Raw genomic sequence first — 57,671 nt, forward strand, 5'->3', positions numbered from 1 at the left:
CTGCCGCTACTCAACATTAAAGACGGACAGGGAGAAGGACAATGAAATTCAAAACCATTGGGGTGGTGAGCGCCCTTATCTCTGTCGTGACGTTGGTGTTATACAGTGCGCTCTACACGGTGGATGAGGTGGATCAAGTGATCATTACGCAGTTTGGTAAACCCGTCGGTTCGCCAGTGGTGACGCCTGGGCTAAACATCAAGGTGCCATTTATACAGAAAGTCAATGTGGTTGAAAAACGGGTGCTGGAGTGGGATGGCGCCCCTTCTGATATGCCAACAAAAGATAAGCTTTATATCTCTGTTGAATTATTTGCCCGATGGAAAATCGTCGACCCGCTGCAGTACTATCTTCGCCTCAGAGATGAGCGCAGTGCCCAGTCGAGGCTCGATGACATACTCGGCAGCGAAACCAGAAATGCGATTGCAAAACATGAATTGATAGAGGTGATCCGCACAACGAAAGACAGAGTGCCAGTGCGAGATGGGTTAATAGGCAACATGGAAGAGACGATAAAAATTGGCACTCTTGTGCCTATTTACAAGGGAAGGAAACGGGTTGAAGAAGAGATCTTTACCTCGGCAGCCCAAAAAATACAGGTATTTGGCATTGAGCTGCTTGATATCCGCTTCAAACGTATTAATTACAATGAAAGTGTCCGTCCAAAAATCTATGAACGCATGATCAGTGAACGTCGCCAGATCGCTGAACGTTTTTTATCTGAAGGCAACGGCGAGTCAGCAAGAATTCGCGGTGACAGAGTGAGAGAGTTGGATAAAATTCAGTCTGAAGCTTATCGAGAAGTGGAAGAGATCAGAGGGGCAGCAGATGCCAAAGCCGCCGAAATATACTCACGGGCGTACAATCAAAGTAATGACGCAGTTGAATTTTATGAGTTCATTAGAACATTAAGGTCATACGATTCTGTTTTTTCAGATAACACGTCGGTCATTCTCTCGACAGATGGGGATTTGTTTAGGTTTCTAGGTGGCTTTGAGACACTTTCGTCGAAGCAAGAGACCAAGCAATCAGATGATTAACAGCTATTAAGCCAAGCGAAATTTGAAATTAAAGGAGGATAGAAGTCGCCTGCTGCTTACAGCGGTGCAGGCAAGTCAACGTTAAATATTTCATCCAGTATCCAGCTTAACGAATACTGAATGTGGGTTATATTAATCCCATTGCTAGATATCTGTATCTTCAGAAATTTTGAGCACATCTTCGATCTCGACACCAAGATAGCGAATGGTGTTATCAAGTTTCACATGCCCTAAAAGTAGCTGTACTGCCCGGATGTTTTTTGTTCGCGCATAAATCAGTGTTGCCTTAGTCCTTCGCATGGAGTGAGTACCATATTGAGCTGCATCAAGTCCTAGTATTGCTGCCCAGCGTTTTATAATGTGAGCGTAGTATGAATAACTCATTGGCGCACCACGTTTTCTGGGACTGGGGAAGATAAAGTCCTACGCTGAAAGCTGACTGACAAACAACCACTGACTGATAGCGTGCTGGGTTTTTGCTGTAACTTCAAATTGTACATCCCGTTTTGTTTTGCTCTGAGTGAACAGAACTCTTGGATGAATGATACCTGATGACGAGATATCGCAGACCCTCATATTCAGTAAGTCACAAGATCTTAGTTTGCTGTCAATTTCGAGATTTAACAGAGCCAACTCCATGAGATTGCCTTCTATCTCAAGGCGTGTGCGGATACGCCAGATGTCTTCGAGTTTAAATGGCTTCTTTTGTCCTAGGTGTCGTCTCTTCTGATTAATTGTCACCATGGTCTTCCTCCATCGGTTATTTGAGTGACTAGTTAATTTTAGGAATGGCGATTTTTAATAATCTTGCCTAATGCGAATAAGGGCTCAGTATTTTGTGTGAAGTAATTACACTAAGAAGAAATGGGGCAAAAACCTTTTGAATAACGAATGCTCTGACTTGGATTGGTCAAATGTCGCTTACTACGCCTTCAATTGTTATCGAAGACTGTTGAGAGTTGCGTGGTTCGTGGTTGGAATCGCTTCTTCTAAAAGGTGTTGTCGGAACGCTACACGGCCCCCAATCGATACTCACTCGGCGTTTTCCCTGTCTTCTGCTTAAACACCCTGCAAAAGTAATTGGTGTCTTTAAACCCGCAGCGGTGAGCAATTTCGTTCACTTTAAAGTTGTACTTATTGAGTATGGGTCTGGCGCGGTGGAGTCGGAAGTGGGTGATGTGTTCGGCTTTGTCTTCGGAGCGTCAAATGACGATAGTGTCGGGAACGTCAATGGTGATTTGGGTTGCGGTGATGGTAATTGTCTCTGCACCGGTAAACAGCAAGGCTTCAGTTTCTGGGGTGAAAATGCCTGACTTGAAGGTTCCGCCTGAAGACCAATTATCCAAATCGAAAAAGCGGATATATATATCTTGGTCGCTGAGTCCATCTTGATCGGTGTCTATATGGATGATTGAAGTACCACCTGCGTTCTCTGTTATCCACAGCAGGTCAAGGGTATTTGATCCTGAAGACAACAAATCGGACAAATCAATCATATCCTCGCCTTCGACGAAACCTGTCACTTCATCTTGTTCAAAAATGCTGGCATCGATATCTTCTTGCATCCAATAGAAAATATCATCTCCACCGTCACCAAGCATCACGTCATGACCCAACCCCCCATAGATGCGATCATTCCCTTCACCACCACGAATCAAATCATTGTGGTTGTAACCAAATAGCCAATCATTGTCTGTGTGCCCGTAAAGAAAATCTGTGCCTTCACCACCGTGAATAATGTCATTGCCACTGCCGCCATTGGCAATGTCCACGGTCAGACCAGAAATTACGTCAACCACCAGAATCCCGTTGAGGTTAGTCAGGCTGGAAGCATCATTACCGAGGGGACGGGTAGCAAATTCAGAGTTACGGATATCAATAGGCAACATTTCTAGTTCGTCATCGGTGCCCAGTGTACCGCCTGTAGCGCCCGTAAAAATAAGGTCGTCTCCTGCTGCGGTTTCTATGCGGTCATCGCCGCCGTAGCCGTGAACCGCTTGAGCCGACGTTGAGGAGTAGCTGATACCTGAGTCTGTATACTCTGGGGTGCCATCACTGCCGGTGATTTTTCCCCAATAATCTTCGCGAAAAGTGACTGACATTTGGTCGGGATTGGTCGCATTTTCGCCCCCAACCACTCGGAATGAGTCTCTGGCGAGGTTCCCTGTTGCGTCTAATCCTTCGGAGTTGTAGTCAATAGTCAGAGCCTCTGTGCTACTTGTTTGGCCTGATGAGTCCGTAGCATAGAAGTCTATGTTTTGGGGTGATGTGTATTCCGTGGCACGTATGGCGCTCACGGTGAAGTTTCTATTGACGAGTGGGTCGATGCTGACGACATATAGTCGAATTTCATCAAAGCCGCCTGACTCTTCAATTGAGATGATGGCTCTCCCGTCAGTGTTGTTCATTATGTCTGTGTAGGAGTAGTCTGCTAGCTGAACGTTATTATTCAGTACGATAGCGTGTGTAATGGCACCAGCAGAGCCAGTGGGCGCATACAGTACACTTTGTAAATCAATCTGCACGTCCCGCATTGTTTTTGTGCCAAAGTCGATGACCAGACTTTCTTTGTATAGGGAGTCAACTTCGGCAGTTCCGCTTCCACTGTCCACGCCGAGGCCATCAAATGAGTATAAGGGGGAGGAGTTCCCGTACGCCAATAGTTGACTAGTCAAAACGCTGGCTTGATCTGGGCTATCGCCAGTATAAGTGACGGCGCGAATAGTGACGTCCCCCTCACTGACTGAGTTGGTTCCGGCCATAGAAACATCGGTGTAGATACTGTTCTCGCCAAAGTGCTGGTGTGATTGCAGCACGCGCATTTCGGTATCAGAGGTAAAGGTGTCACCAGCTTCGACAAACTGAAACTCACCATTGTCATCAACAAACACTAGGGTATCTCGCGCTGGTAATGCAGAGACGGTGACATCTGTCTCTTTGGTATCCACCAAACTGGCGTCATCCACTGCATCTGAAATGCTTTCTGAGAAAGCAAAAGAAATCAGTGCTGAATCGGCGGATTCAAGCAAGTTTCCGCTGGAAGCCGTTGGTAAATCATCCATCAACGCGCCGTCATTTCCTGTTGATGATGTATTGGCTCTCACATCGATTTGGTAGGCAGAAACATCAAGGGTTTTACCATCGGGAGTAGTTGGTTCATTCCAGGAAATGACACCTGTCGAACTGTTATAGCTATATCCGGATGCTGCCCCACCACCAGCAAATTCCAATGTCCCGCCTGCATAAATCAGTTCAACAGTAGATAGGTTTGTGTCGTTGATAACGTCTATGACGACAGAACCGCCAGCCACAAACTTATCGTGATTGATGGTCACTTCGATATTGGTTGACGTCGCTGCACCCTCGGCGGCAAGGATAATGCTGTTATCGTTAGCATCATCCGTCAGGCTCACGATCGGTGTCGTTATATCGTCATCCAATATTGAAGCGGTTCCCGTTTGCCCGCCAATGGTCAACGTGAAGGTTTCATCTGCTTCATCGATGGTATCGCTGACAGTGGGAACGGTTACTGTAAAGCTTGTCACCCCAGCGGGAACAGTGACCAGGCCAGTACCGCCGTTGTAAGTCACTCCATCGGAAAAGACCATGGTGCTGGTGTAATCATCGGTCAGGGTTGCTGTTCCATTGGTAAGTGCCAGCAAAAAATTCACCGAGAATGCCGAAGGGTTGGAGAGGGAGACGGTAAACACGGCGTTCTCGGCTTCATCGACCGCGTTACCGCCGCTGTCCACCGCGTTACTGACCGACGTGATGGTGGGAGCAGGATCATCATCAATGATGGTAGCCGTGCCGGATTGTCCTCCGACCGTCAGGGTAAAGGTCTCGTTACTTTCATCAATGTTGTCAGTGACTGTTGGTACTGTGACAGTAAAACTGGTAACGCCAGCCGGCACGCTGACCAGCCCGGTACCGCTGTTGTAGGTGACGCCATCAGAGAAGGTTATGGCATTGGTGTAGTCACTGGTTAAGGTTGCGGTGCCGTTGGCGAGTACCAGCGAAAAATCCACCGAGAATGCCGAAGGGTTGGAGAGGGAGACAGTAAACACCGCCCCTTCGGCCTCATCGACCACATTACCGCCGCTGTCCACCGCGTTACTGACCGACGTGATGGTGGGGGCGGGGTCATCATCAATGATGGTTGCGATACCTGAATCTCCTCCGACCCTGAGCGTAAAGGTTTCATTGTTTTCATCCGTTGTATCTGTATTGGTGGGAACAGAGACAGTAAATATTGTTTCGCCCGCAGGCACCGTGACTTTCCCTGTTCCTGAGTCGTAAGCCACGTTGCCCGAAAATACCATGGCATTGGAATAATCTGAGGATACGGTAGCCGTGCCGTCTGTAAGGGAAACGGAGTATTCGGCGCTGTAACCCAAAGGGCTACTGAGTGACACTGTAAATATGGCTACATCCGCTTCATCGACCGGGTTTCCACTGAAGTCGAGTGCATCGCTCACGGTAATCACTGGCGAATGCGGGTCATCATCCAATATGACGGCGGTGCCCGTTTTTCCTCCTACGGTAAGCGAGAAGCTTTCATCCACTTCGCCATAAGGGTCTTGTATGGTCGACAAACTGACACTAAATGTGCTGATCCCAGCCGGTACATAGAGCAGATCCAGTAACCCGTCATACGTAACACCGTCGGTAAAGCTTAATAGTGTTGAATAATCGGCAGACGCTACCGCAGTAATATCTGAAAGATTCAGGTTATAGGACAGTTGGCTACTCGAGGGATTTGTTAATGAAACGGTGAAATGTGCAGGGTCACCCTCATCAATTTGTTGACCAAACGGGTTTAAGCCATTACTGACAAAAGTAATAGCGGGTAGGGGATCGTCATCAACAATGGTGGCGGTGGCACTTTCATTGTCAATGTCCATCCGGAATGTTTCGTCTGGTTCATCAATGAGGTCACCGATCGTTGGAACAAGCATCTGAAACGACGCTACATAAGCCGGTACAGATAATAGACCGGTTGTGGCATCGAATGTCACGCCCTCGGTAAAGCTCCAGTCAAATGAGTAATCCTCTACGGACGTCGCTGTCAGGTTTGAAAGAGAAAGGTGGTATTGTGTCGTTTGAGAGGCGGGATTAGTCAGGTTAACCGTGAATATCGCTGATTGGGATTCGTAAATTGTGCTGCCAAACGCATTGACAGCGTCCTGTATTTCTTCGACCTCTGGAGCGGCGTCATCATCAATGATGTTTGCGACTGCCTGTTTACCCCCGACGCTGACAATGATGCTCTCGTTTGGTTCATCAACACTGTCCTGATAGGTATCAACCGTGAAGGAAAAACGGTCTATGTGAGGTGAAACAGTAATCTCCTTTGTTGTGCTATCAAATGACACACCGTCTGAAAACGATGCGATACTGGAGAAGTCGGTACCTTTTACCGCGCTGCCTTCAAGGAAATCAAAACTGAAAGATGTTTCAACCACAGAGGCCTGACTCATCTTCACGTCGAAACCGACGCTATCGCTTTCCAATACGTCTTCTGTGTTGAGTGATATCTCTATTATTTCAGGGTGGGGGTCATTGTCCTGAATGGTCCCCATCGCTGACTTCCCGCCCACAGTGAAGTTAAAGTTCTCTGAGTTTTCAAACACAGTATCTTCTTTGATCGATACCATCACTACAAAGGTGCTGATACCTGGTGGCACAACCAATTGGCCACTACCGACTGAAACGCCATTTGTAGCGAACAAAATACTGGAAAAGTCTTCTCCTACTGTTGCTGTAAGACTCGTGAGACTATAAGAAAATGTGGCCGTTTCGACGGGAGCTTCAGAAAGGGTGACGTTGAATCGACAGAAACTTTCTCCTGCATTTTCTTCCACTCCGGGGGTTGTGGAGACGCTGACAACTTCGACTGAATGAGAGGCTGTCATCGCGGGATCGACGGTTTGAACGGGTGGGCTTCCTCCTTTATGGAGATGGTAATTCTCTTCCGCGTAGTCATGTCTGCGGTGGTTGGCTGCAATTTGAGGCTGCTCAGCGTCTTGTTCATTAGGTGTGTGGGCCTTTGACGCTGCGCTTTGTTCCGAGGAGTGGGGGGAATTTTCAGCGAATTCATTAGCTTCAACATCAAGAGTTTCGTCAGTCAGAGCCTCAATTTTATCTGTATCCAGAATCAAGAGATCCAACGGTATGCCAGATTCTGGCGGGTTATTCGAAGATGATTGATTGTTATGGTTCTCTGGAAACAACGAAAAATTGCTATTGCTGCCACCGTTTCCCCCGCTTCCACCAGAAAACAAATTAGGAAAGTCCGACTCAAGTGCTTGTCCAAACCACGTGCTCGTTAATAGGAACGTCAATGAGTAGTGTTGGTGAGTACAGTTTATTGTTTGGTTGAAGCTTGCTGGGTTCTGAACTTTTGCCTGAAAGACATCGACGCTATGTTTTAAGTTATTGTTTTGATAAACGCGACTTTTACGTGTTTGTGAGTAGCCATGGGGGGCCAATTGAGTGCCAAAAAAGGATATGTGGTCTGTCGGGCTTAATGTGATATTGAGAGAAGATTGCGGGTGGGCATTTAATGCAACGTTAAACAGGCTTTCAACGTTCTGAATACCAACAACCGAGTGATGCCAGTTTTGGCTGAAATTTATCTGTGAGCCCCGAAAAACTAATCGCATTAAAAAATCCACTGCGTTAAAAAATCAGACATTTCTGTGTCTTATTTGAGATTATACGCTTGAGTGAGTTTATGCTTGATCAAACTTAGCGTTTTCTAATACCTGGCTTTTGTAGGGAAAAACTATGGAAGGACATAGGGTTAAATTGTTTGGAATGGCTTAGGCTGTCCTGTTCGGGGTAGTGGGGCTGCAGATCAGTTTGATGTCGGTGACGTTACTGATGACATATATGATTTCACTGGTGTTTCATTCCGCGTCATCCATGATTGCCCTGTCAACCGGAAGAGTCTTTGATTGCTCTATTCGGTTTGATAAACCCCCAACCTATACTCACTCGGCGTTTTCCCTGTTTTCTGCTTAAACACCCGGCAAAAGTAATTGGTGTCTTTAAACCCGCAGCGGTGGGCGATTTCGTCCACTTTAAAGTTGTACTTCTTGAGCATAAATTTGGCGCGGTCGAGTCGGACGTAGGTGACGTAATCGGCGTATTTCACTGAGCCTTCCTGATTAAACAGGCGGGAGACATGCGCAGAAGAAACGCCAAAGCGGCTGGCGACGGAAACGCGGGTGATGTCTTTGTGGAAGTTTTCCTGCACGTAAATACACATGCTCCGGTAAAGCTTCTCGCCACGGCTGACTTTCTCTTGCTGCGGGCCTTGCAGCAGTTCATTGCAGTAGACCAGCAGTGCATTGGCGAGGTGGTCGGCCATCACGACTGAACGGCTTTCATCGGTCATGCTGTTGAGAGCATCCAGAACATGTTCGACGGCCATGGATGTTGGGAGAGGCATGGCGTGTTTTTGCACATCGACGTAGCCTTCGTTTTCATCAAAATGCACGAAGCTAAAGCCAACCTGATGCTTGCCGAACAGTATCGACATCATCTTGCAGCTGTTTTCCCAAGTGGGTTTGCTCCAGGCATTGGAAGGGATGTAGACCATTTCTCCTTGTTGCAATGCCAGCGTCTTCTCGCCGTTTCTTGAATCCACAATCAGGTCGTATTTCCCTTCCAGAATCACTTCCAGACGGTTGAAGTTTACCTGGTAAGCGCCCTCTGGCGGGGTGTTTTCACTGCAACATACCTTGGCAAGCGTGCCATGAAAGTTGCTAAGGGAAGCGGCGATATTGTGTTGCATGAATGGAGCCTTCTAAAACGAAGCGTAAAGCGTGGAAAAAGGGGATTTAAAAGGATTTGCCTTTCGAGCCTGAACGGAAGAACCGCGGCAGGGGAACCTTGCCGCGGTTTGTTTTTACTTACGCTTGCGCCAGCATGCTTTCCAGCTTGGCGATAATTTCAGGGGCTTGTTTTGCCGCTTGAGTCACAGTGACTCGGACAATTTTCTTACCCGCGAAGCGCTCTTCTTTCTTGATAGCGATGTCTTTTGTCAGGACAACCACATCAGCGGCTTCGATTTCAGCAGCGCTCAGTTCGTTTTCGATACCAATCGCGCCTTGGGTTTCAATCTTCGCGTCCCAGCCTTTTGCTTTTGCTGCTGTTTCCAGTGCTTCGGCTGCCATGTAAGTGTGTGCTACGCCTGAAGGGCAAGAAGTTACACCAATCAATTTCATATTCATTTACCTATGTATTTCTTATTGCTTTGTTCGTTAATCGAAGGACAGTTCCAGTTCTTCGGTTTGTGCTTGTTTTTCTTCTTCGCGGTCAGCGACAGGTTTCTTCAGTGCGTTCACAATCAGTGCTGTGGTTGCTGCACCGGCGATGACTGCGACGACATACATCATTCGACCTTCGACGACCGGGAGGACAATCAGGCCACCCCATGGTGCGTGGTTCAGAACTCCCGCCATAAAGGCCACGATGTTACCTACCATGCCGCCTGCTACTATGGCTGGAATCACGCGTGCTGGGTCGTTCGCTGCGAATGGAATGGCACCTTCAGTGATACCGATACAGCCCATGATTGCCGCCGCTTTGCCCGCTTCCTGTTCTTCTGCAGAGTACTTCTTAGGTGCTAGGAAAGTTGCCAGTGCCATACCCAGTGGTGGAACACAGATAGCAACACCAACACCACCCATCAGCCATGGTTGTGTACCTACCTGAGTTTGTGCGAACAGAGTGGCAACTTTGTTGATTGGACCGCCCATATCGAATGCTGTCATACCGCCCAGCACCGCACCCAGAATGGCTTTAGATGCGCCAGCCATGGATTGCAGGCCTTCGTTCATGAATGCCATGAAGGCAGCGATGGGTTGACCGATAACCCATACCACCAGTGCAGACACGATGAAGGTACCGCCGATAGGGATAATGAAGTAGGTAGACAGCGCTTTAAGCTTGTTGGAAAGAGGGATGCGCTTCAGTTGCAGAACGACGTAACCCGCGATGAAACCCACCACGATAGCACCAAGGAAGCCGGCTTGAACCTGGTTAGCCAGGTAAGCACCAATCATACCCGGTGCCAGTGCAGGACGGTCAGCGATAGAGTAAGCAATGTAGCCACCCAGAACCGGTACAAACAGGGTGAAACCTGCGATACCCATGTCCCACAGACCTCCCAGGAATACACCCTCTGGCACTGCACCTTTACCGTTCAGCATCACTGACAGAGCCAGCAGAACACCACCTGCTACAACGAATGGAAGCATGTGGCTGGTGCCGGTGAGAAGGTGCCGTTTTAGTTCAGCAATATTCGTTTTCATGATTCAGACCTTTAAGTTCGAGTTATTAGATTTGTGTTTTGAGTTGGTCTGATTATGCGCCCGGCATTTTGCTTAATATATTGGACAAATAAGCCCTTTACTGGAGAAATGTTGCATCTTGATTCGACTGAGAAGGCAATCACATATCGCTATAGATCAGTGCCTTACGAGGCTGAAAATGAGAGAGCGATAGCAGATAGGAAGCATGAAATATGCGTGGTGTTAGATGGTGAATAGTCAAGATAAAAGAACAGCGCCTGGTGAGCGCTGTTCTTTTTAGGTTATCCAGATACGAAGTACGTCAGGAATCCACCTATCCCGAGCAGTATTGCTCCCGCCCGTTTGTTCGACCGGAAGAACAGGGAAGTCGGTTGCAACTGGGATTGCCTTCCCGTAATCATCGCTTTCACCAATGATATTCCTTTTGCGCTGTAAATGGCAATGGCGGTTAAATGTGCGCCGACTAATCCAATCAACAAATATGCGCCATAAAGGTGGAGAGCAGCCAGAAGGTCGATGTCATACAGCCAGCTTTCGTCGCTGATGTAATCGTCAAAATACCCCGCTTGGGCCATCCCGATAAAACACTGAAACACTAACAATGACAGCATGAAGATGACCATCAATCCGCCAGCAGGGTTATGGCCGACACCGTCATGCTCTTCTTTACCGAGGAGGTAGTTCACTGCTGAACGCGGTGATTTTACAAAATGCAGGAATCGGCTGGTCTTGCTACCGACTAAACCCCAAAGGATTCGCCAAACCAGCAATGCAGCGAGTGCGAGGCCAATGGTCAGGTGTGGACCCTCTTGAAGAAATCCGGTCACACACATCGCCGTAAACAATACGGCTTGTAGCCAATGATAAATGCGGGTCGGTGCGTCCCATATCTTCATGATTTGTTCCTGATTTTTCGGGGAAATGTAGGTCTGGAGTTTAACGCGAAACGTTACAATTTTTCTGTCGAGTTTTAACAGAAATATCCATAAAATTGTTAGGTTTTATGATGTTATTCGTCGATTCAACAGCATTACAGGGATAAAGTCGTGAAAAGAATTGCAACAAGAAGTAAAGCAATCGGGTTGGTCAGTGCTCTGCTGATGGTGTCTGGTGCAGCGATGGCGCAGGATTTTTCTGAAGTGATTGATAATCGCCAGCAAAATTTCCTCTCTATCGCGGACACATTTAAAAGCTTGAAGAAAGCCGAAGATGGCAGCGACTCGGATTGGGAAACCATCCGCAATCTGGCAATCAAAAACGCCGACACAGTAGGCGCGCTGAAAGGGATGTTCCCGGAAGGCAGTAGCTTTGATAGCCGCAGTAAGCCAGCAGTTTGGACGAAGTGGGATAAGTTTGAATCTGGTCTTGATGGCCTGCAAACAAGTTTTGTATCAATGGCCGATGCAGCCGTAGCGCAAGACGATGATGCTCTGGAAGCGGCAATCAAAAGTGCCGACCGCTCCTGTAAAGCCTGTCACCGTGGTTATCGGGTTAAACGCTAGCAGACAAAAACAGCGCCATTTGGCGCTGTTTTTGTATTCATGACTCTAAGGGCTGTTGATCTTTGGTGGTTAAACTCCGCTCTGGCCAAAAGCGTTATCGCTTCTCGTGTAGGCTAGCTGAATGAGAAGTCTCTGCCTTGCATAAAATTCCTACAAATTGCTGATAAAAACATCACCAAAGGTCAGCAGACTCTAGTAGGGTATATAAAACAACCTGTTCATGAGATGGATACAGAGGAGAGGGGCTTTGAAGAGGCAAGTGTTAAAAACGTCCAATTTATTTTGGTTACTCCTGCTTAGTTCGTTCCAGCTTGCTGCTTTTCCGGGAGAAGTGAGGAGTTATTTCAAAGACTGGTTAGTCGTGTGCCAAGAGATATCAAATTCACGCAACTCCGGAATATGCCGTGCTAATGCCAGTGTTCGTGATAAGTCGGCGTTCAACTATGGGGATGGCACTGTTTTTCAACTGACTCTTCAGCGTGGTATCTCCACTTATTACACGATTGAGTTTTACAATGTTTTGGACGGTAAATACCCCTCAGACCGTGTGACATTTCAGATAGATAACGATCCAGCAATGACGTTCTCAGCCCAACCCAACTCATTGAATGGTGTTAAGTTGAGTGCTGAAGATACACAGAAACTTATCCCAGCTATGAAAGCGGGACGATGGATGAAGATCGACTATGTTAGCCAAAGCGGCAATGAAGTTTCATACAGATTATCGTTGCGAGGCGTCACGGCATCACTGTTATTTATCGAGCAGTTTTACATCAATAGGGGTTGAGCTCGAAGGGAGCTGAAGTCGGTGGGCGCAAGGCTGAAAGACCTGAAGGTACATGATTTGGCATGTGCCTTCAGGTGTTGCCATGACGAAGTTTCTCTAGCCTTTAAAAGGCAAAGTCTTAATGGCGCTTTTCATTCGTTGCAACGCCTGATCCAACGTTTTCCTCGTGCACCCAAAGTTCAGTCTTACGAATTTGCGGTTACCAAAGTCCAGTCCAGGGGAGAGCCCTACGCCTGCTTCCTCAAAGAAACGATGAGGATTGTCGACAGGCAATTCACTGCAATCAATCCAAGCAAGGTAAGTGGCTTCGATGTGCTCCAGTTTCATGCCGGGCAGGGCGTTAATTTCCTGCATGAGGTAATCGCGGTGGCCTGCCAGATAGCAAAGTTGCTCTTGAAGCCAGGCTTCGCCATGTTCATAAGCTGCTTCGGCCGCGGTGAAGGCCAATACGTTAACCCCCGGTACGATACCACGCTTGATCTTGCTAAAGCGCTGGCGAAGTTTTGCATTGGGAATGATGGCGATAGAAGCCCCAAGCCCAGCAATGTTGAAGGTTTTACTGGGTGCCATGAGTGTCACGCTACGCTGCTCGGCACTTTCACTGATGCTTGCGAATGGAATGTGTTGCTTGTCACCGTCTAGGATCAGATCGCAATGGATTTCGTCTGAACACACAAACAAATCATGTTTTTCCGCAAACGCTAGCGTAGCTTCCAACTCTTCGCGGGTATAAACCGTCCCACCCGGGTTTAGCGGGTTACACATTTGCAGTAAACCACCTTTACCAGAGAGTTGTTCCTCAGCTTCTACCAAATCCGGCATCCAGCGGCCATCTGTCAGCTTCACTGTGGCTTTCACTAGCGGACGCTCAGCGAATTTTGCAGAAGAAATAAAAGGCGGATAGATTGGGCTCGGGCTGATAATGGTTTGGCCTTCGTCAGTCAAAGCGCGTGCTGCGATGTTAAGCCCACATACTAAACCAGGAAGATAGACCACCCACTCAGGTTGAATGTCCCAGTTGTAGCGGGATTTCATGCGGGCGACGAAAATCTCAGTCAAGGTATCTGACGCATGGGTATAGCCAAACACGCCGTGTGATACGCGCTCTTGGAGTGCTTCGATTACCGCTGGTGGGGATTGGAAATCACTGTCAGCAACCCACATTGGAAGGATGTCCTGACCTTTGTATTTGTCCCATTTATCGCTATAGCTTTTAGTGCGGTCGACTTCTTTATCAAAATCAAATTGGTGGGTTGATACGTCCATTCTCAGTGTTCCTTTTGGGGTCAATAACCCTAGCTTACTGAAACTAGATGGGAATGGGAAAGGGGGAGTCGTTGCCTGAAATAAAAATCGGGCCGAAGCCCGATTGACGTATACCCAAATAACCTGAAGATGCAGGATTCAGCGAGTTTGACTGGCGTTGTGATCGCGGCGTTCCTTTGTAGGTGTAGTCACCTCCATCAAAAAGGAACAACAAAGAGCACGACGTCAGTCAACTCGCCCGAAGGGAGGCCCTCAATACGCACACTTCATCGTTAAATTCCACGGAAATAGAACGACTATTCCTCGCGAAATTTGCCTCGAATTGAACGTATTGATGACCTCTGAATGCGAGCATCTTCAGGTTATTTGGGTATATCTTGTTTAAACTTAATGTCCGGGCGTGTAGGTGCCTGAAAAATTTTTCGCGGCGTAAGCCACACGTTCTTCCGGTGTCGTGAGGTGAGCAGTTTCTCCGATTGCTTCGATATGACGAAGCCTTGGCAGCAGTCCACAGCCGTTAGCAATTTGAATCGCCAGACCGGGACGCGCATTGAGCTCCAGCACCATCGGACCTTTTTCTTTGTCGAGCACCATATCCGTACCCAGATAGCCAAGGCCTGTCATTTCCCATGCGCTCGCGGCGAGAGTCAGTAGCAGTTCCCAATGAGGAACCTGAAGCTCGCTCAATAAGCGGCCAGTGTCGGGGTGATGCTCAATCGGTCGGTTAAATTGCACTGCACGCAGCGCCTTACCCGTCGCGATATCAATACCGACCCCTACTGCACCTTGGTGAAGGTTGGCTTTACCATCGGATGCAGCAGTAGAAAGACGCATCATCGCCATCACAGGGTAACCTTTAAATACGATAACGCGGATATCTGGTACACCTTCGTAGCTGAAACCATCAAACACATCATCAAACTGGATCAGGTTTTCTACAACAGCGACATCGTTTTTACCACCCAGCGAGAACAAGCCCGCCAAGGTGTTGGTGATGTGGCGTTCCACTTCTTCCTTACTGACCTCAGATCCAGATGGCTTTTTATATACGCCATCCTTGTTTGAGGTTACGACCAGAATACCTTTACCGCCCGAGCCCTGAGCAGGCTTTATCACAAAGCCAGGCCAGTCTTTTACCATCTCGTGGATGGATGGTACTTGGTGCTGCTCGTTGATGACGCCAATCAACTCTGGAACCGTTGCTCCGGCAAGCTGCGCAATTTTTTTGGTTTTCAGTTTGTCATCCACCAATGGGAACAAACTGCGTTTGTTATATCGGCCGATATAGCTGATATTCCGGCGGTTCATTCCCATGATGCCAGCTTTGTGCAGCTTAAAAGGCGATGTGTATTTCTTTAGGAAATCCAGCATGCCTTAGTCCTTCACCAGTGGCTTGAATCGCTTCAATTCGCTCAGGCGGTAGCCAGTGTAGTTACCCAGCATCAGGATCAGTGCCAGAATCACGAGTTGAATACCAACGAAGTTAAAGGTGATATGACGGACAAAATCATTGGTCATTGCCAGGTATACCAGCACAGCTGTCAACAGTGAGCCGCCACCTTGAATAAGCACCTGTTTCGCGCCTTCCTCTTCCCAGAGGATCGACATACGTTCGATGGTCCAGGAGAGAATAATCATTGGGAAGAAGGTAATAGTCAGGCCTTCGACCAATCCAATTTTGAATGCAACAATGGTGAAGATAGAGATGATCATGATTACCGTGATAATCACGGCAGATATTCTCGCAACAAGGAGCAGATTAAGCCTTGATAGATAACTTCTGATAATCAGACCGGTACCAACAATCAACAGGAAGCCAACAAGGCCCGGCACTAATTGTGTCTGAACAAAAGCGACAGCAATCAGTACTGGCATAAACGTACCGGAAGTTTTCAGGCCGACAAGTACACGCAGCAGCACAACAATCAGAGCGCCAATGGGGATCAGCATGATGGTTTTAAACATCGCCTGTTCTTCAATAGGCAGGCTGTGAATAGAGAAATTCAGCAGGCTTTCGGCCTGTATTTTCTCATCAGTTGCCTGCTGCGGACTGATGTCCTGCGCAATGATAGAGAAGCTGACTTGGCTGTTGGTGCCACCCATGACTTCGAGTAAAGGCGTGCCTTTTTGATTCCAGATCAAAAGATTGTCGAAAGAATCTTCTGTTCCGGTATCTAGGTTAAACAATTGCCAATGTTCGTTATCCCAAACTTCCACCATTGGGATGATACTTTGGCGGCGTCGACCATCTTCCAATTGCAATGCGCCAACGACACGGGCATGGATGTTTTCCAGCGAAAGAATAGCCACGATCGCTTGGGCCTTGCTCATTTCTTTGGTGAGAAGGGCTGCATTTTGGCTTTCTTTGTCGTTGAACTGTTTGATGAGCTCACGCGCGAGTGTCACATTGTCTGCGGAGCGCTGTCTGGCTTGTTCGAGAAGAGCATCTGCAGCAGTCTTGATAGGGCCATCAAGCACGGCTGGTGTCACATCACTTAGGGGTGGTTCGATAGGGTAGTTGGCGTTTTCATCAACCAGCATTTGGTTTTTGAAATAGAGAATTTGTTGCCCGCTCGCTTCGCGCTTGCTCCACTCCGCTCTGCGGCCATCTTGGGTATTGATCAATGCAAACCCGTAGCCCGGTGAGCTGGTGTTTTCATTAATGAGGGTAAAGCCTTCCTGGGTATCTGGCGTTGCAAGTGACACTTTAACTGGCTTGCCTTTGGCTTGGAATTCAACGCGGGCTTCCACTTCCCACACTTGGTGTTTTTGTCCCGCTGTCCAGGGTACGCCGTAGACATTATGGCGGTAAATACTCATGCCCATGCCGACGATGATCAGCACACTGATGAGCAAATAAAAAGGAACGCGTGAAGTCATTCTTTCCTCGTTATTGGCACTGTGGGTTGAAGTTCAGTGCGCTATTTCTTTTCGGCAACAAACTTTGGATGGATGTAAGACTTAGAGACGTCAACGACGGCAATGTCTTTAAAGAACTCACGGCCCAGAAGAACCGGGAATTCCATGTGCGAACGGTCCGCCAGCGTAAATTGCGTTTTTTCATGCAGTTCACCCAGCCTGATACGCAGTTCTACAACCGGACGACGCTCAAGACTCTCAGTGGAAGCTTGACGGATCTTTACCCAGCGAGTCACTGGTGCTTCGATATTTGCTAGTGGTTCGGCCTCACCCTCGCCATTTTGGCTATGTGCAAGATTGAAGCTGACCCAGGTTTTACCGTCACGTTCGAACTCCTGAATGTCAGTCGCATTCAGGGAGGATGTTGTTGCGCCGGTGTCTACACGGGCCTTGTAGTTGGAGCCAGCCGCGTCAATCCAAACCCACTCTTGTTCACCAAGCACAGCTTTATCGGATTTTTGCGGCACTGGCACTTCTTTCTCAACGTAGACCACTTGTGGCTCAGCTCTATTCGCAGCTTCACGGGCCTGATTCTGACGCATGATTTTGAGTGTGTCAGAAATATCGGCAACCTGATGTTCAAGGGTTGCGATTTGTTCTTGCTGTGTTTGAACACTTTGGTTTAGCGACGAGTAGTCACTCTGAATGTTGGTCTCTATGTTACTGATTGCATTCAGGGTCTGTTGGTGCTGTTCCTGAGATGTAATGCTGCAGCCAGAGAGGACAGCAGAGAAAAGAATCAGCAATCCGCTGCGAGTTAGCATGTAGAGCTCCGTGCTGGGTGGTTAAGGCGTTGAAAATAGGAGTGTAGTTTATCCCGAAAAAAACGAAGCGAGAAGGGAGATTTGTCATATCTGAGTCAGAATTGTCAATTATCGGAACATTCTGATTCGTGACGATTTTTTTACCTTTAGTGTATAGTAATTAGGTCAATTCAAAACTAGATCTGCGGAGATTCATTGGCCTTTTTGCGGGAATGAGACAGGGCTACCATCAAAATGATGAGACTGAGTTTCTGGATATTATGAATCTATCAGGCAGTCATTGAACTGCCTGTTAAATCCATGAACAAAGCAATCTTAGTCTGGGTTTCGTGCAACCAAAATGGCGCGTTTGGGGGCTGGATAACCTTCAACCGTTCTTGTTGGATCACTTGGGTCAAGATAATCCGGTAGCGAATTGTGCGTCATCCAATCTGTTGTGCGCTGTTCGTCAGTGGTGGTCACGCATTCATCGACAATGCGTACGTCCACAAACCCAACCTTCTCCAGCCATACTTTCAGCGCTTTCGCGGAAGGGAAGAAGTAGACATTGTGCATTTGCGCGTAACGACTGAATGGGACCAGCACCGCGTTTTCATCGCCATCAATCACCAAGGTTTCTAATACAAGCTCACCATTTTTTACCAATTGGTTTTTCAACTGGATCAAGTGATCAAGTGGCGAACGACGGTGATACAGCACGCCCATGCTGAATACGGTATCAAAGGCCCTCAGTTCAGGCAGCTTTTCAATACCCAGTGGAAGCAGGTGGGCACGTTGGTCGTTGCCCATCATTCGCCGAATCGCTTCGAACTGAACGAGGAACAACTCAGAAGGATCGATACCTACAGTTAACTCTGCCCCTTCACCCAGCATGCGCCACATGTGGTAGCCATTCCCGCAGCCAACATCCAAAACATAGCGGCCCTTCAACGGAGAGATATGTGGTAGTACGCGATCCCATTTCCAGTCCGAGCGCCACTCAGTATCTATATTTATGCCATGAACATGGTAAGGACCTTTACGCCAAGGGTGGAAAGCGCGTAGCAGGTTTTCAATCTTCGCGCGCTGGCCAGTCGGAAGTTCGTCTTCTGTACCAATGGTCACGCTGTCTTTCAGGTCAATCGTAGAAGGCGCATCCATCGGGATCTTCTTCAGCACGCGCATCCATTTTGGCAGATCACCATGTGGCTGGTTTTGCCACTCCGTCAATTGCGCTGGCAATACATTCAGCCAGTTCTGCAGACGGTTTTTTGCAATCAATTGGTAGAAGTCAGAAAAATCGAACATAGGTATCGTCTTTTGGTTTTTCGTGTTGCGCCAGCTTACCGAACGCGATGAATTTGTTTAGCCAGGGTCAACAGGCCCTAGTAGTTACTTGATGGCAAACATGGAGCCGAAGTTAAAGCACTGGAACCAGACCGCCACGCTACTGAAACCGATATCACTCAAGCGTTGCTTGTGGGTGTCGATGCTGTCAGGCTTCATCACGTTTTCCAAAGCACTACGTTTTTGGCTGATTTCCAGCTCGCTGTAACCGTTGGCGCGTTTGAAATCGTGGTGTAGGTCAATAAGAAGCTCGTTCGCAGTTTCATCGGCGAAGTTGTATTTCTCAGAGAGAATAAGAATGCCACCAGGCTTGAGGCCTGCGAAGATTTTCTCAAGCAATGCCTGACGATCGTCTGGTGTCAAAAACTGCAGGGTAAAGTTCAGCACAACCACAGAAGCGTTTTGGATATCGACATTACGGATATCGTCTTCAATGATTTGTACATCGGTGTCTGAGCGGTAAGCATTGACGTGCAGTTTGCAGCGTTCAACCATCGCAGGAGAGTTATCAACGCCAATAATGGTGCAGTTTTGCGCTTTAATATGACGGCGCATAGACAGTGTTGCGGCGCCCAGCGAGCAACCCAAGTCATAAATACGGCTACCATCAGTGGCGAAGCGTTCAGCCAGCATGCCAATTGCAGAAATGATGTTGCTGTAGCCCGGTACCGAGCGTTGAATCATATCCGGAAAAACTTCGGCGACGTTTTCGTCGAAGGTAAAGTCACCCAGTTTTTCGATTGGCGCAGCAAAAATATTGTCGCGATTTGCCATCTTAACCTGCCTTAAAAGCGCACACTGCGTAAGTACGGCGTCCTGACTTACCGTGATAAATATCATTGACGGCAGATCAGCTCCGCCACCAAAAGGGCGCGTATTGTAGAGAATTTTAACTTATTTGTCTCTAATTGATGGACATCGTCTGTTTGACGGACACTGGTGTTGTTCTGGTGACGTGAGGCTAAAACAGCGATCTCTCAAATTGGTGATGAATTTTACCTAGTTGTCGCAGACTGAATGGAATACATGCTATAAAGCAGTGGAACTGATTCATGGAGACGGTGATGTTAGAACCACATGTTGCTACCCCCTTTGACAAAGCATCTAAAGCTGATGCGGCGCCATTGAGCCGGAAACAGCTTGCTATCCGCGAGAGAGAAAAGGAACTCATGGCAATTGCCCGCGAGGTAGTCGAGCGTGAAGGGTTTGCACATCTCACCATGGATAAGATTGCTGCAGCATCAGATTACTCCAAAGGCACTGTTTATAACCATTTCAGCAGCAAAGAGGATTTAATTGCTGCTTTGGCTATTGAAGCTGTCCTGAAAGAAATCACCTTCTTTCAGCGTGCCTTCAATTTCGAAGGCACAAGCCGTGATAAAGTGGTTGCTATGCATGCGGGCTACCATATTTTTTCTCAGCTCGAGCCGGTTATGTCGATGTGCGCCATTGTAAGTCGTACCTCCGCAGTAAAAGAAAAAGCTTCTACTGCACGCCTCGCAAAACTTGAGGAGATGGAGGCAAAAATGGTCGCCTTGGGTGAAGCGTTTCTACAAGATGGCATTCAAAAAGGTGAGCTGGTCCTTCCAGATGAACGCGTCGCCCATTCCATCGTTTTTGCTAATTGGGCAATGGCGTTTGGCACCAATGTCCTCTTGAATAATGCCCCTGAAAGCCAATGTGTCTCTCGTTTAGTCCGGACAGATTCAGCGTTAGTGAATGTCAATTTTTTACTCGATGGCATGGGATGGTTGCCACTGTCATCTGACGTCGACTACCGCGCTGTATGGCATCGCGCGGAAACCACGTTGTTTGCTAACGAGATAGCCCTTCTTAACCCTTCCTGAATTTTATGAATCTTTTCTGACGTTTCGTCAAAAAGAGTTTCAATTGTACATCTAATAAACTATATTGACGAAGCGTCATAAAATGACGCTCCGTCATTTTCCGTTTGATATTAGAAGTGACATACGCTTAGGCGTTTTTTTTAAAATAGTATTTGACGGATCGTCAAATACAAGAGTGATCTGTATGGGTCGTACTAAGCCAACTCTGTTGGCTTTTTGAAACAGGTTTATTGACGAATCGTCACAAAAGGAGACTGTGATGAACAAAGATCTGTCTCAGTGGCCGACGGCAAAGCCGTGGCTGTTTCTCATTTTGACTGTTGTTGTTTCCCTGACTGCGGCGTTTGGTATGTCTAATCTCTATTTCCGGGGCGACTACCAAATTTTCTTTGATGAAAGTAACCCCCAACTTCAAGCGTTTAAAGAGCTGGAAGCGACCTTCAATAAAACCGATACCTTATCTATTGTTGTCGCGCCGAACGACGGCAATGTCTTTACTGAGCCAACCTTGACGCTGATAAAGCAGCTGACAGAAGAAGGATGGCAATTTCCATATGCCAGCCGGGTAGATTCGATCACCAACTATCAGCATACCTCGGCAGAAGATGATGACCTGTTGGTTGAGGATTTGGCGGCAGATCACTTGAGGCTGGATGATGCCCGACTGGGCTATATCCGCCAGTTTGCGTTGAATGAGCCTCGCCTTTTAGGCTCGGCTATTTCCAGCGATGGCAGTGTCACGGTCATTACTATCACCTTTCAACTTCCTGAGGGTGATCAGAGTGTTCAGGTCAATGAAATTTCGACATTTGCCAATCAACTTCTTACTGACATCAGTAAGACCTATCCTGACGTAAAGTTTCATCTTGCCGGCGTCATTGCGCTCAATCATGCCTTTGCACAGGCCGCGATGAAAGATGGCAATACCCTGGTCCCCGGCATGTTTCTTGTTATCCTAGTGTTTCTTGGGCTGATGCTGCGGGCATGGCGCTACGTTGGGGCAACTCTGGTCGTGCTAGTGCTGACCATTGTCAGCACTATGGGATTACTCGGCTGGGTAGGGCACTACCTTAACAACGGGACCGTTAATGTGCCGACGCTGATAATGACGCTGGCTGTGGCAGATTGTGTTCACGTTATTTCGTCATTCATGCAAGCGTTACGGGAGGGGAAAGCCAAATCTGAGGCCATTCACTATGCGCTTAAGGTGAACGTTATGGCGTTGTTCATTACATCGGCCACCACTGCAATCGGCTTTTTGATGATGAATGCGTCGAATTCTCCAGTGCTGCGTGATTTGGGTAATCTTTCAGCGGTCGGCGTGATGATTGCTTTCCTCCTGTCGGTCACCTTGTTGCCAGCATTGCTGCAGTTGATACCTGTAAAAGTGAAAATAAGACAGCGCTCTGAAGGCCGATTGATGCCGTGGATTGCTGATTCCGTGATCCGTAACCACAAGGCCATTTTGCCAATCAGTGCATTGATTGTGATCGCCAGCAGTTTACTGATGGTTCAAAACGAGGTGAACGATAACTCTGTTGACTATTTTGGACCGGAAAATACCTTCCGTCAGGCTGCTGATTTCATGGAGTCGACCATCAGTGGTACCACTGCTATCAGCCTTGCCGTCAACACTGGCGAGCCACAAGGCGTTACCGACCCCGCGTTTCTTGCCACAATCAGCCGTTTTACCGAATGGCTTCGCACACAACCGGAAGTAGACCATGTGGCGTCTATCTCCGATACGTTTAAGCGCCTCAACAAAAATATGCATGGTGATGATGAGGCGTATTATCAGTTGCCTGCTGATCCCGAACTCGCTGCACAATATCTATTGCTTTACGAAATGTCGCTTCCTTATGGTCTTGATTTGAACAACGAAGTGAATATCGACAAATCGGCAGTGAAGTTGCAGCTGATCGTCGATAACCTCGGCAGTGTAGAGTTGATTGATCTCGAAGCGCGCATGGACAACTGGTTTGCTGTCAATGCACCGCAATACGAGATGACTTCCTCTGGCCCCAATCTGATGTTTGCGCACATCGGTGAAGCCAACATGGCGAGTATGCTCAAAACCGTTCCCATTGCGCTGGTTTTGATTTCCGCGCTGCTGGTTTTTGCCTTGCGCTCATGGCGTTTGGGTGTCATCAGTCTTATTCCCAACCTTGTGCCGGGCATCATTGGCTTCGGTGCCTGGGCGCTGATTTCCGGTGAAATCAACCTTGGCCTTTCCATCGTTATCACGCTGACCCTCGGTATCGTGGTTGATGACACAGTCCACTTCCTGTCGAAATACCGCTATGCGCGACTGCAAGGGCGCAATGTGGAAGAAGGTATCCGCTATGCCTTTAACACAGTGGGTCGTGCGCTATGGATCACCACGGTGGTGCTGGTAGCAGGGTTTGGCGTGTTAGCGACATCGGTATTTAGAATAAACGCAGACATGGGGCAATTGAGTGCGCTGGTGATTTTCATTGCTCTCGTTGTTGATTTCGTCTTGCTGCCCGCTGTGTTGTTGGTGGCGGATCGTAAGCCTTACGTAGAAAAAGACAAAAAACTCATCACACAAACTGCCTAACCGATTTCAAGGAGAGAAAAATGAACAAGATAAAGCAATTGGGAACAGCATTGGTCATGGCTTTAGGTATTGCAGGTACATCATTGCCGGTTATTGCCGATGAAGCCCGTGGAATGGAGATTGCTAAAGAGCGTAAACAGCGGGATGAAGGGTGGAAAGACAGCGTATCGGCATTGACCATGGTACTGGAAAATGCCAATGGGGATAGCAGTGAACGCAAACTGCGCATCAACGCATTGGAGGTGGATGGCGAGGGAGACAAAGGCCTCACCATTTTCGATGAACCGCGGGATGTTCGTGGAACAGTATTTCTCAATTATTCCCACGTAAGTGGCCCTGACGATCAATGGCTGTATCTGCCTGCACTGAAACGCACCAAGCGAATTGCGTCTCGCAATAAATCAGGGCCATTTATGGGCAGTGAGTTTGCGTACGAAGATTTGAGTTCTTTTGAACTTGAGAAATACCGTTTCAAATATCTTGGCGATGAGCAGATTGAAGGATTAGACAGCTTTGTGCTGGAGCAAATTCCCACAGATCAATACTCTGGTTACACCCGCCAAAAGGTGTGGTTGGATAAAGCACATTACCGTCCACTTAAAGTCGAGTTTTTTGATCGTAAAGATACGCTGCTGAAAACGCTGACCTTCCAAGATTATATGCAATACCAGAGCAAATTCTGGCGAGCTCATGAAATGGTGATGACTAACCATCAGACAGGAAAAATCACCACGCTCACCACTCAGCAATTGGCGTTCAACACGGGTTTGGAAGAGAGCGATTTTTCGCAATCCAGCCTGAAGCGCGCACGTTAGGGGGTGGAATGAAGCAGGCAGTAATCGGGATAGCGCTGTCGCTGGCAACGCCTTCCCTTGCCGCACTCGAGTTCATTGACGGGAGAGGGGAAGTCTCTTTTCAGCAACGCCAGTTTGCAGAAACGGGCGTGTTGGGACAAAGCAAAAGTCAGACTTTGATTACGCTTGAGCCCGAATGGTATTGGGAAACTGAGGAGGGAAACACCAGTTTTGTATTCTCGCCATCCTTTCGTTGGGACTCACTCGATGATGGGCGCACGCATGGTGACATAAGAGAGGCGCTTTTGCGCTATTACGACAGCAACTATGAAATTCGCGCCGGGATCGGGATTGTGTTCTGGGGCGTGACAGAGTCGCAACATCTGGTCGATGTTATTAATCAGACCGATGCGGCCGCCGCCATTGATGGCGAGGTAAAACTCGGTCAACCCATGATAAGTGTTGGTTGGGAGCTCGATGAGAGCGTGTTGGATATTTACCTGCTGCCATATTTTCGCCAGAGAACCTTCGCCAGTAACGGTGGGCGGTTAGCGATCCCCGGTTGGGACAAGGTTGAGCCCGTTTATGAATCTCCTCGCGAAGAGCATTATCCCGATGTCGCTGCGCGCTATGCCGTGACATTTGACCAATGGGATGTGGGAGTCAGTGTGTTTCACGGCACCAACCGAGACCCTTACTTTGTCCAGGATTTGTCGAATAACGTGAAACCTTACTATGCGCTGATGACGCAGTTTAGCTTGGATGTACAGGCGGCTTTCGGAGACTGGATATGGAAAGCCGAGGGAATTCGCCGCTTCAGTGAAGAGAGCAATACAGCGTTGACTGTAGGATTTGAATACACCCTGGTGGGCGTAAATGATGGCATGACGGATGTGGGGCTACTGATGGAATATCTTTATGACAGCCGGGCTGACGATGCACCTGTGGCAGGGCAAAACGATGTGTTTGCCGGATTGCGTTGGGTACTGAATGATATAGACGGTACTGAGATGCTCGTTGGTGGCACACTTGATATCGATAATACAGATTCTATGACTGTGCGCGTAGAAGCCAGCGGTCGCCTTAGCAATGATTGGAGTTGGTCGGCAAACGGCTGGCTATTTAACAGTGACACGGAGAATGATCCCCTTGCCGCCTTAGAGCGGGATGATTTCGTCGAAGTGTCAGTGAATTGGTATTTTTAGTTAGTGGCCAAGTAGTAGTGCTTGTATTTACCACATTGCGAAAGCTTGGTCTTCACCGTTGAGAATGGTCACGACCAGGCCTTTTTTCATTAATGATTGTATCCACATCTATTACATAATTACTTGTAAGTAGAAGCTGAATAACTTGTCTATTGAGTGAAAATCAAAGGCCAAAACCAAGTAAAACCTCCTGCCTTAAGGTTGTTTTCATTGGATTAATGGTTCTATTTTATTTCGTTTTTATTAATGAAAAATTTCCAATGAACCGTTTGGTGTATGAATTTTTGATTAAAAACCTTAGATTAAAAACCTTGGATTAGTAACTGTGGATAATTATCTATACTTTATCGTCTAATACCTTCTTTGGTGAGTTTTTTTGATGTGTTTCCATTAATTCACTCAGTAATAATGAAATATTTCTCATTTGAAGATTAAACATGCGACACATGTTGCTTTAATTGTCGGTTTAATAAAACTTAAATTTTACATCATTACCGCTTTATATATTGTATTTATCGTTTAAATAAAAAAGTGAGAGTGGATTAATAGTATTGTTTAGGTGGTGTTGAGTAATTGTTAAATTATATTTAATGACTTGTCCTGTCGACAGGATTGAATTTATATCTTTATATTTATCCCTTTCGTTCATTAAGGTGATGGTGGGGGGTTTATTTAATATATTTATTCATAAATATTTCCGATCATAAGATTTTGTTGTAAAGGATAGCTAGGCCTTTATCAAGGTTGGCTTATTGTAATTTTTCTGGTAGAGGTGAAAAGAAATGGGAACAAATTTAGTTAAGCAGCTGGATGGCATTAAGTCATTGGGGCTAAGTCCAATTAAGGTTATGTTGGCATCAATCAAAGAACTATATTCATTACCTGAGGCGGATTTAAACGATTGCAAATTATATCTAGTAAAGGATTCATTCTCACACCACTATAACGTCAATGACTATTACAGAGGACTTTGTGATAAACATGACGTCAAGCCTGATGATATTCAAACGTTCAATGACTTGGTTAAAATTCCCCTTATACCAGTGTCTGAGTTTAAAGCGAGTGATAGCCACAAACTATTGTCTGTTGGGTTGAACGAAGTGGAACTAGAAGTCCGCAGCACAGGCACTTCTGGCGTGCCTAGTGTGTCTCGCCGTTGTAGCAATACTATCGATAACGTGTTGTTAGGTATAGGTTCTATGTACAGGGAGTTTTTCGGCATATCAAAGGGAGCCTGTTTATTTTTGTGCCCGCCGCCGGAAGAAATACCAGAGATGGGACTGGTTCGATTGACCAACCTCATGAGTGGCATGCTTGATACGCATGAATTCATGGTGAAAGGCGGGAAGTTTGAGCCAGAACCTGCATTAGAGAAACTAAAAAAATGGGAAGGAAAATTTGATCGTCATATTATGGCTCCTCCATTTTTAGTAATGAGTTTAATCTCCTATTTGAAAGAAAATGGAATCAAGCTATCTCTGGATAAAAACAGCTTACTGATCACCGTGGGAGGCTGGAAAAGATATACAGGACAAATGATCTCTCAGTCAGACTTTAATAAAGCATGTATGACATATTTTGGAATTGAAAGCGGCCAAATTAGAGATACGTACGGTTTGACGGAATCAAATATTTTCTCAATAGACGATGAGTTTTCAGAAAAATATGTTGCTCCAATTGGACACTTTTCAGTAAGAAATATCGAAGATCCGTCAAGTGAAGTGGAAGATGGTGAAGTTGGTCGATTAGCTATCTATGACCCAATGGCCCTTTCCACACCGGGCTTTGTTTTAACTGAGGATTTGGTGAGAATTTTGCCAGGTAAGAGTAAATCTGGCCGAGGTGGGCAGCGATTTGAATATATTGGTCGCTGGACAGGCTCTACAGAGTTTGGTTGTTGCGCCGTTAATATTGACCGTCACCTGAATCAAAAAGATGCTGAAACAGTGGAATAATTAGGGAGAAAAGAATGTACAACAGTCTCATTGTTAGCCATTTCACGAAGCCGAAATTCACCGGAGAGATAGAAGCTGCAGAGGTGACTCTATCGGTAGGTAATTCAGTTTGCGGTGATAAGTTAGAAGTCCAAATTGAAACGAAAGACAACGTTTTTTCAAATGTAGCTTATCAGGCTTGGGGGTGTGCTACCTCTGTAGCAGCTGGTGATATTTTTTGTGATTCGATCTACGGAAAGAAACTGGAAGATATTGCCAAAAGGGACTGTTGTACCATTTCTAGCATGTTGGGTGAGCTGGAACCTTCACAATGTCATTGTGTGGATATTATGACTGAGCTCCACAAGCAGTTATTCGACTTCATTAAAAAGGTAAAAGAGCATGAGTAACTTTTACTTTGACTTTAATGCAACGACCCCGGTTTCTGAAGAAGTCGCAGAAGAAATGTTTTCTGTTAAGAATCAGTTTTCAAATGCTTCAGGCAGTAATGTTCAGTCAAAGATCTCTAAGGCGTTGATCACCGAGTCTAGATCGCATGTTGCCGAACTGCTCAATTGTGGGCCCGAATCTATATATTTTGTTTCAGGAGGCACTGAAGCGAATAATTGGGCTATTAAAGGTACACTGTTTAGACACATTGCCGAGCCTGGACATATTGTTACCACCTCTATTGAGCATCCCTCAGTGTTGGAATCGATAGCATATATGGTAAGAAACTTCGGGTTTGAAGCCACCTATGTATCGCCAAATGAGTCAGGTTATGTGGACGTTGAAGCCATCAAAAATGCTATTCGACCCAATACGCAACTCATCTCTATGATGTATGCAAACAATGAAACAGGTGTGCTTCAACCAGTAAAAGAAGTCCAGGATCTGGCTGAGCAGCGGGCAATAAAATTTCACGTTGATGCTGTACAGGCGGTCGGAAAAACAAAGGTTGACCTATCCGCACTGAACGCTGATTTCGTATCTTTCTCGGCTCACAAATTCAACGGTCCAAAGGGAATTGGTGGAATTTTTATCAAAAATGCACAAGACCTAGATCCACTGGTACACGGGGGCGGGCAGGAGTTTGGTCTCCGCTCAGGTACCGAGAACATAATGGCAATTGTTGGGCTGGGCAAGGCAGCACGTCTAAAAAATGAAAATATGGATTTAATAGAGGTGCGGAGCAAAAAGGTCAAAAAGATACTCATTGAAAGACTAATGAACTGGGGTCAGGCATTGTCCTTAAATGGTGCAACTACAGATGATAAGTCCCTATCAAATACATTAAATTTTTCGATAAAAGGTATTCGCGGCGAAGCTCTGGCTTTGCTGCTGGAAGTCAATTACGGAATTACTGTCTCTCTTGGTTCAGCTTGTAGCAACAACAAAGAGAAAAATTTGTCGCATGTCTTATTGTCCATGGGACTGGATGAACCGAGGATCCGTGCTGCTATCCGAGTAAGCTGGGGAGAGGGGGTCAACGAGTCTGATGCGGAGTATTTTATTGAGGCAGTAAAAGACTCCACTGAATTTCTCCTAAAAACTTGTTGCGGTATACACGACAAGAATATTGTTGCGACAGCTAACGTATAACACATTGTGTAGAGGATTTGTTGAATGTTAAGTTCTAATTGGTTTGTTTCGACAAAAACTGTAGAGAATCCGTGTCTCCGTTTATTTTGCTTTCCTTATGCAGGGGGGAATGCGTCAACGTTTCTCAGCTGGAGTAATATGATTCCTGCCAACGTTGAGCTGATTGCGATCCAACCACCGGGTCGTGCTGGTCGACTATTTGAGCCAGCTTTTTCTAGCATGGAGGGGTTAGTATCCAGCCTTGTTGATGAAATAAAAGAATATTTAGATGTCCCTTATATGATGTTTGGCCACAGTTTAGGGAGTCGTGTCGCGTTAGAGGTTGCCCATCAAATTAAAGCCAAAGGGTTTAATCAACCGAGTCATTTCTTTGCGTCTGGCAGTCGGTCTCCTAATTTGCCTGTGAGTGATATCCCTTTAAGTAAGCTCGGCGACGAGGAACTGATAGGCAAACTGAAAGAGATGAAAGATGAGCCGGATCCGTTGCTTGAGAATAAGGAACTCATGGCTTTGTTTTTACCTACTCTCAGAGCTGATTTAGCTATTGCGGATACTTACTCTGCTGGTGCTGATGTGCAGCTGCATTGTGAATTATCGGTTTTAAATGGACAGCTAGACACTGCGATACAGGAAATTGATATCGAAGGTTGGCGTGACTTTTTTTCCGGAAGCATGGATGCGAAACGATTTTCTGGTGGGCATCTGTTTGTCGATAATGCCTGTGATGAACTCTTTGGATATATTAATTCCGTTATTCAGACAACGTTAGATAGTCCATATGTAAAGTAAGCTTCGATTGATTATTATCCGATTAGCTTAGTAATCGTTCTATACCCATTTATTCAAAATCAAAACTTTCATTAGAGGATGATGTTTCGTCAACTACTGACGAGCCTATTCCTCTATTTTTAAATTTAAATAAATTTTTAACTCAAGGATGACTCAAATGAATCCCATTCCACAAAACAAAACGCTGCTTGGATATATTGAGTACTGGTCTACACAGTCACAAAACAAGGCATTTATTAATTTGCCAAGCAGAGGTGAAGAATATGTTTGTTATGACTATGAAGAATTTTATGGAAAGATTTGCAATGTAGCTTCCTACTTATCCGAGCACTTTAAACCCGGGGAAAGGATGCTGTTGCTGGCTTCGAAAAATGAGCAGTTCATGCTGAGTTTTCTGGGGTGTATGTTAGCTGGTCTGGTACCAGTACCCTGTAACTGTCCGCGGGAGGGTGCAAAACAGTGGTCTAGGTTGGCCGCTATTATTGAAGATGCAGATGTGTCAGCTATTTTAGGAGAAAATGACTATCTAGATAAAATGTTTGTCTGGATAAAATCTCAATCCTTTTATCAAGGACACATTAAAAAAATCCCTTTTGAGGGTTTAGTAAAAAGTAAGAATACTATTGAAAAACCATGGTTAGACTTAGCAGGTCATGAAAGTGATATTGCTTTTATCCAATATACCTCTGGCTCAACCGGGAGCCCCAAAGGTGTCATGGTTACACATGATAACCTTGTTAAAAACATGGAGCTAATCAGGCAGAGTTTTTGTCTGGGACAAGATAGTGTGTCGGTTTCTTGGCTGCCACTTTTCCACGATATGGGGTTGATCTCAGTTTTATCTGTACTTTATTCGGGGGGAAGCAATGTGCTTATGCTCCCAATTAACTTTATCCGCCACCCTTTGAAATGGTTGGAAGTAGCTACAGAGTTCAAAGCCACTCATCTGGGCGGGCCAAATTTTGCGTATGAACATTTGCTGACAAACTTGAGTGATCAAGACATTGGCCATATCGATTTATCTACTGTTAAGACCATGTTTAATGGCTCCGAGCCCATTTCAGCCACGGTGGTTGAAGAATTTGTTACTGCCTTTAAAAAATATGGCTTAAACGAAGATGTATACCGTCCCTGTTATGGTATGGCTGAAGTAACGTTACTGGCCACAATCAGTGATATCGGATTGAGATATGTAGAAAAAACAAATGATGGAAGGATAAAGGTCCTGGATAAGGCAAAACTTGGAGCGCACGTATCTTGCGGATCAACCGATCAATGGGTGCAGTGCCGAATTGTAGATCCAAACACTTTTGAAATATGCAAAGAGGGGCAGGAAGGTGAAATCTGGCTAAGTGATGACAGTATATCTCCAGGCTATTGGAATAAAGGTGACGTTAATGAATTAACATTTGGTGTTGAATTAAAAGGCTGCCAACAAAGAAGATACTTGCGTACCGGAGATTTAGGATTTGTGCATGACAAACAGTTGTATGTTACAAACCGTATCAAGGACGTCATCATTATCCGTGGTAGAAACTATTACGCACAAGACATAGAACGAGCAGCAGCTATTTCGCATGATGGGCTTCATTTTGGTGGAGTTTACGCTTTTGCTATAAATAGCGAACATGGTGAACTGTTGACGGTATTGTGTGAAGTAAGTAATAAAGATCTTAAAAGCTTTAATCTGCAAAATGTATCGCGACTTATAAAAAGAGAAGTCGCTGAAACATTTGAAATCAATGTGGAACAAGTACTCTTTGTTACCCAGCGTTCGCTACCTAAAACATCCAGTGGAAAAAAACAGCGTAGTCTAGCGAAACAAATGTTCTGTGACAACAACTTGCAGTTCATTAAGTTTGATAAGGATCAGGCGCCGCATACACCGACAATCACCCCGACTATCGAAGATAACGATTTTCGAACTCTGATAGAGGTTATTGCAAACACGCTCAAAATCGAAGTTACTCAAATTAACTGTAATTGTTCGCTGATCGAGCTCGGGATGGATTCGTTAAAAGCTGCACTTCTTTCACGTGAAATTGAAAATGTTTTCGGTGTGGAAGTGAACTCCTATGATTTAATTTCATGTGATGATGTGGTGGCCTTAAATAGTTTTATTCAGTCAATCGAGAATAAAGGCAATACACAATCACTCATACCAACCGTAAAGAACGCGCTCTATGAACCATTTGAACTGACTGATATGCAACAGGCCTATTTTGTAGGCAGTAAGGAAATGTACAATCATGGAGGTCATTCCTTACATACGTATCTGGAAATTGACGGTGACATAGATATTGGAAGGTTCATCGATTCGTGGTCAGAAATTATCAAACGCCACCCCATAATGAGAGCGCAATTGACATCTGATTCTAAGCAGCAAATTCTCTCCGATGCTCAGGATTTTCATCCGATTGTTAATGATTTCAGTGATCTGTCATTAGAGATAAGGAACGCTCAGCTTAGTGAAATTAGAGATCAGATGGCCAATCAGTCATTCGAACTGACTAAGTGGCCATTCTTTGATATCAGATTTTCTATTCTTTCGAACGCTCTGACCCGTCTGCACCTAAGTATTGATGGCATTTTCCTGGATTTTAGAAGCTTTCAGTTGCTGTTTAATCAAGTTATTCAGCGGTATCAGGGGAAGGTTAGCCATTTTCAGCAACCGCCTTTGCAATTTAGTGACTATTTGAGCTTTTTAGAGGGCGTAAAGCGTAGCGCTCAATATGCTGAGTCTATCGATTTTTGGAAGGAGAAGATTCGAAGCCTACCTGCCGCACCAAAGCTGCCACTCACATCTCAAAAGAAAGCAACTTCTGGCCATCGAATTGAAAGAAAGCAGCTCCATTTGTCAATTGACCAATTGAATAACATTGATCGGTTCAGCAAACAGTTCGAAGTTACGAAAGCGGCGATTATGCTTGCCGCATTCTCCGAAGTTATCAGTCGTTGGAGTGAAAACAAGCACTTTACGCTTAATGTTCCTTTGTTCAATCGTCCGACAGGAAGGAACGATTTTAATGCGACGTTGGGTAACTTTTCATCATTCTTGCTTATTGAGTCCGATCATAGTGAGCCATCAAACTTTATTACTCGGGCAAAAGCTATTCAAGAAGAGATGCACCGATGTCTGCGCCATAGCCAGGTGAGTGGAATTGAAGTTGTCCGGTTGCTTACCCGTGAAACGGGTCAGGTGCTTGAAAACGGCTTCCCTGTTGTATTCACTCATTTGCCAAGCGGCATTGAAGAGTGGGATGTTGGCCTGCTTTCAGATATTGAAGACAACCTCGGTATAATTAACTACAACATTACCCGAACACCACAGGTGTGGCTGGATAACCAAATTTGGTATACCAGCAAAGGGATTACGATCAATTGGGACAGTGTAGCGCACCTTTTCCCAGACAGGTTGGTTGATGACATGTTTAGCGTTTATCGAGACATACTGTTTGCCCTGGCAAATAGTGAGGACAGCTGGACGACAACCGAGTCTCTCTACCAGATCCCCTGTACCGATCCGGCAAAAACTGATTGCGACTTCATTGATGCCTCATTGCTACCGGCCCAAAGCGTATTGCAAAAGATCGTGGACAATGTGAACACTCATCCGGAAAAGGCAGCAATCGTTTTTGAAGAGAAGGAAACGACCTACCAGGAACTACTTCAATCTGCACTAACACTGAGTGCTGAATTATCGCGTTTAGATGCATTGGAGGGTAATGAGCCAATTGTGGCGATAGCCATTGCTAAGAGCGATCTTCAGGTTGTTAGCGCTCTGGGAATTTTATTTGCGGGTGGTGCTTACGTCCCCATCGACACCTCACTTCCTCACTCGCGTATCCAGTACATGCTGGAAAACTGCCAGTGCAATACGGTGATAACGACCAAAGCAGATACTACGTCGCTATATGACGAATTAGGCTGCAAAACGGTGTTTGTTGAAGATCTGCTTGCTGGAGGTCTGGCGCGCTTTGCTTCACCGGTTTTCCCGCAGGATGAAAAGTTGGCGATGGTTATTTACACCTCTGGCACCACTGGCAAGCCCAAGGCTGTCATGGTGGAGCACGGAAATTTGAATCATTTAGTAGCAAGCACGAATTTATTGTGGGAGATAAACAACACTGATGCCTGCTTAGCCGTGACTAACCTGTTCCATGATTTGGCTACGTACGATATTTTTGGCTTGTTGGCTGCGGGAGGAAAAATCGTAATGCCTACTCCAGAGCAGCGGAGAGACCCTTCTCAGTGGCACAGTTTGATGAATACCCATGGAGTCACTTTCTTTAACTCGGTGCCATCAGCATTTGAGATGTACCTAAGTTACTTGAAAGGCTGTCAACAAGGTCCAAGTAAACATCTCAGAACCGTTGCATTGGCCGGGGACTGGATTTCGATTGATCTGGTCAGAGAACTACAATCACATTCAGCCGATATTTCTCTTATTTGCTCTGGAGGCCCGACAGAAACCACCGTTTTCAATATTTGGCACAAAATCAGCAAGCCAGCGTCAGACTATGAAAAAATTCCTTACGGGAAACCTTATCCCAACAATCATTACACAATAGTGGATGCAAATGGACGCGAATGTCCGCTGTATGTCGTCGGTGAGATGGTGTGTTCGGGGGTACATGTTTCGAGGGGGTACCTGAATAATCCTCAGGCGTCTTTACAATCGTTTTTTGTCAGCGAAGAGGACAATCAATCTCGCTGTTATCGAACCGGAGACATGGGATATAAATCAAGCGATGGGAATGTCTATATCGTTGGCAGAAAGGATAATCAGGTCAAGATCCATGGATACAGAATCGAGTTGGATGAAATCGAATTTACCGTCGAACGAGAATTACCATTCATAGACAGATGCATTGCCAAAGTCATCGGAGAGAATAACAACCGCACCCTGGTTCTTTTCTATGCGTTGAACCAAGCGGGTTCTAACGACCAGAATCAGCGCCGCCTGCTTGAGACTAAAGATGCAAACATCATAGAGAAAAACCCAGATAGTCAAACTGTCATGGAAATAAAGCGCTCCATCAGCAATCACCTACCGGTGCAGATGGTGCCTAAACGTTACTTTGAAGTTGATGCTTTTCCTCTTACACAAAACGGGAAAGTAGATAGAAGCAAATTGCTAGTATCTGATGTACAAAAAGAAGTGAATGTACAGATAGTATCGAAGGTTTCTGATACAGAACAAAAACTTCTTTCTCTGTGGAGAACGGAGCTGGGTAACAATGATATTAATATTGATGATAACTTTTTTGCGGTAGGAGGGGACTCTGTAAAGCTTGTTAATCTGCATGCCAAGATTGCGAGCAGTTTTTCTGTCGAGATTAAGCTCGTTGATTTATTCGGACTTTTCTGTGTTAGAGATCTAGCGGCTTTTATCGACCAATGCCCTAAATCTGAATAGAAAAATCCTTGTAACTGGCCGGGCTGATGGACTTACATCGGCCCAGTTTGTTCAACCGGTTACTTATCCTTGGCAAGGATATTTATTGTTGACTTTAGACTATAGACCATAGATTAGGTTGTAAATGTTGACCTGTTATTGGGGTATAGATTACTTGCAGGGAAGAGAGTGTCATGAGCCTACAAAAGATAATTCAATGGGAAGTGGAATCGAAATACAGTAAATGGGTGATGCTACTAGTTTTGGCGTTTATTCTTGTATTTTGTTTGGGTGTGAAAAAGCTTACTTTTTCAGCTGACTATAAAACGTTTTTTGACGAAGATAATCCAGAGCTTATTCAGCTTGAAGAACTTCAGAATACATATTCAAAGACTGATAATGTTTTTGTCATGATTGCGCCCGCAAATGGAGATGTTTTCACTACTGAAACCATTTCACTGATTCACCAGCTCACGCAGGAATTTTGGCAAATCCCATATTCATCAAGAGTGGATTCAATCACTAATTACTCCAATAGTTCTGCCATGGAAGATGACATTCTCATCGAGGAGTTTGTTTACGACCAGTCTGATATTACGCCAGAACTTGTGGAGTATATGAAAGACGAAGTGTTAAAAGAGAAAGATCTACTTGGGAAGATAGTGACAAACTCGGGTCAGAATACGGCAATAAACATCTCTATCAACTTACCAGGTCTAGATATAAAAAGTGAAACCGAAGAAGTCAATGAAGTGGTGTGGCAGGTAATTTCAAAGTATCAACAGTTGAATCCTGAACACGCGTTCTATGTCAGTGGTTTGGTGATCATGAATGGCGCTTTTATGGATATTGCGCAGAAAGATCTTGCGACCTTGATTCCTGCGTTAATGCTGTTTGTTCTTGTTGTAGCCGGATACATTATCGGCTCCGTAAGAGCTGCCCTCATTATTATGGCGGTAGTGGTTCTTTGCTTTACAGGGGCACTTGGTTTAGCTGGCTGGACAGGCATCAAGTTATCATCGCCCTCGGTTTCTGCACCAATTATTATGTTCACAATTATTGTCGCTTCTTCGATCCACCTTATAACATATGTAAAAACAAGACGTGTTGAAGGTGCATCTGCTCCAGTCGCGACGCTTGATTCGTTTGAAAAGAACTTGAAACCAGTTTTGCTGAGCCATGTGACCACAATTGTTGGCTTCCTGGCTATGAACAACGGTAGCTCTCCGCCATTTAGAGATCTCGGTAATATCGTCGTGATGGGCGTATCACTGTCTTTGTTACTAACTTTGACTTTTCTTCCTTTCTTATTGTCTCGTGTTGATATTTCTCAGCGTCCATCCTTACTTGGTAGAACGCGCTCCTTTTCTCAGGCTCTCGCTGAGGTCGTTATCGATTACAGGCGAACAATCATCATATTGTCAGTTCCCTTAAGCCTATTTGTGCTTGTTGCCGGATTTCAGAATGAACTGAATGACAACTTAGTGGATTACTTTGATGAAACGGTAGAGTTTCGACAGCATGCAGATGAAGTAGACAAACACTATTCAGGTATATCGAACATAGATTATTCCATTGAAACTGGCGAAGAAGACGCAATTTTTGAAAAAGATGTACTCAAATTTGTGGAAAAATTTGAAAGCTGGTTAACACAACAGCCTGAAGTGGTTGCGGTAGACAGTGTTTTGCATCGAATCAAAGATTTGAATAGATTGATGAATAATAATGATGATGCTTACTACAAGGTACTGGATCAAAAATCACATAATGCGCAAAGTTTCCTTTTATACGAAATGTCACTTCCTTTTGGCCGAGATGCCAGCAACATGGTGGCAATTGATAAATCAAGTCTTAAAGTTACCGCAAGACTGAGAAACCAGAGTTCTCAACAAATACTCGACTTTGAGGAAAAAGTGTCATTGTGGCTTGATGAAAACAAGATCCAACGCGTTGATGTTAAGTACTCCAGTCCATCCCTGATTTTTTCCAATATTGGCCAGGATAATATCAGTAATATGCTGAATGGTGCATTTTTTGCGCTCTTGATTATTTCATTTGGGCTTGTCTTTATCTTTCGTTCTTTTTGGGTCGGTTTAAGCAGCCTTCTTCCCAATATTCTTCCAATAGCAGCAGCATATGGTGTGTGGTACCTTTTGGACGGTCAAATTTCAATGGGACTTGCCAGCGTAGCCGCGATGACGATTGGGATCGTTGTCGACGATACAGTTCATTTTTTCTTTCAGTATCTCAACGGATTAAAAAATGGTTTGTCCCGTGAGGAGGCGGTTAGAGAAACCTTCAGAAACACCATGTCTGCCATTATCATTAGCTCACTACTCCTTGTGGCAGGGTTTATGCTTTTAATATTGTCCTCCTTCCAAAAAAATGCAGATATCGGACTGTTAACGAGCATCACCATACTTATTGCTTTGTTTTTTGATATTTTCATGTTACCTGCATTAGCAGTAACATTTACCAAGAGAAAAGAGAAAATAGCATCGGTTTTCAGTGCGACGTCGCATTAAATTATCCCAGTGATGCCGTAGTAATTATTTCAGTTCGGGTAAATTTGAACCTGTAAAAATGAAAATAAAATTGCTTCAGAGATGGCGGTTTGTGTGTTTTCACGTAATGATTGCGGCTTCTTGTTTACTAAGGTAAATGATGGATTCCATTAATTATACGCCTGATAAGACATTGATAATCTCCACGACGACCATAAGGACAAATCATAATGCAATATGATTCTCGTCCCATGTATAAGTTTTATCAATGTTTGTTTCATTGAAGTGTTTGATGTTTCCCTAAGATGTGAACGGTTGGCCTTTGACATTGGTTATAACTCTAAGGTTTAAGCTCCATTATGTTTAAAACAAGGAGTGCTTATGTTTCGGATTGGGGATTTGGCGGCTCGCTGTAACGTGAGCAAAGATACGATACGTTTTTATGAAAAAAAGGGACTACTCGATTCGCCGTTCAGGAGCGAATCTGGCTACAGGCTATATACGAATCAAGAAGAACGTCATTTAAAGTTCATTATTCGTGCTAAGAGTGTAGGTTTTACTCTGCGCGAGATACAAGAGTTACTCTCTATCCGCTTAGAGCCAGATGATTTTACTTGTGCTGAAGTAAAGAGTATTGCTGACAAAAAAATACAAAAATTGGAGGCAAGGATTCGCGAGATTGAATCTTTCAAAAACTCGTTAACCAGACTGAGTGATACATGTTGTGGTGGTAGTGAAAATGCCTCGAATTGCTCAATTTTAGATAGGCTCGAAAGTTAAAATATTTTCATAACTTCAAATATATACAAATGATTAAGTGAGGTCACAGCATGACTTTTAAATCTATTCAAGTGGCACTGGCGCTATTTAGCTTGATACCTTTCTCCCTGAGTGCTCAGTCTGAAGAGGAAAGAGGCCTATCTATTGCTAAAGAACAAGTAGCAAGAAATCAAGGATGGGTAGATTCTGTGTCTGCGGTTGAAATGACATTGGATAACGGGAATGGTGAGACTTACTCTCGAGAGATAGCCATCCTTTCCTACGAAGGGGATGAAGTGGGTGATAAAAGTCTCATTACGTTTAATAAACCTCTTGATGTTAAAGGTGTGTCCTTACTTACGTATTCAAAAATCAACGACCCTGATGACCAATGGATATATCTTCCCTCTGTTAAACGAGTAAAAAGGATCAGCTCTAAAAACAAATCTGGACCATTTATGGGGAGTGAGTTCTCCTATGAAGACATGGCTTCATTTGAGCATCAAGAATATTTTTACCGATATTTAGGTGAGAAAAATATTAACAATAAAGATGTTTATCTAGTAGAGCAAAAGCCAAAAGACAAAAACTCTGGTTACTCAAAGCGAATTGCCTGGGTAGATAAAACGGAATATATCGTACTTAAGATGGAGTTTTACGATCGTAAGGGTGTACTACTTAAAACACTTACTTACGATAACTACCAGGAGCACTTATCTAAAATATGGCGTGCCCATACCATGGTGATGGAAAACCATCAAAATGGGAAAATCACCACCTTGAACACACAAAACCTGACATTTAATAACGGGCTTGAAGAAGGGGACTTTTCTCAATCCAGCCTGAAGCGCACACGTTAAGGGGGACGGTGTGAGAAAAACGAGTTGGGCGGTTGCGCTGGTCGTGTTACCTGTTGTCTTTGGCTTTAAAGTAAGTGCGGAAGTGTTCGAATTTGAGGGGGAAATGGCGTTTGAACATCGCCAGTATTTTCAATCCGGCACTATCGGTCAGAAGAAATCGCAATTTTCCGTTGCATTGGAACCCGAGTTTTTTTGGCAAACCGAGGAAGGGAATACCAGCTTCACCCTTGTTCCATTCTTTCGTGCTGACGCACTCGATGATGAGCGAACCCATGCGGACATTCGAGAGGCCTTGCTGCTGTATTATCAAGACCACTATGAGCTCCGGGTTGGTGTGGGAAAGTTTTTTTGGGGTGTGACCGAGTCACAGCACTTGGTGGATGTAATAAACCAAACGGATTTGGTTGAATCTGTTGATGGTGAACATAAACTCGGCCAGCCAATGATGAGTGTTGGCATTGAGTCGGATGTCGGCATGTTGGATCTCTATCTTCTCCCTTATTTCAGGGAAAGAACGTTCAGTAGCTCGGATGGCCGGTTGGCCATTCCTGGTATGGCAGGCCAGCCTGTCCGGTACGAATCCAATCATAAAGAATGGTATCCCGGTGTGGCGGGGCGGTACTCTACAACGTTGGAGGATTGGGACGTCGGATTAAGTGGGTTTCATGGTACAAACCGCGATCCCTATTTCCTGTCAATGTCCGGTTCAAGCGCTGAGGTTTCGCCTTACTATGCATTGATGACGCAGTTTGGATTCGATGTCCAAGCTATATTTGGTGACTGGCTTTGGAAAGCAGAAGCGATTCGCAGATACAGTTTGGACACCTACACTGCGGCGACCGGCGGTTTTGAGTTTACTTTTATTGGTATTGTCGACTCGCAGTCAGACCTGGGGTATTTGTTGGAGTACTTATATGACAGTCGAGGGACAAGTGCACCCGTTGCGGGCCAAAACGATGTGTTTGCGGGATTGCGTTGGGCACTGAATGATATTGACGGTACTGAGGTACTCGTTGGTGGAACCCTTGATCTTGATAACACAGACTCCATGTCTTTGCGCGTAGAAGCCAGTGGTCGATTTAGTAATGAATGGAGTTGGTCGTTAAACGGATGGCTGTTTGACAGTGAAACGGAAAATGATCCGCTTGCCGCTGTAAAACGGGATGATTTTTTCGAGGCGTCAGTGAGGTGGTATTTCTGACTGGAGAGCTAACCCACAAGACCAGCGGTTTAACACTGGGCTCAGTGACGTAATGCCAACACTTAAATAAGCGTGATTTGCCGCTCCTCGTCCTGTGAGGGAAAGATAGGGGCCAAGCAAGGTAATTCGATGTGCTGTCTTAAACACTTGTAAAAATGTTCTGCCAATTCTGGCGCTTCGATATTATCAGCCGTGTGGATCATCAAATAAGGCGATTTCCCTTCACTGATCCATTGCGGGATTTTTTTTGTCCAATTGGCAAAAAAAGCATCATTTCGTTCCAATGTCGGATCACCGATAAACCGAACCATTGGGTTGTCGGCGGTGGCAATCGCATGAACAGGAACGCGGGGTTTTTCTTTTTGGGCATGAATGAGGGCCTCTGTATTTGCCGAAACCGCAAACACAGGGCGGCTGTCCATGATGGTCCGGTTGGCGTTTCGCTCAATCAATAAGGCGTTCAATGCCCGCTCGTTGTCACTTTTGTCGAAAAATGCAGGGTGACGGACCTCAACACCGCAGGTGAATTGTCGTGGCATTGCCAATAGAAACTTGTCAAGATCATCCAGGTGGTCTGGTCCGAATGCGGCGGGAAGTTGAATAGTCCACATCCCTATGCGTTCATGTAACGGTGCCATCAGGGCCAAAAACTCAGTCACCATCGCATCAGTATGGCGCAGCATCAGTTGGTGGGTTATGGCTTTTGGGAACTTGAAAGTAAAGCGAAACGTGTCACTGGTGGCGGCTTTCCAGTTGGCGACTGTTGCAGGTGAAGGGCTTGCATAAAAGGTCGTGTTGCCTTCTACCGTATTGAAGACTTGCGCATACCGGGCTAGCCGTTCGCCAACTTTTGTACCAACAGGGTAAAATTTCCGTTTCCAGTCGTTGTGTGACCATTGGGTCATGCCAAGTCTAAGTGGGGGAGTGGGGGTGGCAGCAAGTGTCTGGGGCACAGCGTCTTCCTGTTTTAATCCTTTCTGTACGCTATTTTGCTCATCATGAATAGTCATGGTCAATACGTGCTTGTTTTTTGCTCACTTGAGTGGTTTTCTTCGATTCGGAGAGTTCTGATTTCCCGCAGGCTCAAATTTTCCTTTATAATGCGCCGTCTTTTTGAAATATTCAGACTTTGGCTGTTTGTTCTCAATCAGCGGAAGCCAGCAGACTCTTCTGCAAACCAACATTCGAGACTTTGCGCTTTACGGCGTGAAAGGACAGTAAGCAACAGATCGGGAAATTCATATGCGCACCCAATATTGTGGTCACCTGAACAAAGCCCTCGCAGGGCAAACTGTAGAACTATGCGGCTGGGTTAACCGTCGCCGTGATTTAGGCGGTCTTATCTTCATTGATATGCGTGACCGTGAAGGTGTCGTTCAGGTAGTTGTAGACCCGGATATGAAAGATATCTTCGAGGTTGCTAACCAACTGCGTAACGAATTCTGTATCAAGATCACCGGTGAAGTGCGTCTGCGCCCTGACAGCCAAATCAACAAAGGTATGGCAACAGGTGAAGTAGAAGTGCTGGCTCGCGGCGTTGAGATCATCAACCGTGCTGCGCCACTTCCACTGGACTTCAACCAAAACAACTCTGAAGAGCAGCGCCTGAAGCACCGCTACCTGGACCTGCGTCGTCCTGAAATGAGTGACCGCATTAAGCTGCGTGCAAAAGCGTCGAGCTTTGTTCGCCGTTTCCTGGATGACAACGGCTTCCTGGACATCGAAACGCCAGTACTGACCAAAGCGACCCCAGAAGGCGCGCGTGACTACTTGGTACCAAGCCGCGTTCACAAAGGTAGCTTCTACGCGCTGCCTCAGTCTCCACAGCTGTTCAAACAGCTGCTGATGATGTCTGGTTTTGACCGTTACTACCAAATCGTTAAGTGTTTCCGTGACGAAGACCTGCGTGCAGACCGTCAGCCAGAATTCACCCAAATCGATATCGAAACCTCGTTCATGAACGCAGAACAAGTGCGCGAAGTGACTGAGCGTATGGTTCGTGACATGTGGCAAGAGCTGCTTAACGTTGACTTGGGCGCTTTCCCACAAATGACTTTCGCTGAAGCGATGCGTCGTTTCGGTTCTGACAAACCAGACCTGCGTAACCCGCTGGAAATGGTTGATGTGGCAGACCTGCTGAAAGACGTTGAATTCAAAGTTTTCTCTGGCCCAGCAAACGATCCGAAAGGCCGTGTTGCAGTTATCCGTGTACCGGGTGGTGCTGAGCTTTCTCGTAAGCAAATCGACGACTACACCAAGTTCGTTGGTATTTACGGCGCGAAAGGTCTGGCATGGGTGAAAGTGAACGACCGTGCAGCAGGCATGGAAGGCATTCAGTCTCCAGTGGCTAAGTTCCTGACGGAAGATGTGGTTAACGGCATTCTTGAGCGCACTGGCGCTGAGTCTGGCGATATCATCCTGTTCGGTGCTGACAGCAAGAAAGTGGTGACTGAAGCGATGGGAGCACTGCGTCTGAAGCTGGGTACAGACCTTGGTCTGACTGATACCAGCAAGTGGGCGCCACTGTGGGTTGTTGATTTCCCAATGTTCGAAGAAGACGACGAAGGTAACCTGCACGCGATGCACCACCCGTTCACGTCTCCACTGAACGTGTCTCCTGAAGAGCTGAAAGCGAACCCAGAGAGTGTAAATTCTAACGCTTACGACATGGTTCTGAATGGCTACGAAGTGGGCGGTGGTTCTGTTCGTATCCACAACCCTGAAATGCAAACGGCGGTATTCGACCTGCTGGGCATCGAAGCGGAAGAGCAAAAAGTGAAGTTCGGCTTCCTGCTTGAAGCATTGAAGTACGGTACACCGCCACACGCGGGTCTGGCATTCGGTCTTGACCGTCTTGTTATGCTGTTATGTGGCACCGAAAACATCCGTGATGTTATCGCGTTCCCGAAAACCACAGCAGCGGCGTGTTTGCTAACGGATGCCCCAAGCCTTGCTAATCCAGCAGCGCTTGAGGAACTGGCGATTGCGGTTACCGCAGCAGCTAAGAAAGAGGAAAACGACGCATAACCAGCATTAATTCCTTAGAAAATAAAGCCAGTTTATCTGGCTTTATTTGTTTCTAAAGGATGCTGATAAGTAGACAGATATGGGCTTTATCCCAGAAAGTTCATAGCTGTTTTGCTATAAATCCATGATTAAACAATAACGTCAGTGGTGTGTCGGCCGCTGATAGAGGAGTGAGAAATGGCAGGTCATAGTAAGTTCGCCAACATCAAACACCGTAAAGCAGCGCAAGATGCCAAGCGAGGAAAAATTTTCACCAAGCTGATTCGTGAAATTGTGGTGGCGACTAAAGAAGGCGGTCCTGAGCCAGAGAACAACCCTCGTTTGCGCGCTGCGATTGATAAAGCGCTGTCAAACAACATGACTCGAGACACAGTTAACCGCGCTGTTACGCGTGGTGCGGGTGGTGAAGGCGAAGAGAACATGGAAACCGTAATCTATGAAGGTTACGGTCCAGCAGGGACCGCAGTCATGGTTGAATGTATGACAGACAATCGTAACCGCACCGTTTCCGGTGTTCGTCATGCATTCTCTAAAGCGGGCGGAAACCTCGGCACTGACGGAAGCGTGAGCTACCTGTTCGATAAAAAAGGTGTCATTTCTTACGCACCAGGTCTGGATGAAGACTCAGTGATGGAAGCAGCACTGGAGGGTGGTGCGGATGACGTTGAGACTCATGAAGATGGTTCGATGGACGTTTACACAACACCTGCAGAATTTGGCGCAGTAAAAGATGCGCTGGATGCGGCTGGTTTTGAAGCACAAAACGCAGAAGTCACGCTTGTTCCCTCGACTAAAGCAGATTTGGACGAAACCACAGCACCTAAACTGCTTCGTCTGATTGATGCACTTGAAGATCTTGATGACGTTCAAGAGGTCTACCACAACGGCGATATTTCTGACGAAGTCGCAGCAACACTGGAATAATCATACGTGGCTATTATTCTCGGGATTGACCCGGGTTCGCGGATCACTGGCTACGGCGTGATCCGACATCAAGGCAGACATTTGGAATACCTCGGCAGCGGTTGTATTCGTACGGACTGTGAAGATTTGGCAGGACGATTGGGTCAGATTTATGCTGGTGTCAGTGAAGTGATTACCCAGTTTCAGCCGGATACTTTCGCCATCGAGCAAGTGTTTATGGCACGAAATGCTGATTCGGCACTTAAGCTGGGTCAGGCACGCGGAAGTGCCATTGTGGCCGCCGTCAGTGCAGGATTACCTGTTTCTGAATACGCAGCACGTTTGATCAAGCAGGCTGTGGTCGGCAAAGGCAGTGCAGATAAGAAGCAGGTTCAACACATGGTTGTTCATATGCTCAAACTTCCATCCACCCCTCAAGCCGATGCATCAGACGCCTTGGCTGTGGCGATTTGTCATGCCCATACCAACCACACACTGGTGGCGATGGCCGGGCAGGCGAAAAGTGCCAAGCGCGGACGCTATCGCTAGGTTGAGATCATGTCGAAGAAAGCAGCCAAATGGCTGCTTTTTTTATTTTTCAATCATCACGAATGTCTATTATCAAACTCCGCTGACAGTTATCACTAAATGGATTTGGTGTCTCAATCTTGGCGTGAATTTGATTAGAGAAATTCTCGCTCTTTTCTATCGTTGTTAATGGATATCGATATTTTGAACGGGGCCAAATATGAAATACCTTAAAACAGGCTTGTGTATCTTCATCGCATTTGTATTTATTCAATCGCTGTTCTTTAAGTTCTCTGGGTCACCGGAAACTGAGTTTATCTTAGGTACACTGGGTGAGTGGTCTGGGCAGGCTTGGTTCGGAAAATACGGCGCTTATATGGTAGGTATTGTGGAGTTGATAGCCTCGATTCTGCTATTTACCCGTTTTCACGCATTGGGTGCTTTTTTAGCAGTAGGTACTATGACGGGCGCGATTTTCTTTCACCTGTTTACACCAATCGGTGTTGCGCAACCAGCGTTTAATGAAGTAGGTGAGGTGGTCGGTAACGATGGCGGCACATTGTTTGTGATGGCATGTTTGGTCTGGCTGGCAGCCGCATTCTTGCTATACCAAACAAGAAAGGGTGACAGAGAAGAAGTCGATTAATCTCACTTTGCTCTCTCGCTGATAACCGCAACTTGTTGTAACGTGTTAGCCAGTCAGCAAAAAAGCGAGAGAGTCATTATCTTGTCAGAGACATATTCCCAACAATCTTCCAGCACGCGTTCAGTTCTAAAATGGATAGCGACATATTTATTGCCTTATCGGGGCAAAGTTATTGCCGCTGTATTTTTTCTCTTCCTTGGTTCCTTAAGCTGGCTGGCTCTTGGCCAGGCTGTGAAGCTTGTGGTCGATGAAGGCTTTCTTTCTGGCAATGCCACTGAGTTGAACAAATTAGTTTTGGTCATTCTGGGTATTACGGTTGTCAGCGGTTTTGCGACCTTCTGTCGTTTTTACCTGATGAGCTGGTTGGGCGAGCGCGTCAGTGCGGATATCCGAATGACGGTATATCACCATCTTCTGAAGCTCTCGCCTTCTTTTTACGCAAAAGAAAGAACCGGTGAAGTTATCAGTCGGTTTACCGCAGACACTACACTCCTGCAGACGGTAGTGGGTTCGAGCCTTTCGATGGCACTGCGTTCCGGCGTCTCTGTGATTGGTGGTCTAATAATGATGGCGTTCACCAGTATCACTTTAACAGGGCTAGTATTGCTGGCGGTCCCTGTGGTGCTGGTTCCCATTTTCGTATTGGGAAGAAAAGTGCGTCGATTGGCACGTGTGAGTCAGGACAGGGTGGCTGACCTTGGCGCTCATGTGGATGAAACGCTACACGAAATTCGTACTGTTCAATCATACAACCATGAAGATGCTGATGCACATCACTTCAATGGCCGTGTCGAGTCTGTTATGGATGCAGCCAAAATACGAATTCGCTATCGCGCAACGTTAATGGGGTCGGTGGTGTTTCTGTCTATTGTGGCCATTGTCTTGGTCACTTGGGTTGGTGCATTGAGCGTCTTGGATGGCTCATTGACCGCAGGCCAGCTGTCAGCCTTCATGTTTTATGCCTTGTTAGTGGCGGGTGGTGTGGCCACCATTGGCGAGGTAATTGGGGATATTCAACGCGCAGCAGGTGCGACTGAACGGCTGATTGAACTCTCACAAATGGAGCAGGATATTCAGGAGCCGCAGAGTCCGCGCCAATTGCCAGAACCGGTTTCCGGGGCTGTCCGTTTTGACAGCGTCTCTTTCTCCTATCCTGGTGACGAAAACCTCCCGGTATTTCATTCACTCTCTTTTGATGTGAAAGCGGGTGAGCGCATCGCGTTGGTTGGCCCAAGTGGGGCAGGTAAAAGTACGGTTTTTGCGCTGCTTCAACGCTTTTTTGATGTTCAGGAAGGGCACATTGATATAGATGGCGTCAGCATTTCAGACCTCTCAATTGAAACCTTGAGAGAGCAGTTTGCTCTGGTTCCGCAAGAATCGGTGATTTTCGCCACCACTGTGCTTGAGAATGTACGTTACGGTGTACCGGAATCTGGAGAAGAAGCTGTGATAGCTGCATGTAAGGCGGCGAGAGCACATGACTTTATCGTCGAGTTTCCTGACGGTTACCATACTGAATTGGGTGAGCGGGGAGTCCGTCTTTCGGGAGGCCAAAAGCAGCGAATATCTATTGCACGCGCGATATTGGCAGACCGCCCTATTTTACTGTTGGATGAGGCAACCAGTGCCTTGGATGCGGTCAGTGAGCACAAAGTGAAATCAGCGCTTGATGAACTGATGTCGCACAAAACGTCGATAGTGATTGCTCACCGTTTAGCAACGGTCGTCAATGCAGACAAGATACTGGTAATGGACAAAGGGCAAATTGTCGCGACGGGAACACATGATGAATTGATGGATTCTTCCCCACTTTATCGTGAATTCGCAGCCTTGCAGCTAGTATCTGTTAATGACGAAACACCGATGAAAATTGTCGGTGAATGACGGGTGAGTTCCATTACCGGATCGAGTGACTTTACAGATGGGCACTCAGTTCGATGCTGTTTTGAAAACAACTCGAAAGGAGAGGGCTCAATAGAGATAACCCTTGCCTTCCTTAAGAATTCTCCGCCAAAGTGATCTCAGTCTTAAAATTTGACGTTCCAACTACAGTCACTCACGTTTAGTGGAGTTGAGTATGTCGGAGCTAGCCATAGACCTGGCACGCATCCAGTTTGCGTTCACTGTGTCTTTTCACATTATCTTCCCTGCCTTTTCAATTGGGCTTGCAAGCTATATCACTGTGCTTGAAGCATTGCACTTGCGGACCAAACAACACCAATATCTCGAACTCTCCAAATATTGGACGAAGATTTTTGCGGTCACGTTTGGCATGGGTGTGGTGAGTGGTATCGTGATGAGTTACCAGTTCGGGACAAATTGGGGTGTCTTCTCCGACAAAACGGGCCCTGTGCTCGGCCCTTTGATGGGCTATGAAGTGCTTACCGCCTTTTTCCTCGAAGCGGGCTTCCTCGGCATCATGCTGTTTGGGCGCGAGCGTGTGGGTCCAAAACTTCACTTCCTGGCCGTTGCTGTCGTTGCTTTCGTTGCTTTCGGTACTTTGCTGTCCGCAACCTGGATTCTGTCCGTGAATAGTTGGATGCAAACCCCTGCGGGATTCGATTTTAACGACAAGGGCCAATTCGTCGTCACTGACTGGTTCGAAGTCGTATTTAACCCCTCTTTCCCCTATCGCCTCGTTCACATGGTCATTGCTGCTTACCTTACAACGGCTTTCATGGTGGCTGGCGTCGGTGCCTGGCATTTGTTGCGAGCACCACACAATGAGCTAGGGCGGATAAGCTTTTCCATGGGAATGTGGATGGCGGTATTGGTGACGCCTATCCAGATCGTCGCGGGCGATCTACATGGCCTTAATACACTGGAACATCAGCCAATGAAAGTGGCCGCTATGGAAGGGCATTTTGATACGCAGAAAGGTGCGCCACTTATCTTGTTTGGTATTCCGAATGAGGAAACTGAAACGGTTGACTACAAAGTCGAAATCCCCAAATTAGGCAGCATTATCCTGACCCATTCTGTTGATGGCGAAATTAAAGGCCTCAAGTCAGTCCCACCTGAAGAGAGGCCGCCCGTTGCTACTGTGTTCTGGAGTTTCAGAATCATGGTGGGCATTGGTTTCTTAATGTTGGGCATGGGACTGGTGTCGCTGTGGCTTCGCTATAAGAAAACCCTATACGAAACGCCTTGGTTCCTCCGAACCTGCGTGTATGCCGCGCCTTGCGGGTTTTTAGCGATATTAGCGGGTTGGGTGACCACAGAAGTGGGGCGTCAGCCTTATACCGTATACGGATTACTTAAAACGTCGGAGTCCGTGTCACCGATTGATGCCAGTGCCGTTGGTGCATCCCTCGCCGTGTTCGTGGTGGTGTACTTCGTGATATTTGGTGCGGGTATCTACTACCTATTGAAACTGATGAGAAAATCGCCGACCAAGTATGAGCAGGATTTGGATGGGCGTATTGTTACTCGACTTTCACATGGTAACTCGAGCAAAGATATTACCGTGAATCCGCAGCCCGCCTCAGGTAAGGAGTCATAATGGATTACGCAGTTATCTGGGCGGTGATAATCGCTTTTGCAGTATTTGCTTATGTCATTCTTGATGGCTTCGACCTTGGTGTTGGCATACTGTTTCCTTCGCTCAATGATGACGAAAAAGATGCCGCAATGAACTCCATCGCACCGATTTGGGATGGTAATGAAACCTGGCTGGTACTAGGTGGGGGAGGACTGTTTGCGGTCTTCCCTTTGGCGTATGCCATCATCATGCCTGCTGTCTATGCGCCAATTATTGCGATGTTAATCGGACTCATATTTCGTGGTGTCGCGTTTGAATACCGTTACCGTACCAAAAAAGGCCGTTACCTCTGGGATTGGTCTTTCGCAGGTGGCTCGATGGTGGCGACGTTTTCTCAAGGGATGATACTCGGGACTTTGCTTCAAGGAATTGAAGTCGCAGACAGACAATACGCTGGGGGCTGGTTTGACTGGCTGACGCCTTTTTCCCTTTTTTGTGGTCTAGCAGTAACGGCGGGATATACCTTGCTTGGTGGCTGCTGGCTCCTTATAAAAACCACTGGTAGTATCGAAGAGAAGCTATTCATAAAGTGTAAAAAGCTCTCCTTGCTCTTCCTGGGCGCGATAGGTGTGGTGAGCGTTTGGTTGCCATTTATTTCAAGTGACATTGCCGCGAGATGGTTTACTTTCCCGAATGCCGCCGGCTTTTTCCTTATCCCCGCCATTTCAGCGCTTGCGGCCTATCAACTATGGAATGCGTTAAGTACGCGAAGAGCTGGTGCGGCTTATTGCTGGACTCTGGTCATTTACCTGATGGCGTTTGCTGGCTTTGCTATCAGCATCTTCCCTTATATGGTGCCAAGAGCGGTGACACTCTGGGATGCCGCCGCGCCAGATAACAGCCTGATTTTCTTGTTTGCTGGAGCCGTGGTTCTTCTGCCAATTATCATCATTTACTCTGCGTATTCCTATTGGGTGTTCCGCGGTAAGGTTAGAGCAGACGAGGGATACCATGAATAAACTAAGCAAAGCTTTTACGTGGTTTGTCGGATTATGGATAGCAGGTGTACTGGCTGTGAGTGCGCTCGCTTATTTCATTCGCTACACCATGCAGTGGGTAGGATTAGTCTGATCGCATACCCATTTCAGGTACTCGCTGGGCTTTAAAACTGGATATCTATCCAGTTGTTCATTATTCTAATCACAATTATTAGCAACAATTTGAGTTTTGATTGTGATTGGCCGATTACGCGGAATTTTGCTTGAAAAGCAACCCCCTGAAATCCTATTGGAAGTTAATGGCATAGGTTACGAAGTCAGTATGCCCATGAGCTGCTTCTACGAACTGCCAGAAGCGGGTGAAGAAGCGATTGTCTACACACATTTTGTGGTTCGTGAAGATGCACAGTTGCTTTATGGATTCAATACCACCATCGAGCGCGCCCTATTCCGTGAAGTGATAAAAGCCAATGGGGTGGGTCCGAAGCTGGGCCTCGCAATTCTTTCTGGTATGACGGCTACACAATTCGTTGACAGTGTAGAACGTGAAGATGTCTCGACACTGGTCAAAATCCCGGGCGTAGGTAAGAAAACGGCAGAGCGCCTGGTGATTGAAATGCGCGATCGCCTTAAAAACTGGCATGCCTTTGACCTTTTTACACCTCATGCAGATGCTGCAGCCCGTCGCGCGGCGAGCAATGAAACCGTCGTTGTTGCATCTAATGATCCGAAAGATGAAGCGATCAGTGCACTTATCGCGCTCGGTTACAAAGCTGCGCAGGCTGAGAAAGTGGTCAAGCAAGTGGCCGTTGATGGCATGAAGAGCGAAGCGATTATCCGTGATGCGCTGCGTTCAATGGTCTAACAGGGTGATTTGGAATGATTGAAGCTGATCGACTGATGAGCACGGTACCCCCGAGCCGTGAAGACGACGTCATTGACCGCGCCATTCGACCCAAGATGCTGTCGGATTATCAAGGTCAGGATCACGTCCGTAATCAAATGGAAATCTTTATTCATGCGGCACGTAAACGTGAAGAAGCCCTCGATCACTTGCTAATTTTTGGGCCTCCGGGTCTGGGTAAAACCACGCTGGCAAATATTGTCGCCAATGAGATGGAAGTGAACATTCGCACGACCTCAGGCCCTGTGTTGGAAAAAGCAGGAGACTTGGCTGCACTTCTGACCAATCTTGAGCCAAACGATGTGCTCTTCATCGACGAAATCCACCGTTTGAGTCCGGTCGTCGAAGAAGTCCTATACCCAGCAATGGAAGACTATCAACTGGATATCATGATTGGCGAAGGTCCGGCGGCACGCTCCATCAAAATCGATTTGCCTCCCTTTACGCTGGTGGGGGCGACGACTCGGGCAGGCTCTCTGACTTCGCCACTGCGTGACCGCTTCGGGATTACTCAGCGCCTCGAGTATTACAACATTGCTGATCTTAAGGGCATTGTTCAACGCAGCGCGAATTGCCTGAATCTTGATATGGATGAAGAAGGAGCATTTGAAATCGCTCGTCGTGCCCGTGGAACACCACGTATTGCAAACCGTCTTCTTCGCCGCGTTCGTGACTATGCGGAAGTCAAAGCAGATGGTCGAATCAATGCAAATGTGGCCTCGAAAGCCTTAGATATGCTAGATGTCGACAACCAGGGCTTTGACTATATGGACCGCAAATTGCTCACCGCGATTATCGAGAAGTTTGATGGCGGTCCTGTGGGATTGGACAACCTCGCTGCGGCAATTGGCGAAGCCAAAGACACGATTGAAGATGTGCTTGAACCTTATTTGATACAACAAGGTTACCTACAACGTACACCACGAGGGCGTATCGCAAGTCAGCGCGCTTATCTTCATTTTGGTTTTGATATGCCTGAGTGACAAAAGGTTACTATCCGCTTCTTTTCAAAGGCTGGCTTCTTGCCAGCCTTTGCTATTTTTTCCCTCTGAACAATACTTCTAGTGCAATAAGTTCGTGCCAGTGGGTCGCAGGACGTAGCGCTTGCTCACTAGCGTTTTGTTTTGATCTGGATCTTGAATTCAAACGATTTGAACAACCGAAGTTGATTATTTTGACAGCAATCAATGTGTGATTGCTTCAAATGCTTTGAAGCGCATCGCGAGAATGTTTAGTATTAGCTGGCACTATATTAGGAGATGCTTAACAGAATCCTAACCAGTGCGGCACATTCGTGCAACATAAAAAGGGATGGCTGTTTACACGGTCCCCGTAGGGAAGCTCAGTGAAGCGCGGGCTATAAGGCTCGCAGGTGATTAAGCATTTACTTAACGATACGTAAGTGTCGTGCGTCAGTCAGCCTGACGATGAAGGAGTTACTATGTTAACTGATATTGTTGATCTGTCGCGGTTCCAGTTTGCACTGACTGCGATGTATCACTTCTTGTTTGTCCCACTGACTCTGGGTATGGCGTTTCTGCTAGCCATTATGGAGTCTCTGTATGTGATGACCGATAAGCAAATCTACAAGGACATGACCAAGTTCTGGGGTAAGCTGTTTGGTATTAACTTCGCGTTGGGCGTCGCTACCGGCCTCACCATGGAGTTCCAGTTTGGTACTAACTGGGCATACTATTCTCACTATGTCGGCGATATTTTCGGTGCTCCTCTGGCTATCGAAGCGCTGATGGCCTTCTTCCTAGAATCTACCCTTGTAGGTATGTTCTTCTTCGGTTGGGATCGTCTCTCCAAGCGCCAACACCTTACCGTCACTTGGCTAACTGCCATTGGCTCCAACTTTTCAGCGCTATGGATCCTTGTTGCAAACGGCTGGATGCAAAACCCTGTGGGTGCTGAGTTCAACTTCGAAAGCATGCGAATGGAAATGGTGAGCTTTGCTGAAGTTGTGCTTAACCCTGTAGCTCAGGTGAAATTTGTACACACTGTGGCAGCTGGTTACACCACAGGTGCCATGTTTGTGTTGGGTATAAGTGCTTACTATCTCCTTAAAGGCCGTGATGTGGCGTTTGCTCGTCGTTCATTCGCTATTGCTGCGTCGTTTGGTATGGCGGGAATCCTGTCTACTATCGTACTGGGTGATGAATCTGGTTATGAGTTGGGTGATGTTCAGAAAGTAAAACTGGCGGCGATCGAAGCGGAGTGGCACACAGAGCCAGCACCAGCAGCCTTCACCGTATTTGGTTTCCCTAACCAAGAAACCATGGAAACGGACTACGCGATTAAGATCCCGTACGTGATGGGAATTATCGCAACGCGTTCTTTAGATAAGCAAGTGACCGGTCTACATGACATTGTTGATGAGCACGAAGCACGTATCCGTAACGGTATGATTGCTTATGGTTTGCTTGAAAAACTGCGTGCAGGTGAAAGAACGCCTGAAAACCTGGCAGCGTTTGACGACGTGAAGAAAGACCTTGGTTTTGGTCTGCTCCTGAAAGAACAAACACCAAATGTTGTTGATGCGACAGAAGCCCAAATCAAACAAGCGGCGCAAGACTCTATTCCTCAGGTAGCACCGCTATTCTGGAGCTTCCGTATCATGGTCGCTTGTGGTTTCGCAATGCTGTTTATCTTCGGTATGTCTTTCTACCAAACTTGTCGCCAGAAAATCGACGAAAAGCCGTGGCTTCTGAAACTGGCGGTATTGGGTATTCCATTGCCATGGATTGCCTGTGAAGCAGGCTGGTTCGTTGCTGAATATGGTCGTCAGCCGTGGGCGGTGGGTGAAATTCTGCCGGTACACATGGCAGCATCCAATCTTCCTGCGTCAGAAATCATCACTTCTTTGGTCGCCATTGTTACACTGTACACCGTGTTCCTGATTGCTGAAGTATACCTCATGGTTAAATTCGCGCGCTTAGGCCCAAGCAGCCTAAAAACAGGCCGTTATCACTTTGAAACGCTAAAGACCCCTGAAACGGATCTTGCGCGTCAAGTTGAAGCATAAGGAGAGCGTGAAACATGTTTGAATACGAGATTCTACGCCTGATCTGGTGGGTACTGATTGGTGTTTTACTGATTGGCTTCGCCATTACCGATGGCTTTGATATGGGTGTCGGCGCGTTGGTGCCAGTTATTGGTAAAACTGATAACGAGCGCCGAGTGATGATTAACTCTATAGCGCCTCACTGGGATGGTAACCAAGTTTGGTTGATCACCGCTGGTGGTGCGCTGTTCGCAGCGTGGCCGTTGGTCTATGCGGTGTCGTTCTCAGGTTTCTACCTGGCGATGATTCTGACACTGGCGGCATTGTGGCTCCGCCCAATTGGCTTTGACTACCGTTCAAAAATTGAAGACCCACGCTGGCGTAAAACCTGGGATAAAGGCATTTTTGTGGGTAGCTTCGTGCCGCCAATCATCTTTGGTGTGGCATTTGGTAACCTGCTGCAAGGTGTGCCGTTTGAACTGAACGAATTCCTGATCCCAACTTACCGTGGCTCATTCTTTGGCCTGCTGAATCCGTTTGCGATTCTATGTGGCTTGGTCAGTCTGTTCATGATCGTGACGCAAGGCGCGACTTACCTTCAGATGAAAACCACTGATGCGCTTCATGTACGTGCACGTAACGTGGCGCAGATTTCTGCGATTCTGACTGCGGTATGTTTTGCACTTGCTGGCTTCTGGGCGCAAAGCATTGAAGGCTATGTGATCACAAGCGAAATCATGACCAATGCAACGTCGAACCCATTGAACAAAGAAGTGATGACCTTAACCGGTGCACTGTTCAATAACTACGAAGCTTATCCACTACTATGGATTGCACCGGCGTTGGCGGTATTTATGCCGCTGTTGGTTGCCGTATGTGCGCGTTTCGAGCGTGACGGTTTTGCGTTCTTGTTCAACAGCTTTGCGATTGCAGGCGTGATTTTGACAGCAGGTTTTGCGATGTTCCCATTCGTGATGCCTTCCAGCCTGTTCCCAGCTCATAGCCTAACGATGTGGGATGCTACATCAAGCGAGTTGACGCTGAACATTATGACGGGCGTTGCGATTGTGATGGTGCCAATCATTCTGTCTTACACCGCATGGTGTTACTACAAGATGTTTGGCCGTCTTGATGAAAAGTTCATCGAAGAAAACAAAACCTCACTGTACTAAGAGAAGGAAGGAGTTAACCATGTGGTATTTCGCTTGGATTCTAGGTGTATTGCTGGCGTGCTCGTTCGGTATTATCAATGCGCTTTGGTTAGAACACACTGAAGCCATGGATCGTGACAGTGAAGAGTAACTTCACGACTATGTTGGACGGTCTCCATGACCGTCTTCATATCCGTGCGCTCATGCTGTTGTCGCTGGCAATGGCGCTCACATGTGGCGGGTTAGTCATATGGGACCCTCAGACTTTTGCAGATAAAATTGGTGGCTTTACTGTTGCTAATGGTCCCGCACTGATTTGGGCAACCTGTACCGGAATGATTCACGGTATGGCGTTCAAGCCAAGATTCTGGCTTTGGCAGCTTGTTTTCTTTCCACCGTTTGCGTGGGTGGTGATGGGGGTTGTCTTAGTAAAGGCATTCCTTTGACATCCCATTTTCATAAACTGTCACCGACAGCCCGGCTTAAAACAGCCGGGCTGTTTTATTTTGCGCCATTCGTGACCAGCCTCGTCGCTTGGCGCTTTTATTACACTGAGTAAGTCAGTTATAGTATTTCGCTAAACCTTACTATGGATTTCAGGTAATTATCAGGATGAGGAGTCACCATCCGTTTTGCTGGCCTGTTCGCATCTACTACGAAGACACTGATACCGGTGGGATCGTCTATCATGCGAACTACCTCAAATACTTTGAGCGTGCGCGAACAGAACTTCTGCGCAGCATTGGTGTCCATCAACATACGTTATTTGAAGAACATACGGCGTTTGTCGTACGTCATATGGACATCGATTTCCTTAAAGGCGCAAGGCTTGACGAAGAACTTATCGTTCAAACAACGGTACCTGATATTCGTCGCGCTACCCTCACATTCTGTCAAGATTTGGTGAATTCAGAAGGCGATGTGTTGTGTCGTGCCACCGTTAAGGTAGCCTGTGTCGATTCTGAGAAAATGAAGCCGAAATCCATCCCTAAATCGATTCAATCGGAGATTTTAAGTGAGCGCTGAACTTTCAATTCTTGATCTGTTCTTGCAGGCGAGTCTGCTGGTTAAAGCAGTGATGTTGGTTCTGCTGGGCATGTCTGTTGTGTCTTGGGCAATGATCATTAAGCGTTCGCAGGTGCTTTCAGAGGCGTCATCGAAAGCAGAGCGTTTTGAAGACCGTTTCTGGTCTGGTATGGACTTGTCTCAACTATTCCAAGAAGTGCAGGCGCGCAAAGACAACCTGTCAGGCAGTGAGCAAATCTTCTACTCAGGCTTTAAAGAGTTTGCCCGTCTTCACCGCAGCAATGGCAAAGTTCCAGAAGCTGTGATGGAAGGCACTTCCCGAGCAATGCGCGTTTCTCTTTCAAAAGAAGTGGAATCGCTGGAAACCAATCTGCCATTCCTTGCAACCGTTGGTTCAATTACGCCTTACATCGGCCTGTTTGGTACCGTTTGGGGCATCATGCATGCATTTATCGCTTTGGGTGCTGTGAAGCAGGCAACACTGGCAATGGTAGCACCGGGTATTGCAGAGGCGCTGGTGGCAACAGCGATGGGTCTATTTGCCGCTATCCCAGCTGTTATGGCGTACAACCGATTTACCGCGAAAGTGGGTAAGCTTGAGAACAACTATATCAACTTCATGGAAGAGTTTTCGAGCATTCTCCACCGCCAGGCGTTTGCTTCACCGAAGGAGTAATGTATGCCTTACCAGCGTAAACGGCGGAAAATGAACGCCGAAATCAACGTGGTGCCATACATTGACGTGATGTTGGTACTCTTGATTATCTTTATGGTAACTGCACCTTTTGTCACGCAGGGCGTGGATGTGGATCTCCCACAAACGTCGACGGCGAAAACCGCCGCGGAGCTTGCAAAAGAAGAGGACAGCGGTGCATTTATCATCGTAGAAGTTGATCAAAATGGTGGTTTGGGACTTTCAGTGAATAATGGAGACATGCAACGCGGTCTGTCACTTCAGGATCTGCTTATCCGTGTGAAGGCAGAGCTGGAAATTAACCCGAAATCACCTGTGTTGGTCGGTGGTGATGGGCGCGTGCCGTATTCAGAAATCATTCTCACCTTGGATGCATTGAACCAAGCTGGGGTTTCATCAGTGGGCTTGATGACGGAACCGCTTGATTCATGAGAGATGGAATGAAGAAAACTCAAAAGTCGGGCTATACGGGCGCAACCTTCGTTTCTGTATTGTTACACGCCGCATTGTTCGGTGTTTTACTTTGGGGGGCAGACTTTACGAAAGTCTCCCACCAACCTGTCGGGCAAAGTATTGAAGCTGTGGTTATCGACCCGAGTGTAGTGAATGAGCAGGCGAGAAAGATCCGTCAACAGCGGGACGAAGCCAAACGTCAGGAAGATGATCGTCTTCGCCGTCTAGAACAACAAGCTGACTTGCTCGAGCAGCAACGCGAGCAGGAAGAAAAACGCCTGCGTGAGCTGAGAGCAGAAAAGCTAGCCGCTGAAAAAGAGGCTCGAGAAGCGGAAGTCGAGCGTAAGCGAATTGCTGATGCCAAGAGAAAAGCTGCTGAAGAGCAACGTAAAGCAGAAGAAGCTACGCGCATTGCTCAGGAAAAAGCCGCTTCAGCCGAAGCTGAACGTGTTCGT

The 57,671-nt window shown here is 46.5% G+C and carries 46 protein-coding genes and 2 pseudogenes (1 of these 48 running past the window's edge); 34 read left to right on the forward strand and 14 right to left on the reverse strand.

From position 1 onward, the window contains the following. Positions 1–41: 41 nt before the first annotated feature. On the forward strand, positions 42–1,040 hold the full coding sequence (hflC, locus tag GMA8713_RS13680) for a protease modulator HflC (protein WP_062710776.1): 999 nt from the start codon (positions 42–44) through the stop codon (positions 1,038–1,040). A gap of 144 nt (positions 1,041–1,184) precedes the next feature. On the opposite strand, the pseudogene GMA8713_RS13685 reads toward hflC, so the two are convergent. The 7 genes and pseudogenes from GMA8713_RS13685 to GMA8713_RS13710 all read right to left on the reverse strand — a co-directional run bounded on the left by GMA8713_RS13685 (position 1,185) and on the right by GMA8713_RS13710 (position 11,259). After that, a pseudogene (locus tag GMA8713_RS13685) lies at positions 1,185–1,784 on the reverse strand (tyrosine-type recombinase/integrase). Positions 1,785–2,050: 266 nt separating this feature from the next. Beyond that, positions 2,051–2,227, reverse strand: a pseudogene (locus GMA8713_RS26800) (helix-turn-helix transcriptional regulator); the annotation flags it as partial. Between the two features lie 15 nt (positions 2,228–2,242). Next, positions 2,243–7,705: a Calx-beta domain-containing protein gene (locus GMA8713_RS13690; protein ID WP_062710779.1), complete on the reverse strand. Its 5,463-nt coding sequence runs from the start codon at positions 7,703–7,705 to the stop codon at positions 2,243–2,245. A gap of 299 nt (positions 7,706–8,004) precedes the next feature. Continuing rightward, on the reverse strand, positions 8,005–8,841 hold the full coding sequence (locus GMA8713_RS13695; RefSeq protein WP_062710783.1) for a helix-turn-helix transcriptional regulator: 837 nt from the start codon (positions 8,839–8,841) through the stop codon (positions 8,005–8,007). Between the two features lie 118 nt (positions 8,842–8,959). Further along, on the reverse strand, positions 8,960–9,274 hold the full coding sequence (locus GMA8713_RS13700; RefSeq protein WP_062710786.1) for a PTS fructose-like transporter subunit IIB: 315 nt from the start codon (positions 9,272–9,274) through the stop codon (positions 8,960–8,962). Between the two features lie 36 nt (positions 9,275–9,310). Continuing rightward, complete coding sequence (locus GMA8713_RS13705) at positions 9,311–10,363, reverse strand: PTS fructose transporter subunit EIIC (protein ID WP_062710789.1); 1,053 nt, start codon at positions 10,361–10,363, stop codon at positions 9,311–9,313. 281 nt (positions 10,364–10,644) lie between these two features. Further along, positions 10,645–11,259, reverse strand: coding sequence for a cytochrome b/b6 domain-containing protein (locus GMA8713_RS13710; protein ID WP_062710792.1), 615 nt, complete (start codon positions 11,257–11,259; stop codon positions 10,645–10,647). A gap of 150 nt (positions 11,260–11,409) precedes the next feature. Between GMA8713_RS13710 and GMA8713_RS13715 the strand changes: the two genes are divergently transcribed. Beyond that, entirely contained in the window at positions 11,410–11,865 is a 456-nt protein-coding gene (locus tag GMA8713_RS13715; protein WP_084387737.1) for a c-type cytochrome, read from the forward strand. Between the two features lie 247 nt (positions 11,866–12,112). Continuing rightward, positions 12,113–12,652 (forward strand): DUF1176 domain-containing protein, encoded by a 540-nt coding sequence (locus GMA8713_RS13720; protein ID WP_062710795.1) that lies wholly within the window; start codon positions 12,113–12,115, stop codon positions 12,650–12,652. A gap of 96 nt (positions 12,653–12,748) precedes the next feature. Here GMA8713_RS13720 and GMA8713_RS13725 read toward each other — a convergent pair whose 3' ends face one another. The 6 genes from GMA8713_RS13725 to cmoA form a co-directional block, all read right to left on the reverse strand. Then, complete coding sequence (locus tag GMA8713_RS13725) at positions 12,749–13,918, reverse strand: MalY/PatB family protein (RefSeq protein ID WP_062710798.1); 1,170 nt, start codon at positions 13,916–13,918, stop codon at positions 12,749–12,751. Positions 13,919–14,305: 387 nt separating this feature from the next. Next, entirely contained in the window at positions 14,306–15,289 is a 984-nt protein-coding gene (locus GMA8713_RS13730; RefSeq protein ID WP_062710801.1) for an alpha-L-glutamate ligase-like protein, read from the reverse strand. Between the two features lie 3 nt (positions 15,290–15,292). Beyond that, complete coding sequence (locus GMA8713_RS13735; RefSeq protein ID WP_062710804.1) at positions 15,293–16,798, reverse strand: inactive transglutaminase family protein; 1,506 nt, start codon at positions 16,796–16,798, stop codon at positions 15,293–15,295. Between the two features lie 41 nt (positions 16,799–16,839). Continuing rightward, entirely contained in the window at positions 16,840–17,601 is a 762-nt protein-coding gene (locus GMA8713_RS13740) for an ATP-dependent zinc protease family protein (protein WP_062710807.1), read from the reverse strand. Between the two features lie 315 nt (positions 17,602–17,916). Further along, complete coding sequence (cmoB, locus tag GMA8713_RS13745) at positions 17,917–18,888, reverse strand: tRNA 5-methoxyuridine(34)/uridine 5-oxyacetic acid(34) synthase CmoB (RefSeq protein WP_062710810.1); 972 nt, start codon at positions 18,886–18,888, stop codon at positions 17,917–17,919. An 84-nt stretch (positions 18,889–18,972) separates the two neighbouring features. After that, positions 18,973–19,701, reverse strand: a complete 729-nt coding sequence (gene cmoA / locus GMA8713_RS13750; protein ID WP_062710813.1) for a carboxy-S-adenosyl-L-methionine synthase CmoA — start codon at positions 19,699–19,701, stop codon at positions 18,973–18,975. 278 nt (positions 19,702–19,979) lie between these two features. Between cmoA and GMA8713_RS13755 the strand changes: the two genes are divergently transcribed. The 13 genes from GMA8713_RS13755 to GMA8713_RS13815 all read left to right on the forward strand — a co-directional run bounded on the left by GMA8713_RS13755 (position 19,980) and on the right by GMA8713_RS13815 (position 40,398). Next, the gene (locus GMA8713_RS13755; RefSeq protein ID WP_232314442.1) at positions 19,980–20,774 is read left to right on the forward strand and encodes a TetR/AcrR family transcriptional regulator; all 795 of its coding nucleotides are present in this window, start codon (positions 19,980–19,982) and stop codon (positions 20,772–20,774) included. Positions 20,775–21,033: 259 nt separating this feature from the next. Then, on the forward strand, positions 21,034–23,352 hold the full coding sequence (locus GMA8713_RS13760) for an efflux RND transporter permease subunit (protein WP_062710819.1): 2,319 nt from the start codon (positions 21,034–21,036) through the stop codon (positions 23,350–23,352). A gap of 20 nt (positions 23,353–23,372) precedes the next feature. Then, positions 23,373–24,167 carry an outer membrane lipoprotein-sorting protein gene (locus tag GMA8713_RS13765; protein WP_062710825.1) on the forward strand — a complete coding sequence of 265 codons (795 nt, stop codon included), beginning with the start codon at positions 23,373–23,375 and terminating at the stop codon, positions 24,165–24,167. An 8-nt stretch (positions 24,168–24,175) separates the two neighbouring features. Beyond that, positions 24,176–25,351, forward strand: a complete 1,176-nt coding sequence (locus GMA8713_RS13770; protein WP_062710828.1) for a hypothetical protein — start codon at positions 24,176–24,178, stop codon at positions 25,349–25,351. Between the two features lie 782 nt (positions 25,352–26,133). Beyond that, the gene (locus tag GMA8713_RS13775; protein ID WP_062710831.1) at positions 26,134–27,306 is read left to right on the forward strand and encodes a LuxE/PaaK family acyltransferase; all 1,173 of its coding nucleotides are present in this window, start codon (positions 26,134–26,136) and stop codon (positions 27,304–27,306) included. 14 nt (positions 27,307–27,320) lie between these two features. Further along, positions 27,321–27,695 carry an iron-sulfur cluster assembly scaffold protein gene (locus tag GMA8713_RS13780; RefSeq protein ID WP_062710835.1) on the forward strand — a complete coding sequence of 125 codons (375 nt, stop codon included), beginning with the start codon at positions 27,321–27,323 and terminating at the stop codon, positions 27,693–27,695. Continuing rightward, positions 27,688–28,887, forward strand: a complete 1,200-nt coding sequence (locus GMA8713_RS13785) for a cysteine desulfurase family protein (RefSeq protein ID WP_084387738.1) — start codon at positions 27,688–27,690, stop codon at positions 28,885–28,887. Before GMA8713_RS13780 ends, GMA8713_RS13785 begins: the two co-directional genes overlap by 8 nt. A gap of 24 nt (positions 28,888–28,911) precedes the next feature. Then, positions 28,912–29,676 carry a thioesterase II family protein gene (locus tag GMA8713_RS13790; protein WP_084387739.1) on the forward strand — a complete coding sequence of 255 codons (765 nt, stop codon included), beginning with the start codon at positions 28,912–28,914 and terminating at the stop codon, positions 29,674–29,676. Between the two features lie 157 nt (positions 29,677–29,833). After that, complete coding sequence (locus tag GMA8713_RS13795) at positions 29,834–35,095, forward strand: non-ribosomal peptide synthetase (RefSeq protein WP_062710838.1); 5,262 nt, start codon at positions 29,834–29,836, stop codon at positions 35,093–35,095. 173 nt (positions 35,096–35,268) lie between these two features. After that, positions 35,269–37,599 (forward strand): efflux RND transporter permease subunit, encoded by a 2,331-nt coding sequence (locus GMA8713_RS13800; protein WP_062710841.1) that lies wholly within the window; start codon positions 35,269–35,271, stop codon positions 37,597–37,599. Positions 37,600–37,959: 360 nt separating this feature from the next. Next, on the forward strand, positions 37,960–38,358 hold the full coding sequence (zntR, locus tag GMA8713_RS13805; RefSeq protein ID WP_062710847.1) for a Zn(2+)-responsive transcriptional regulator: 399 nt from the start codon (positions 37,960–37,962) through the stop codon (positions 38,356–38,358). Positions 38,359–38,408: 50 nt separating this feature from the next. Further along, positions 38,409–39,197 (forward strand): outer membrane lipoprotein-sorting protein, encoded by a 789-nt coding sequence (locus GMA8713_RS13810; RefSeq protein WP_062710849.1) that lies wholly within the window; start codon positions 38,409–38,411, stop codon positions 39,195–39,197. Between the two features lie 10 nt (positions 39,198–39,207). After that, a complete protein-coding gene (locus GMA8713_RS13815) occupies positions 39,208–40,398 on the forward strand; it encodes a hypothetical protein (RefSeq protein WP_062710854.1) in 1,191 nt (396 codons plus the stop codon). Positions 40,399–40,460: 62 nt separating this feature from the next. On the opposite strand, the gene GMA8713_RS13820 is transcribed toward GMA8713_RS13815, so the two are convergent. Further along, positions 40,461–41,303, reverse strand: a complete 843-nt coding sequence (locus GMA8713_RS13820; protein ID WP_062710927.1) for a DUF72 domain-containing protein — start codon at positions 41,301–41,303, stop codon at positions 40,461–40,463. A 337-nt stretch (positions 41,304–41,640) separates the two neighbouring features. Here GMA8713_RS13820 and aspS point away from each other — a divergent pair, with 337 nt between their 5' ends. From aspS to tolA, 18 genes are all read left to right on the forward strand, one after another. Continuing rightward, complete coding sequence (gene aspS / locus GMA8713_RS13825; protein WP_062710857.1) at positions 41,641–43,425, forward strand: aspartate--tRNA ligase; 1,785 nt, start codon at positions 41,641–41,643, stop codon at positions 43,423–43,425. 177 nt (positions 43,426–43,602) lie between these two features. Beyond that, positions 43,603–44,349, forward strand: coding sequence for a YebC/PmpR family DNA-binding transcriptional regulator (locus GMA8713_RS13830; protein WP_046308257.1), 747 nt, complete (start codon positions 43,603–43,605; stop codon positions 44,347–44,349). 6 nt (positions 44,350–44,355) lie between these two features. Beyond that, a complete protein-coding gene (gene ruvC, locus GMA8713_RS13835; protein WP_062710860.1) occupies positions 44,356–44,877 on the forward strand; it encodes a crossover junction endodeoxyribonuclease RuvC in 522 nt (173 codons plus the stop codon). A gap of 199 nt (positions 44,878–45,076) precedes the next feature. Next, positions 45,077–45,502 carry a hypothetical protein gene (locus GMA8713_RS13840; protein WP_062710862.1) on the forward strand — a complete coding sequence of 142 codons (426 nt, stop codon included), beginning with the start codon at positions 45,077–45,079 and terminating at the stop codon, positions 45,500–45,502. Positions 45,503–45,583: 81 nt separating this feature from the next. Beyond that, positions 45,584–47,386 carry an ABC transporter transmembrane domain-containing protein gene (locus GMA8713_RS13845; RefSeq protein WP_062710870.1) on the forward strand — a complete coding sequence of 601 codons (1,803 nt, stop codon included), beginning with the start codon at positions 45,584–45,586 and terminating at the stop codon, positions 47,384–47,386. A 193-nt stretch (positions 47,387–47,579) separates the two neighbouring features. Further along, positions 47,580–49,004: a cytochrome ubiquinol oxidase subunit I gene (locus tag GMA8713_RS13850; protein WP_062710871.1), complete on the forward strand. Its 1,425-nt coding sequence runs from the start codon at positions 47,580–47,582 to the stop codon at positions 49,002–49,004. Beyond that, on the forward strand, positions 49,004–50,002 hold the full coding sequence (gene cydB, locus GMA8713_RS13855) for a cytochrome d ubiquinol oxidase subunit II (protein ID WP_062710872.1): 999 nt from the start codon (positions 49,004–49,006) through the stop codon (positions 50,000–50,002). Before GMA8713_RS13850 ends, cydB (GMA8713_RS13855) begins: the two co-directional genes overlap by 1 nt. Then, positions 49,995–50,114 (forward strand): DUF2474 family protein, encoded by a 120-nt coding sequence (locus GMA8713_RS27345; RefSeq protein ID WP_157515612.1) that lies wholly within the window; start codon positions 49,995–49,997, stop codon positions 50,112–50,114. The genes cydB (GMA8713_RS13855) and GMA8713_RS27345 overlap by 8 nt, the downstream gene beginning before the upstream one ends. Before the next feature lie 102 nt (positions 50,115–50,216). Then, on the forward strand, positions 50,217–50,846 hold the full coding sequence (ruvA, locus tag GMA8713_RS13860) for a Holliday junction branch migration protein RuvA (protein WP_062710877.1): 630 nt from the start codon (positions 50,217–50,219) through the stop codon (positions 50,844–50,846). Positions 50,847–50,860: 14 nt separating this feature from the next. Further along, positions 50,861–51,868, forward strand: coding sequence for a Holliday junction branch migration DNA helicase RuvB (ruvB, locus tag GMA8713_RS13865; protein ID WP_062710880.1), 1,008 nt, complete (start codon positions 50,861–50,863; stop codon positions 51,866–51,868). 458 nt (positions 51,869–52,326) lie between these two features. Beyond that, positions 52,327–53,913 carry a cytochrome ubiquinol oxidase subunit I gene (cydA, locus tag GMA8713_RS13870; RefSeq protein WP_062710883.1) on the forward strand — a complete coding sequence of 529 codons (1,587 nt, stop codon included), beginning with the start codon at positions 52,327–52,329 and terminating at the stop codon, positions 53,911–53,913. Positions 53,914–53,927: 14 nt separating this feature from the next. Continuing rightward, positions 53,928–55,064, forward strand: coding sequence for a cytochrome d ubiquinol oxidase subunit II (cydB, locus tag GMA8713_RS13875; protein ID WP_062710886.1), 1,137 nt, complete (start codon positions 53,928–53,930; stop codon positions 55,062–55,064). Positions 55,065–55,083: 19 nt separating this feature from the next. Continuing rightward, complete coding sequence (gene cydX, locus GMA8713_RS13880; protein ID WP_039849945.1) at positions 55,084–55,194, forward strand: cytochrome bd-I oxidase subunit CydX; 111 nt, start codon at positions 55,084–55,086, stop codon at positions 55,192–55,194. A gap of 10 nt (positions 55,195–55,204) precedes the next feature. Further along, positions 55,205–55,489, forward strand: coding sequence for a cyd operon YbgE family protein (locus GMA8713_RS13885; RefSeq protein WP_062710890.1), 285 nt, complete (start codon positions 55,205–55,207; stop codon positions 55,487–55,489). A gap of 166 nt (positions 55,490–55,655) precedes the next feature. Next, positions 55,656–56,069 carry a tol-pal system-associated acyl-CoA thioesterase gene (ybgC, locus tag GMA8713_RS13890; RefSeq protein ID WP_062710893.1) on the forward strand — a complete coding sequence of 138 codons (414 nt, stop codon included), beginning with the start codon at positions 55,656–55,658 and terminating at the stop codon, positions 56,067–56,069. Continuing rightward, the gene (gene tolQ / locus GMA8713_RS13895) at positions 56,059–56,745 is read left to right on the forward strand and encodes a protein TolQ (protein ID WP_046306749.1); all 687 of its coding nucleotides are present in this window, start codon (positions 56,059–56,061) and stop codon (positions 56,743–56,745) included. The genes ybgC and tolQ overlap by 11 nt, the downstream gene beginning before the upstream one ends. Before the next feature lie 3 nt (positions 56,746–56,748). Then, positions 56,749–57,195, forward strand: a complete 447-nt coding sequence (gene tolR / locus GMA8713_RS13900) for a protein TolR (protein WP_062710895.1) — start codon at positions 56,749–56,751, stop codon at positions 57,193–57,195. Between the two features lie 8 nt (positions 57,196–57,203). Further along, positions 57,204–57,671: the 5' end (the start) of a cell envelope integrity protein TolA gene (gene tolA, locus GMA8713_RS13905; RefSeq protein WP_062710930.1), read on the forward strand. It continues 630 nt past the right edge of the window; the window shows 468 of its 1,098 coding nt (coding positions 1–468); it begins with the start codon at positions 57,204–57,206; its stop codon lies beyond the right edge, outside the window.

The sequence above is a fragment of the Grimontia marina genome, from assembly GCF_900060185.1.
Classification (GTDB): domain Bacteria; phylum Pseudomonadota; class Gammaproteobacteria; order Enterobacterales; family Vibrionaceae; genus Enterovibrio; species Enterovibrio marinus.

What these genes read in the sequence shown, in the direction of transcription:
- hflC (WP_062710776.1), top strand. Translation starts at nt 42, where the DNA reads ATGAAATTCAAAACCATTGGGGTGGTGAGCGCCCTTATCTCTGTCGTG.
- GMA8713_RS13690 (WP_062710779.1), bottom strand. Translation starts at nt 7,705, where the DNA reads ATGCGATTAGTTTTTCGGGGCTCACAGATAAATTTCAGCCAAAACTGG.
- GMA8713_RS13695 (WP_062710783.1), bottom strand. Translation starts at nt 8,841, where the DNA reads ATGCAACACAATATCGCCGCTTCCCTTAGCAACTTTCATGGCACGCTT.
- GMA8713_RS13700 (WP_062710786.1), bottom strand. Translation starts at nt 9,274, where the DNA reads ATGAAATTGATTGGTGTAACTTCTTGCCCTTCAGGCGTAGCACACACT.
- GMA8713_RS13705 (WP_062710789.1), bottom strand. Translation starts at nt 10,363, where the DNA reads ATGAAAACGAATATTGCTGAACTAAAACGGCACCTTCTCACCGGCACC.
- GMA8713_RS13710 (WP_062710792.1), bottom strand. Translation starts at nt 11,259, where the DNA reads ATGAAGATATGGGACGCACCGACCCGCATTTATCATTGGCTACAAGCC.
- GMA8713_RS13725 (WP_062710798.1), bottom strand. Translation starts at nt 13,918, where the DNA reads ATGGACGTATCAACCCACCAATTTGATTTTGATAAAGAAGTCGACCGC.
- GMA8713_RS13730 (WP_062710801.1), bottom strand. Translation starts at nt 15,289, where the DNA reads ATGCTGGATTTCCTAAAGAAATACACATCGCCTTTTAAGCTGCACAAA.
- GMA8713_RS13735 (WP_062710804.1), bottom strand. Translation starts at nt 16,798, where the DNA reads ATGACTTCACGCGTTCCTTTTTATTTGCTCATCAGTGTGCTGATCATC.
- GMA8713_RS13740 (WP_062710807.1), bottom strand. Translation starts at nt 17,601, where the DNA reads ATGCTAACTCGCAGCGGATTGCTGATTCTTTTCTCTGCTGTCCTCTCT.
- cmoB (WP_062710810.1), bottom strand. Translation starts at nt 18,888, where the DNA reads ATGTTCGATTTTTCTGACTTCTACCAATTGATTGCAAAAAACCGTCTG.
- cmoA (WP_062710813.1), bottom strand. Translation starts at nt 19,701, where the DNA reads ATGGCAAATCGCGACAATATTTTTGCTGCGCCAATCGAAAAACTGGGT.
- GMA8713_RS13755 (WP_232314442.1), top strand. Translation starts at nt 19,980, where the DNA reads ATGGAGACGGTGATGTTAGAACCACATGTTGCTACCCCCTTTGACAAA.
- GMA8713_RS13760 (WP_062710819.1), top strand. Translation starts at nt 21,034, where the DNA reads ATGAACAAAGATCTGTCTCAGTGGCCGACGGCAAAGCCGTGGCTGTTT.
- GMA8713_RS13765 (WP_062710825.1), top strand. Translation starts at nt 23,373, where the DNA reads ATGAACAAGATAAAGCAATTGGGAACAGCATTGGTCATGGCTTTAGGT.
- GMA8713_RS13770 (WP_062710828.1), top strand. Translation starts at nt 24,176, where the DNA reads ATGAAGCAGGCAGTAATCGGGATAGCGCTGTCGCTGGCAACGCCTTCC.
- GMA8713_RS13775 (WP_062710831.1), top strand. Translation starts at nt 26,134, where the DNA reads ATGGGAACAAATTTAGTTAAGCAGCTGGATGGCATTAAGTCATTGGGG.
- GMA8713_RS13780 (WP_062710835.1), top strand. Translation starts at nt 27,321, where the DNA reads ATGTACAACAGTCTCATTGTTAGCCATTTCACGAAGCCGAAATTCACC.
- GMA8713_RS13785 (WP_084387738.1), top strand. Translation starts at nt 27,688, where the DNA reads ATGAGTAACTTTTACTTTGACTTTAATGCAACGACCCCGGTTTCTGAA.
- GMA8713_RS13790 (WP_084387739.1), top strand. Translation starts at nt 28,912, where the DNA reads ATGTTAAGTTCTAATTGGTTTGTTTCGACAAAAACTGTAGAGAATCCG.
- GMA8713_RS13795 (WP_062710838.1), top strand. Translation starts at nt 29,834, where the DNA reads ATGAATCCCATTCCACAAAACAAAACGCTGCTTGGATATATTGAGTAC.
- GMA8713_RS13800 (WP_062710841.1), top strand. Translation starts at nt 35,269, where the DNA reads ATGAGCCTACAAAAGATAATTCAATGGGAAGTGGAATCGAAATACAGT.
- zntR (WP_062710847.1), top strand. Translation starts at nt 37,960, where the DNA reads ATGTTTCGGATTGGGGATTTGGCGGCTCGCTGTAACGTGAGCAAAGAT.
- GMA8713_RS13810 (WP_062710849.1), top strand. Translation starts at nt 38,409, where the DNA reads ATGACTTTTAAATCTATTCAAGTGGCACTGGCGCTATTTAGCTTGATA.
- GMA8713_RS13820 (WP_062710927.1), bottom strand. Translation starts at nt 41,303, where the DNA reads ATGACCCAATGGTCACACAACGACTGGAAACGGAAATTTTACCCTGTT.
- aspS (WP_062710857.1), top strand. Translation starts at nt 41,641, where the DNA reads ATGCGCACCCAATATTGTGGTCACCTGAACAAAGCCCTCGCAGGGCAA.
- GMA8713_RS13830 (WP_046308257.1), top strand. Translation starts at nt 43,603, where the DNA reads ATGGCAGGTCATAGTAAGTTCGCCAACATCAAACACCGTAAAGCAGCG.
- GMA8713_RS13840 (WP_062710862.1), top strand. Translation starts at nt 45,077, where the DNA reads ATGAAATACCTTAAAACAGGCTTGTGTATCTTCATCGCATTTGTATTT.
- GMA8713_RS13850 (WP_062710871.1), top strand. Translation starts at nt 47,580, where the DNA reads ATGTCGGAGCTAGCCATAGACCTGGCACGCATCCAGTTTGCGTTCACT.
- cydB (WP_062710872.1), top strand. Translation starts at nt 49,004, where the DNA reads ATGGATTACGCAGTTATCTGGGCGGTGATAATCGCTTTTGCAGTATTT.
- GMA8713_RS27345 (WP_157515612.1), top strand. Translation starts at nt 49,995, where the DNA reads ATGAATAAACTAAGCAAAGCTTTTACGTGGTTTGTCGGATTATGGATA.
- ruvB (WP_062710880.1), top strand. Translation starts at nt 50,861, where the DNA reads ATGATTGAAGCTGATCGACTGATGAGCACGGTACCCCCGAGCCGTGAA.
- cydA (WP_062710883.1), top strand. Translation starts at nt 52,327, where the DNA reads ATGTTAACTGATATTGTTGATCTGTCGCGGTTCCAGTTTGCACTGACT.
- cydB (WP_062710886.1), top strand. Translation starts at nt 53,928, where the DNA reads ATGTTTGAATACGAGATTCTACGCCTGATCTGGTGGGTACTGATTGGT.
- cydX (WP_039849945.1), top strand. Translation starts at nt 55,084, where the DNA reads ATGTGGTATTTCGCTTGGATTCTAGGTGTATTGCTGGCGTGCTCGTTC.
- GMA8713_RS13885 (WP_062710890.1), top strand. Translation starts at nt 55,205, where the DNA reads ATGTTGGACGGTCTCCATGACCGTCTTCATATCCGTGCGCTCATGCTG.
- ybgC (WP_062710893.1), top strand. Translation starts at nt 55,656, where the DNA reads ATGAGGAGTCACCATCCGTTTTGCTGGCCTGTTCGCATCTACTACGAA.
- tolR (WP_062710895.1), top strand. Translation starts at nt 56,749, where the DNA reads ATGCCTTACCAGCGTAAACGGCGGAAAATGAACGCCGAAATCAACGTG.